At 72.2% G+C, this 57461-nt stretch carries 48 protein-coding genes and 2 tRNA genes (2 of these 50 cut by a window edge); 38 read left to right on the forward strand and 12 right to left on the reverse strand.

Annotation, left to right across the window (positions count from 1 at the left end):
• The 4 genes from ACFVFQ_RS25995 to obgE form a co-directional block, all read left to right on the forward strand.
• Window positions 1-1305, forward strand: partial view of a ribonuclease E/G gene (locus ACFVFQ_RS25995; RefSeq protein WP_383420186.1) — the 3' end only. The gene continues 2418 nt to the left of window position 1, outside the view; only the last 1305 of its 3723 coding nucleotides appear in the window; the start codon falls outside the window, past its left edge; the stop codon is at window positions 1303-1305.
• A gap of 245 nt (window positions 1306-1550) precedes the next feature.
• Entirely contained in the window at window positions 1551-1871 is a 321-nt protein-coding gene (gene rplU, locus ACFVFQ_RS26000; RefSeq protein ID WP_018538042.1) for a 50S ribosomal protein L21, read from the forward strand.
• Window positions 1872-1885: 14 nt separating this feature from the next.
• The gene (gene rpmA / locus ACFVFQ_RS26005) at window positions 1886-2140 is read left to right on the forward strand and encodes a 50S ribosomal protein L27 (protein ID WP_274915727.1); all 255 of its coding nucleotides are present in this window, start codon (window positions 1886-1888) and stop codon (window positions 2138-2140) included.
• A 189-nt stretch (window positions 2141-2329) separates the two neighbouring features.
• A complete protein-coding gene (gene obgE / locus ACFVFQ_RS26010; protein ID WP_383420189.1) occupies window positions 2330-3766 on the forward strand; it encodes a GTPase ObgE in 1437 nt (478 codons plus the stop codon).
• A 126-nt stretch (window positions 3767-3892) separates the two neighbouring features.
• Here the strand turns inward: obgE and ACFVFQ_RS26015 are convergent, their stop codons facing one another.
• On the reverse strand, window positions 3893-5980 hold the full coding sequence (locus ACFVFQ_RS26015) for a hypothetical protein (RefSeq protein ID WP_383420192.1): 2088 nt from the start codon (window positions 5978-5980) through the stop codon (window positions 3893-3895).
• Window positions 5981-6444: 464 nt separating this feature from the next.
• Here ACFVFQ_RS26015 and proB point away from each other — a divergent pair, with 464 nt between their 5' ends.
• From proB to ACFVFQ_RS26040, 5 genes are all read left to right on the forward strand, one after another.
• Window positions 6445-7542: a glutamate 5-kinase gene (proB, locus tag ACFVFQ_RS26020; RefSeq protein WP_383420267.1), complete on the forward strand. Its 1098-nt coding sequence runs from the start codon at window positions 6445-6447 to the stop codon at window positions 7540-7542.
• 237 nt (window positions 7543-7779) lie between these two features.
• Entirely contained in the window at window positions 7780-8283 is a 504-nt protein-coding gene (locus tag ACFVFQ_RS26025; protein WP_383420195.1) for a hypothetical protein, read from the forward strand.
• A gap of 179 nt (window positions 8284-8462) precedes the next feature.
• The gene (locus tag ACFVFQ_RS26030; RefSeq protein ID WP_383420197.1) at window positions 8463-9731 is read left to right on the forward strand and encodes a glutamate-5-semialdehyde dehydrogenase; all 1269 of its coding nucleotides are present in this window, start codon (window positions 8463-8465) and stop codon (window positions 9729-9731) included.
• Window positions 9732-9816: 85 nt separating this feature from the next.
• Window positions 9817-10434: a hypothetical protein gene (locus ACFVFQ_RS26035; RefSeq protein WP_383420199.1), complete on the forward strand. Its 618-nt coding sequence runs from the start codon at window positions 9817-9819 to the stop codon at window positions 10432-10434.
• Window positions 10435-10493: 59 nt separating this feature from the next.
• Window positions 10494-11618: a hypothetical protein gene (locus ACFVFQ_RS26040; RefSeq protein ID WP_383420201.1), complete on the forward strand. Its 1125-nt coding sequence runs from the start codon at window positions 10494-10496 to the stop codon at window positions 11616-11618.
• Here ACFVFQ_RS26040 and ACFVFQ_RS26045 read toward each other — a convergent pair.
• A complete protein-coding gene (locus ACFVFQ_RS26045) occupies window positions 11581-12675 on the reverse strand; it encodes a M48 family metallopeptidase (RefSeq protein WP_383420203.1) in 1095 nt (364 codons plus the stop codon). The two genes, ACFVFQ_RS26040 and ACFVFQ_RS26045, sit on opposite strands and share 38 nt — an antisense overlap.
• 131 nt (window positions 12676-12806) lie before the next feature.
• On the opposite strand from ACFVFQ_RS26045, the gene ACFVFQ_RS26050 reads away from it, so the two are divergent.
• From ACFVFQ_RS26050 to ACFVFQ_RS26080, 7 genes are all read left to right on the forward strand, one after another.
• Window positions 12807-12959: a hypothetical protein gene (locus tag ACFVFQ_RS26050; RefSeq protein ID WP_274915735.1), complete on the forward strand. Its 153-nt coding sequence runs from the start codon at window positions 12807-12809 to the stop codon at window positions 12957-12959.
• Between the two features lie 208 nt (window positions 12960-13167).
• Window positions 13168-13329, forward strand: coding sequence for a hypothetical protein (locus ACFVFQ_RS26055; protein ID WP_383420205.1), 162 nt, complete (start codon window positions 13168-13170; stop codon window positions 13327-13329).
• Between the two features lie 52 nt (window positions 13330-13381).
• Complete coding sequence (gene nadD / locus ACFVFQ_RS26060) at window positions 13382-13993, forward strand: nicotinate-nucleotide adenylyltransferase (protein WP_383420207.1); 612 nt, start codon at window positions 13382-13384, stop codon at window positions 13991-13993.
• Between the two features lie 24 nt (window positions 13994-14017).
• Window positions 14018-15901, forward strand: a complete 1884-nt coding sequence (locus ACFVFQ_RS26065) for a LytR C-terminal domain-containing protein (protein ID WP_383420209.1) — start codon at window positions 14018-14020, stop codon at window positions 15899-15901.
• 221 nt (window positions 15902-16122) lie between these two features.
• Window positions 16123-16557, forward strand: a complete 435-nt coding sequence (gene rsfS, locus ACFVFQ_RS26070; protein WP_383420211.1) for a ribosome silencing factor — start codon at window positions 16123-16125, stop codon at window positions 16555-16557.
• The gene (locus tag ACFVFQ_RS26075; protein WP_383420269.1) at window positions 16554-17207 is read left to right on the forward strand and encodes a histidine phosphatase family protein; all 654 of its coding nucleotides are present in this window, start codon (window positions 16554-16556) and stop codon (window positions 17205-17207) included. Before rsfS ends, ACFVFQ_RS26075 begins: the two co-directional genes overlap by 4 nt.
• A 114-nt stretch (window positions 17208-17321) precedes the next feature.
• Window positions 17322-17394, forward strand: a tRNA-Ala gene (locus ACFVFQ_RS26080).
• Window positions 17395-17584: 190 nt separating this feature from the next.
• Here the strand turns inward: ACFVFQ_RS26080 and ACFVFQ_RS26085 are convergent.
• Window positions 17585-18544 carry a helix-turn-helix transcriptional regulator gene (locus ACFVFQ_RS26085; protein ID WP_383420271.1) on the reverse strand — a complete coding sequence of 320 codons (960 nt, stop codon included), beginning with the start codon at window positions 18542-18544 and terminating at the stop codon, window positions 17585-17587.
• Window positions 18545-18655: 111 nt separating this feature from the next.
• On the opposite strand from ACFVFQ_RS26085, the gene ACFVFQ_RS26090 reads away from it, so the two are divergent.
• From ACFVFQ_RS26090 to ACFVFQ_RS26100, 3 genes are all read left to right on the forward strand, one after another.
• On the forward strand, window positions 18656-20191 hold the full coding sequence (locus ACFVFQ_RS26090; protein WP_383420213.1) for an MFS transporter: 1536 nt from the start codon (window positions 18656-18658) through the stop codon (window positions 20189-20191).
• A 63-nt stretch (window positions 20192-20254) separates the two neighbouring features.
• Window positions 20255-20425, forward strand: coding sequence for a hypothetical protein (locus ACFVFQ_RS26095; protein ID WP_383420277.1), 171 nt, complete (start codon window positions 20255-20257; stop codon window positions 20423-20425).
• A 3-nt stretch (window positions 20426-20428) separates the two neighbouring features.
• The gene (locus tag ACFVFQ_RS26100) at window positions 20429-20662 is read left to right on the forward strand and encodes a hypothetical protein (protein WP_147245244.1); all 234 of its coding nucleotides are present in this window, start codon (window positions 20429-20431) and stop codon (window positions 20660-20662) included.
• A 300-nt stretch (window positions 20663-20962) separates the two neighbouring features.
• Here the strand turns inward: ACFVFQ_RS26100 and ACFVFQ_RS26105 are convergent, their stop codons facing one another.
• Window positions 20963-22336, reverse strand: coding sequence for a glycosyltransferase 87 family protein (locus ACFVFQ_RS26105; protein WP_383420273.1), 1374 nt, complete (start codon window positions 22334-22336; stop codon window positions 20963-20965).
• A 230-nt stretch (window positions 22337-22566) separates the two neighbouring features.
• On the opposite strand from ACFVFQ_RS26105, the gene ACFVFQ_RS26110 reads away from it, so the two are divergent.
• From ACFVFQ_RS26110 to ACFVFQ_RS26145, 8 genes are all read left to right on the forward strand, one after another.
• Window positions 22567-22639: transfer RNA gene (locus ACFVFQ_RS26110), tRNA-Ala, on the forward strand.
• A 384-nt stretch (window positions 22640-23023) separates the two neighbouring features.
• A complete protein-coding gene (locus ACFVFQ_RS26115) occupies window positions 23024-24982 on the forward strand; it encodes a protease pro-enzyme activation domain-containing protein (RefSeq protein ID WP_383420215.1) in 1959 nt (652 codons plus the stop codon).
• Between the two features lie 333 nt (window positions 24983-25315).
• Window positions 25316-28207: a leucine--tRNA ligase gene (locus ACFVFQ_RS26120; RefSeq protein WP_383420217.1), complete on the forward strand. Its 2892-nt coding sequence runs from the start codon at window positions 25316-25318 to the stop codon at window positions 28205-28207.
• A 348-nt stretch (window positions 28208-28555) separates the two neighbouring features.
• A complete protein-coding gene (locus ACFVFQ_RS26125) occupies window positions 28556-29389 on the forward strand; it encodes a hypothetical protein (RefSeq protein WP_383420219.1) in 834 nt (277 codons plus the stop codon).
• Window positions 29390-29686: 297 nt separating this feature from the next.
• Window positions 29687-30532: a DegV family protein gene (locus ACFVFQ_RS26130; protein WP_383420221.1), complete on the forward strand. Its 846-nt coding sequence runs from the start codon at window positions 29687-29689 to the stop codon at window positions 30530-30532.
• Between the two features lie 784 nt (window positions 30533-31316).
• A complete protein-coding gene (locus ACFVFQ_RS26135) occupies window positions 31317-32057 on the forward strand; it encodes a helix-hairpin-helix domain-containing protein (RefSeq protein ID WP_383420223.1) in 741 nt (246 codons plus the stop codon).
• A gap of 536 nt (window positions 32058-32593) precedes the next feature.
• Window positions 32594-35272, forward strand: a complete 2679-nt coding sequence (locus ACFVFQ_RS26140; RefSeq protein ID WP_383420225.1) for a ComEC/Rec2 family competence protein — start codon at window positions 32594-32596, stop codon at window positions 35270-35272.
• Between the two features lie 169 nt (window positions 35273-35441).
• Entirely contained in the window at window positions 35442-36248 is an 807-nt protein-coding gene (locus tag ACFVFQ_RS26145) for an arylamine N-acetyltransferase (RefSeq protein WP_383420227.1), read from the forward strand.
• Between the two features lie 67 nt (window positions 36249-36315).
• On the opposite strand, the gene ACFVFQ_RS26150 is transcribed toward ACFVFQ_RS26145, so the two are convergent.
• Window positions 36316-36570 (reverse strand): hypothetical protein, encoded by a 255-nt coding sequence (locus ACFVFQ_RS26150; protein ID WP_383420229.1) that lies wholly within the window; start codon window positions 36568-36570, stop codon window positions 36316-36318.
• A gap of 101 nt (window positions 36571-36671) precedes the next feature.
• Here ACFVFQ_RS26150 and holA point away from each other — a divergent pair, with 101 nt between their 5' ends.
• Complete coding sequence (gene holA, locus ACFVFQ_RS26155; protein ID WP_383420231.1) at window positions 36672-37658, forward strand: DNA polymerase III subunit delta; 987 nt, start codon at window positions 36672-36674, stop codon at window positions 37656-37658.
• A gap of 488 nt (window positions 37659-38146) precedes the next feature.
• On the opposite strand, the gene ACFVFQ_RS26160 is transcribed toward holA, so the two are convergent.
• Together ACFVFQ_RS26160 and rpsT are read right to left on the reverse strand one after the other, a co-directional pair.
• Window positions 38147-39211, reverse strand: a complete 1065-nt coding sequence (locus tag ACFVFQ_RS26160; protein WP_383420233.1) for a hypothetical protein — start codon at window positions 39209-39211, stop codon at window positions 38147-38149.
• Between the two features lie 648 nt (window positions 39212-39859).
• Window positions 39860-40126, reverse strand: a complete 267-nt coding sequence (rpsT, locus tag ACFVFQ_RS26165; RefSeq protein ID WP_274915753.1) for a 30S ribosomal protein S20 — start codon at window positions 40124-40126, stop codon at window positions 39860-39862.
• A 239-nt stretch (window positions 40127-40365) separates the two neighbouring features.
• Here rpsT and lepA point away from each other — a divergent pair, with 239 nt between their 5' ends.
• The 4 genes from lepA to hemW all read left to right on the forward strand — a co-directional run bounded on the left by lepA (window position 40366) and on the right by hemW (window position 48100).
• On the forward strand, window positions 40366-42234 hold the full coding sequence (gene lepA, locus ACFVFQ_RS26170) for a translation elongation factor 4 (protein WP_383420235.1): 1869 nt from the start codon (window positions 40366-40368) through the stop codon (window positions 42232-42234).
• Window positions 42235-42526: 292 nt separating this feature from the next.
• Window positions 42527-44416: an AMP-dependent synthetase/ligase gene (locus ACFVFQ_RS26175; RefSeq protein WP_383420237.1), complete on the forward strand. Its 1890-nt coding sequence runs from the start codon at window positions 42527-42529 to the stop codon at window positions 44414-44416.
• A 227-nt stretch (window positions 44417-44643) separates the two neighbouring features.
• Window positions 44644-46683 carry a SpoIIE family protein phosphatase gene (locus ACFVFQ_RS26180; protein WP_383420275.1) on the forward strand — a complete coding sequence of 680 codons (2040 nt, stop codon included), beginning with the start codon at window positions 44644-44646 and terminating at the stop codon, window positions 46681-46683.
• A gap of 184 nt (window positions 46684-46867) precedes the next feature.
• Window positions 46868-48100 carry a radical SAM family heme chaperone HemW gene (hemW, locus tag ACFVFQ_RS26185; protein ID WP_376565599.1) on the forward strand — a complete coding sequence of 411 codons (1233 nt, stop codon included), beginning with the start codon at window positions 46868-46870 and terminating at the stop codon, window positions 48098-48100.
• A 115-nt stretch (window positions 48101-48215) separates the two neighbouring features.
• Here the strand turns inward: hemW and ACFVFQ_RS26190 are convergent, their stop codons facing one another.
• The 3 genes from ACFVFQ_RS26190 to ACFVFQ_RS26200 all read right to left on the reverse strand — a co-directional run bounded on the left by ACFVFQ_RS26190 (window position 48216) and on the right by ACFVFQ_RS26200 (window position 50332).
• Window positions 48216-48491: a DUF1876 domain-containing protein gene (locus tag ACFVFQ_RS26190; protein WP_383420239.1), complete on the reverse strand. Its 276-nt coding sequence runs from the start codon at window positions 48489-48491 to the stop codon at window positions 48216-48218.
• A gap of 154 nt (window positions 48492-48645) precedes the next feature.
• Window positions 48646-49479, reverse strand: a complete 834-nt coding sequence (locus ACFVFQ_RS26195; protein ID WP_383420241.1) for a DUF3097 domain-containing protein — start codon at window positions 49477-49479, stop codon at window positions 48646-48648.
• 115 nt (window positions 49480-49594) lie between these two features.
• Window positions 49595-50332 (reverse strand): MBL fold metallo-hydrolase, encoded by a 738-nt coding sequence (locus tag ACFVFQ_RS26200; RefSeq protein WP_383420243.1) that lies wholly within the window; start codon window positions 50330-50332, stop codon window positions 49595-49597.
• Between the two features lie 340 nt (window positions 50333-50672).
• Here ACFVFQ_RS26200 and hrcA point away from each other — a divergent pair, with 340 nt between their 5' ends.
• The 4 genes from hrcA (at window position 50673) to ACFVFQ_RS26220 (ending at window position 54820) form a co-directional block, all read left to right on the forward strand.
• Window positions 50673-51689, forward strand: coding sequence for a heat-inducible transcriptional repressor HrcA (hrcA, locus tag ACFVFQ_RS26205; RefSeq protein ID WP_383420245.1), 1017 nt, complete (start codon window positions 50673-50675; stop codon window positions 51687-51689).
• The gene (gene dnaJ / locus ACFVFQ_RS26210) at window positions 51690-52826 is read left to right on the forward strand and encodes a molecular chaperone DnaJ (RefSeq protein WP_383420247.1); all 1137 of its coding nucleotides are present in this window, start codon (window positions 51690-51692) and stop codon (window positions 52824-52826) included.
• Window positions 52827-52913: 87 nt separating this feature from the next.
• Window positions 52914-54074, forward strand: a complete 1161-nt coding sequence (locus ACFVFQ_RS26215; RefSeq protein ID WP_383420249.1) for a nitronate monooxygenase — start codon at window positions 52914-52916, stop codon at window positions 54072-54074.
• Window positions 54071-54820 carry a 16S rRNA (uracil(1498)-N(3))-methyltransferase gene (locus ACFVFQ_RS26220; RefSeq protein ID WP_383420251.1) on the forward strand — a complete coding sequence of 250 codons (750 nt, stop codon included), beginning with the start codon at window positions 54071-54073 and terminating at the stop codon, window positions 54818-54820. The genes ACFVFQ_RS26215 and ACFVFQ_RS26220 overlap by 4 nt, the downstream gene beginning before the upstream one ends.
• Window positions 54821-55105: 285 nt before the next feature.
• Here ACFVFQ_RS26220 and ACFVFQ_RS26225 read toward each other — a convergent pair whose 3' ends face one another.
• On the reverse strand, window positions 55106-55537 hold the full coding sequence (locus ACFVFQ_RS26225; protein WP_383420253.1) for an OsmC family protein: 432 nt from the start codon (window positions 55535-55537) through the stop codon (window positions 55106-55108).
• 195 nt (window positions 55538-55732) lie between these two features.
• Between ACFVFQ_RS26225 and ACFVFQ_RS26230 the strand changes: the two genes are divergently transcribed.
• Entirely contained in the window at window positions 55733-56092 is a 360-nt protein-coding gene (locus ACFVFQ_RS26230) for a histidine triad nucleotide-binding protein (RefSeq protein WP_383420255.1), read from the forward strand.
• 6 nt (window positions 56093-56098) lie between these two features.
• A complete protein-coding gene (locus tag ACFVFQ_RS26235; RefSeq protein ID WP_383420257.1) occupies window positions 56099-57004 on the forward strand; it encodes a ribonuclease Z in 906 nt (301 codons plus the stop codon).
• A 58-nt stretch (window positions 57005-57062) separates the two neighbouring features.
• On the opposite strand, the gene ACFVFQ_RS26240 is transcribed toward ACFVFQ_RS26235, so the two are convergent.
• Window positions 57063-57461 carry the 3' portion of an HAD family acid phosphatase gene (locus tag ACFVFQ_RS26240; RefSeq protein ID WP_383420259.1) on the reverse strand. It continues 396 nt past the right edge of the window, so 399 of the gene's 795 nt are visible here — the last part of the coding sequence; the start codon falls outside the window, past its right edge — the gene reads right to left on this strand; its stop codon occupies window positions 57063-57065.

The following is a 57461-nucleotide window of genomic DNA, read 5'->3' on the forward strand; positions in this document are numbered from 1 at the left end:
GACGAGCAGCTGATGAAGGCGCTGGACCGCAAGGTCTGGCTGCCCAGCGGCGGTTCGCTGGTGATCGACAAGACCGAAGCCATGGTCGTGATCGACGTCAACACCGGGAAGTTCACCGGGCAGGGCGGCAACCTCGAAGAGACCGTCACCCGGAACAACCTGGAGGCGGCCGAGGAGATCGTGCGCCAGCTGCGGCTGCGCGACCTGGGCGGCATCGTCGTCATCGACTTCATCGACATGGTGCTGGAGTCCAACCGGGACCTGGTGCTGCGGCGCCTGCTGGAGTGCCTGGGGCGGGACCGGACCAAGCACCAGGTGGCCGAGGTCACCTCGCTCGGCCTGGTGCAGATGACCCGCAAGCGGGTCGGCCAGGGGCTGCTGGAGTCGTTCTCCGAGCAGTGCGTGCACTGCAACGGGCGCGGCGTCATCGTGCACATGGACCAGCCGACGGCGGCCGGCGGTGGCGGCAAGCGCAAGAAGAAGGGCAAGGCCGGGGCGAACGGTGCCCAGCCGGAGCAGCCCGTCGAGGTCGAGGCGCCGGTGTCGGTCGCCGAGGAGGCCGTGGAGCTGGAGCCGGTCGCGGTGACCGAGGCTCAGTTGCAGCCGTCGGTGGACGGTGCCGACGAGTGGTTCGGCAGCCCCGCCGAGGCCGAGGCCGCCGCTGCCAGTCGGGGCCGGGGGCGCCGTCGGGTGAGCCGGAAGGCGTCCGCGCCGGCCGGTACCCCCAAGGCCACCGAGGAGGCCGCCGCGATCGTGGTGCCGGCCGCCGAGCCGGAGCCCGCGAAGGCCCCGGAGCAGCCGGTCGAGGCCGCCGAGGCGCCCGTGGTCGAGGCCGCCGCCGAGCCGGAGCCCGCGCCGGCGCGTCCGCGTCGTCGGGCCACCCGTCGGGTGTCCGCGCCGACCGGTTCGCCTCAGGCCGCCGATGAGGCCGCGGGGACGATCGTGATCTCCGCGCCGGCTGGCGAGCCGGAGCCCGCGAAGGCCCCGGAGCAGCCCGTCGAGGCCGCCGAGGAGGCCGAGGTCGCGGAGGAGGCGCCCGCGGCGAAGAAGACCGCGAAGGCGACGGCGAAGAAGGCGACGGCCAAGAAGGCCACCGCCAAGACCACCGCCAAGAAGACCGCGGCGAAGAAGACCACGGCCAAGACCGCGACCAAGAAGACGGCGGCGAAGAAGACCACCGCCAAGAAGGCCGCGACCAAGAAGACCACCGCGAAGAAGACCACGACGAAGAAGGCTGCGGCCAAGAAGACCGCAGCCGCCGAGCAGCCCTCGGCCGCTTCGGTGTCCGCCTCCGCGGAGGACTAGAGCAGTGCCCGGCCCCGGGTCGTCGAGAGGCGGCCCGGGGCCGGTTTGACCCCCTGGTCAAGGCCCCGTAACCTTGACCGTCGGTGTCTGTGGACACCACCACTTCTGAGCACACACCTCTCGGCTCCGCCGAGGGAGGCCGCTCGTCCCACTCGTTATCCGCGGGTCGGATTCCACGGGACGTCCCTGAGCCCGTGAGGGCGGCTGGCATCAGAGGATCGAAACCTAGCGAGAGAGAGTTCCGCGTGTACGCGATCGTGCGCACCGGCGGGCGCCAGCAGAAGGTTGCTGTTGGCGACGTCATCGAAGTTGACCGCATTTCCACCAGCAAGGTCGGCGACACCGTCGAGCTCTCCACGCTGCTGGTCGTCGACGGCGACGCGGTCACCAGCGACCCGTGGGTCCTGGCGGGCGTGAAGGTCCAGGCCGAGGTCGTCGACCACCACAAGGGCGACAAGATCCGGATCCAGAAGTACAAGAACAAGACCGGTTACAAGAAGCGGATCGGCCACCGCCAGCTCCACACGGCGCTGAAGATCACCGGCATCGACGCTCCGGCGAAGTAAGGGACTGAGGAGACATGGCACACAAGAAGGGCGCATCGTCCACTCGGAACGGTCGCGATTCCAATGCTCAGCGGCTCGGTGTGAAGCGCTTCGGCGGTCAGACCGTTCTCGCCGGTGAGATCCTGGTCCGCCAGCGTGGCACCCACTTCCACCCGGGCACGGGCGTCGGTCGCGGTGGCGACGACACCCTGTTCGCCCTGCAGCCCGGTGCGGTGCAGTTCGGCACCTTCCGCGGCCGCAAGGTCGTGAACATCGTCCCCGCCCAGTAATTCGGGTCAGGACGCACGTCGAAGCACGTTGTCAGGGGCGGACCGCCTCTTCTCGCGTCACGCGGGAAGACCGGTCCGCCCTTGGCGCGTTAAGACGAAGACATCCCGCCGTGTGTGCGGCGGGCCGGGTGTCGCTCGGACACCCGCTCAGTACGTAGCAAACCCCGCTGATCTGGAGGCACCCCCACCATGACCACCTTCGTGGACCGCGTCGAGCTGCACGTCGCCGCGGGTAACGGAGGCCACGGCTGTGCCTCCGTCCATCGGGAGAAGTTCAAGCCGCTCGGCGGTCCGGACGGCGGCAACGGCGGCCGCGGCGGCGATGTGATCCTGGTCGTCGACCAGGACGTCACCACGCTCCTGGACTACCACCACCACCCGCACCGCAAGGCCACCAACGGCCAGCCGGGCGCGGGCGACAACCGCGAGGGCAAGAACGGCAAGGACCTGATCCTGCCGGTGCCCGACGGCACCGTCGTCCTGGACAAGAACGGCGAGGTGCTGGCCGACATGGTGGGCCAGGGCACCCAGTTCGTCGCCGGACAGGGCGGCCGCGGCGGCCTCGGCAACGCCGCGCTGGCCTCCGCCCGCCGCAAGGCCCCCGGCTTCGCGCTGCTCGGCGAGCCCGGCGGGGCCCGGGACATCGTGCTGGAGCTCAAGACCGTCGCGGACGTCGCGCTGGTCGGCTACCCGAGCGCCGGCAAGTCCTCGCTGATCTCGGTGCTCTCGGCGGCCAAGCCGAAGATCGCCGACTACCCCTTCACGACGCTGGTGCCCAACCTCGGCGTGGTGACCGCCGGCGCGACGGTCTACACCATCGCCGACGTCCCCGGCCTGATCCCCGGCGCCAGCCAGGGCAAGGGCCTGGGCCTGGAGTTCCTGCGGCACGTCGAGCGCTGCGAGGTGCTCGTCCACGTCCTGGACACCGCCACCCTGGAGTCGGACCGCGACCCGGTCTCCGACCTCGACATCATCGAGGAGGAGCTGGCCCAGTACGGCGGCCTCGGCGACCGGCCGCGGGTGGTCGTCCTCAACAAGGTCGACATCCCGGACGGCCAGGACCTCGCCGACATGATCCGCCCGGACCTGGAGGCGCGCGGCTACCGCGTCTTCGAGGTCTCCGCGGTGGCCCGACAGGGGCTGAAGGAGCTGTCGTTCGCCCTGGCGGAGATCGTCGCCGCGGCGCGCGCCGCCAAGCCGCCGCAGGAGGCCACCCGGATCGTGATCCGCCCCAAGGCGGTCGACGACGCGGGCTTCACGGTCACCAAGGAGGCCGACGGCCTCTTCCGCGTCCGCGGCGAGAAGCCCGAACGCTGGGTCCGCCAGACCGACTTCAACAACGACGAGGCCGTCGGCTACCTCGCCGACCGGCTCAACCGCCTCGGTGTCGAGGACGCGTTGCTCAAGGCGGGCGCCCGCGCCATGGACGGCGTGGCGATCGGCTCCGAGGAGGACGCGGTGGTCTTCGACTGGGAGCCGTCGATGTCGGCCGGCGCGGAGATGCTGGGCCGGCGCGGCGAGGACCACCGCTTCGAGGCCCCGCGCCCGGCCGCGCAGCGCCGCCGCGACCGCGACGCGGAGCGCGACGAGGCGCAGAGCGACTACGACGGCTTCTCGCCGTTCTAGCCGCGGAGTTCGGCGCGGCCAGGGCCGCTCGACGAACGCCCCACACATGACCGCAGGCCCGGGAGGAGCACTCCTCCCGGGCCTGCGGGCGTGTGGACGGGCGCGCGCGAGCGGCCCGCCGGACGGCTAGACGGTGGCGGTCGTGTCCGAGGCGCCGCCGGTGCCGTTGGGGGCCGTCTCCGCGGCGGTCGCGTCCTGCTGCGAGCGCTGGACGGGGATGCCGGAGAGCCGGCTCTCCATCCGCCGCCGACGCTCGTCGGCCCGGCCGCACAGCTCCACCGCGGCCCGGTTGAAGCGGACCGCCGAGGGCGGGTCGGACGGGCCGAGCAGGTACTCCTTGAGCTCGGCGCGGGCCGCGGCCAGACCGTCCCGCTCCGGGGAGCGCACCGCGTCGAGGAGCGCGGGCACCCCCGACGCGTCGGGCGCGAGGATGGTGGCCGCCCGCACGGTCGGGAAGGCCGCTCGGAAGTCGTCCTCGCTCATCCCGGAGGTGTTGGCGACCGCGTACGGCTTCTCGCTGGTCAGGTAGTCCGAGACCACGCTGGAGACGTCGCTGATCAGCAGGTCCGCCTGGTTGAAGCAGGCGAAGATGCCGGGGCGCGCGGTGGTGATGACCTGGTGCTCCCACTCCGGGAAGGAGTCCCAGTACGCCGCCTCCCAGGCGGCGACCGCGGCCTCGACGGCGGCCGCGCGGCCCTCCTCGGGGGTGCCCTGGAGCCGCATCCGCTCCAACTCGTCGGCGTTCTTGCGGAAGTCGGCGGTGGTCAGCCGGTCCAACTCGGCGGTCCGGCGGGCCAGTTCGGCGGCGGCCTGCGGGCCGGGCAGGGCGCCGCCGCGCCGCGCGTTGGCCTCCGCGATCATCGCCTGGATGCGGGCGTCGGCGGCGCCGGCCCGCGGCTCCACCGAGCCGGTCATCGGGTGCGGCTTGTAGAGCAGCCGGACCGCGGGGTCGGCGAGCAGGGCACGGACGAGGTTCTCGCCGGCCAGGATCACCGAGGTGTTGCCGGGGTTGCCGTCCCAGCCCTCCCAGGTGGGGGCGTAGAGCACGGTGGTGTACCGGGCGAGCGGGGCGCCCTCGTAGGGGCGGATCGGCGCCAGTTGGGGGCGGCCGACCTCGACGACGTCCTTGTCCTCGACGCCGATGTCGGCGAGCTGGTAGCGGTCCCGGGCCGCCGGGCCGGCCACCCAGACCTCGTCGTACGCCTTGGCGTACGGGTTGCAGGAGGAGAGCTTGTCGCTCTCGCCGTGGTTGATGAAGGCGTGCTTGATGGAGGGGATCCGCAGGATCTGCGAGGTCTTGCCGGAGTTCGCCGGGTGCAGCAGCACCTTGAGGGTGGAGTGCTCCAGGCGCATCAGGTGGGAGACCTTGGGGATGCAGACGATCGGGATGTCGGTGGCCTCGATCTTCTGCACCATGAACCGCTCGCGGAGCACGATGATCGGCTTCCCGTCCAGGCTGGCCAGGGTGTCGAGCCACATGTTGGCCTGGTAGGCGGAGGTGGCGCCGCCGGAGAAGTACATGCCGACCGTGGGGCGGTAGGCGGCCAGCCAGGCGTCCAGCCAGGCCAGGGCGCGCTGTTCGTCGATGACGCCCTTGCCGGGCAGCAGCCAGGTGCTCAGGTAGAGCGTGCCGCCGGCGGAGAGGAGCAGGGCGACGGCGAGGCCGAGGCCGCCCCACAGGACGTTGCCGGTGACGGCCGTGACCATCAGGCCGGCCGTGGTGGGCACCGAGAAGCGCAGCAGGCGGCGGCCGGTCTGGCGGTAGAGCAACCGCGGCGGGGCGTCGGTGAGACCCAGCGCGCCGGCGTCGATGTTGCGGGTGACGAACGGCAGGCTGCGGGACCGGCGGACCAGGACGGCGACGGTCTGGCACACGAAGTGGGTGCCGTAGAAGGCGAGCAGGGTGATGGTGAGGGGGGCCTGCTCCTCCAGGGGGTTGATGCCGTCGATGTGCAGGAGGCCGACCAGTATCAGCATGTCCCGCAACAGTTGACGCACCGTCACATCGAAGCGGATCCGGCCGAGGAGGGCGAGCAGCCCTGGTTGCAGATGCGCAAGGACCAGGTCAAGAGCCAGGTTGACCACGGACGCTGCGATGAACAGCGGAATGACGGGCAGCAGCGCGCCGAGCAACTGGGCGGTGAACGCGAACATCATCGCGAAGAGCGCCGCGAGCTGGACGGCTCGTCTGGGGGCGATTCCGGCGGATGGCACGGGGAGGGCTCCTGGCAGCAGAAAGTTCGAGGGGGAGGCCGGGGACGGCGACCGGGTCCCGCGCTGCGACGCCGCCGAGGCGGCGAAACGGGACCGATGGACACCCGACCGTATGACCTTGTTGGCCTTGGTGACAATCTGCTGTGGCTCTCTTCACCGCGAAACGGACCAATCGAACGCAACCTGCGGGTGGCATTTTCCGTCTTAGTTCATTTACGTAGGTACCCCCGTCGACGCGCTCCCGGTGTCCGCGGGGGCGTCCGCCAGGCGATATGACGAGGCGTCCGCCGGGGCTGCTGCCGTAGATTGCGGCTGTACGGCTTCCGTACGTCTTCACGGACCGCGAGCACAGGGGTATGCAGGTGGCAGGGGCACGGCACGACGAAGGAGCGGCCCTCGGGGCCTTCGCCGAGGGCGGTGGCGCAGCGGGGGCGCCGGCCGGCGGCGGCCCGGGCCGCCAGGACGTGGCCGACGCCCGCCGGATCGTGGTGAAGGTCGGCTCCTCCTCGCTGACCACGGCCGCCGGGGGGCTGGACGCGGACCGCGTCGACGCCCTGGTGGACGTGCTGGCCAAGCACCAGGACAAGGAGATCGTGCTGGTCTCCTCCGGGGCCATCGCCGCCGGCCTCGCCCCTCTGGGGCTCGATGGCCGCCCCCGCGACCTGGCCCGGCAGCAGGCCGCCGCCAGCGTCGGCCAGGGCCTGCTGGTCGCCCGCTACACCGCCTCGTTCGCCCGCTACGGCCGCCGGGTCGGTCAGGTGCTGCTGACCTCCGATGACACCAGCCGGCGGGCCCACTACCGCAACGCCTGCCGCACCCTGGACCAACTGCTGGCCATGGGGGCGGTGCCGATCGTCAACGAGAACGACACCGTCGCCACCGACGAGATCCGCTTCGGCGACAATGACCGGCTGGCCGCCCTCGTCGCCCACCTCGTCCGCGCCGACCTGCTCGTCCTCCTCTCCGACGTGGACGGCCTCTACGACGGCGACCCGGCCACCCCCGGCACGTCCCGGATAGACGTGGTCGCCGGGCCCGAGGACCTGACCGGTATCTCCATCGGGAGCGCGGGCAAGTCCGGCGTCGGGACCGGCGGCATGGTCACCAAGGTCGAGGCGGCCCGGATCGCGGCCGCGGCCGGCGTCCCCGTCGTGCTCACCTCCGCCGTGCACGCCGGCGACGCCCTGTCCGGCGCCGCCACCGGCACCCACTTCCTGCGCACCGGCCGCCGCTCCGCGGACCGGCTGCTGTGGCTGGCACACGCCTCGACGCCGCAGGGCGCCCTCGTCCTGGACGACGGGGCGGTGCGGGCCGTCGTCGAGCGGAACTCCTCGCTGCTGCCGGCCGGCATCTCCGGCGTCGAGGGCGAGTTCTCCGCCGGCGACCCGGTGGAGCTGCGGGACGCCGAGGGTCACGCCGTCGCCCGTGGGCTGGTCAACTTCGACGCCCGGGAAATCCCCCGATTGATTGGTCGTTCGACCAGGGACCTGGCCCGCGAGCTCGGACCGGCGTATGAGCGCGAGGTCGTGCACCGCGACGACCTGGTGCTGCTCCACCGCTGACGCCCCGCCCACGGCACCGCGGCCCGGCCCGTAGGGGACCGGCCGTTCGTCAGCCTTTCATTGGGGACCTTCGGTAAAACCGCCCCGCGAGCGGCCGCGGGCTGGTCAACTTTGTTGCAGGGGCGCCGTAGGGGAGCGGCGCCCGCAGCGCGCGAGCGCTTCACGCCGAAGGACGACCGCACCAGTCGGCTCCGCACCTCAAGGGGGCGGAGCGATTCGCATCACAGGAGGCCGCCGGTGACACGAGGGCGCCCAGGGGCTCCGGCCCGAGGGACGGCGGAGCGCACACTGACCAGCGTCGGGCCCACCGGGAGCGCCGGCGGCGCCCGGCCGGAGGGCGACCGGCGGGCGGAGCGGGACCGGACGGCGCCGCGGGCGCGGGAGGAGGAGCGCCGGGAGGTGTCCCGACTCTGGCACGTCACCCTCAGCGTCTCAGGCGCCGAGGCCCCGCTCAAGGAGGTCCGGCGGGCGCTGGAACAGCTCGCGCACGACCACCCGTTCCTGCTGACCAGCCGCTACGCCAACGACCACGCCGAGATCCGCTACTGGGAAGAGGCCCGGGACCTGCACGACGCGGCCGCGGTCGCGCTCCGGTTGTGGGGCGAGCACCGCTCGACGGCCAAGCTGCCGCCCTGGGAGATCGTCGGCCTGGAGGTCATCGACCGGGAGACCTACCACCAGCGCATCGCGGAGGGCTACGGGCCGCCGCCGGCCTCACCGGTCGGGGTCCATCCGTACTAGGGCCTGTCCGATGGGTCATGGCCGGACAGGCTTCAGGGCTCGCGAACTGCCGCTCGCCCAGCCTCGCCGTACCGCGGTGGCCGCGGCGTCGTCCACAGACACCCGGCGCCGGTGTGACCGGCGTCCCGCACTGTGGGATCCGGCGCGGCCGCCGGCCGGCGCGGCGTTAGGCTGCCGCCATGACCAGCAGCGCTTCCCCGTCCTCGCCCGTCCTCGACACCGCCCGCCGCGCCAAGGAGGCGGCCGCCGTCCTGGCCCCGCTGCCGCGCACGGCCCGCGACGGGGCGCTGCTCGCCATCGCCGACGCCCTGGTGGCGCAGACCGACACCCTGGTCGCGGCCAATGCCGAGGACATCGACAAGGCCCGCGCCGCCGGCACCTCCGAGTCGATCGTGGACCGGCTCACCCTCACCCCCGAGCGGATCGCCGCCATCGCCGACGACGTCCGCAAGGTCGTCGCGCTGCCCGACCCGGTCGGCGAGGTGGTCCGCGGCTCGACCCTGCCCAACGGCCTCGACCTGCGCCAGGTCCGGGTCCCGCTCGGCGTGATCGGCATCATCTACGAGGCCCGCCCCAACGTGACGGTCGACGCCGCCGCGCTCTGCCTGAAGTCCGGCAACGCCGTGCTGCTGCGCGGCTCGTCCTCCGCCTACGCCTCCAACAGCGCCCTGGTGGACGTCCTGCGCGGCGCCGTGCAGAGCGCCGGACTGCCGGCCGACGCTGTGCAGTTGGTGCCGGGGGAGAGCCGCGACTCGGTGCGCGAGTTGATGCGCGCCCGCGGTCTGGTCGACGTGCTGATCCCGCGCGGCGGCGCCGCCCTGATCCGCACCGTCGTCGAGGAGTCCACCGTCCCGGTCATCGAGACCGGCACCGGCAACTGCCACGTCTACGTCGACGAGGCCGCCGACCTCGACATGGCCATCGACATCCTGGTCAACTCCAAGGCCCAGCGCCCCAGCGTCTGCAACGCCGCCGAGACCGTGCTGGTGCACGCCGGCATCGCGCAGAAGTTCCTGCCGCGCGCCCTTCAGGCGCTGACCCAGGCCGGCGTGGTGGTGCACGGCGACGCCGCCTGGCAGCAGGCCGGCCCCGGCCTGGTCGCCCCCGCCACCGACGAGGACTGGGCCACCGAGTACCTCTCCTACGACATCGCCGCCGCCGTGGTGCCCGACCTGGACGCCGCGGTCGCCCACATCCGGCGCTGGACCTCGGGCCACACCGAGGCCATCGTCACCGGCTCCCAGGCCGCCGCCCGCCGCTTCACCCAGTTGGTGGACTCCACCACCGTCGCGGTCAACGCCTCGACGCGGTTCACCGACGGCGGTCAGTTCGGCTTCGGCGCCGAGATCGGCATCTCCACCCAGAAGCTGCACGCCCGCGGCCCCATGGGCCTGCCCGAGCTGACATCCACCAAGTACATCGTCACGGGCGACGGCCACACCCGCTGAACCCCCGGGCGGACGGCCCCGTTCCGCCCGTATCCGCCCCTTCTTCTCCCTGCCCAAAAAGTCCGGCCGGGGCTACCCTGGACGGGTGCCGGACGACGTGGGGGGCATGCCGTTCCCGGACGGCGAAGAGCCCGACGAGCACCACCACGGGAGCCACGGACGAGCGGACGGGGAGTTCGCATCCGTGGTCTTCGACGAGGACTTCGTACGGGCCGCGACGATCCATGAGCCCTCGGCGGTCGAGCGGATGTTGGCCGCCGCGGAGGCGCGCGCGGAGGCCGAGGCGGCCGCCCGCCTGGGCGCCGGCCTGGGCCCGGACGACGACTACGACCGCGACGGGCCGGGCGTCCGGCCCGACGATCCCGACGACCACGCCCTGGAGGGCCCCTACGGGCCGTACGGCGGCGCGCTGCGCCCCTACCGCGGCACCGCCCGTTGGCACCGCCCCATGGCCTGGGTGCTGGCCGTGGTGATGGGCGTCGGCCTGGTGGCGCTGGCCTTCAGCGCCGTCTACCGGGGCGCCTCCGGGCGCGGCCAGAGCCCCGCCCCGCCGGCTAGTTCCACCGGCGTCGACACCCCGTCCACCGGCGCCTCCCCGAAGTCCGGCGCGGGCCCGTTCACCTCGCCGCGCCCCGGTGTCCCCACGGTCGGCTCCGCACAACCGCCGCGTCCGTCGTTCCCGGCGGGCTCCGGGCCGCGCTGACCCGAAGTTGTACCGCCTCCCCGCGTTTACCTCGGCCCCGTCAGACCTACCCTTGTTGTATGACCGGGCCTGGTGACCCTCCCGAGGGGATGCCCGACGGCGCCCCGGGAGGCGGTGACGACGAGTACCGATCCGTGGTCTTCGACGAGCGGTTTGTCCGCGCGGCGCGATTGCAGGAGTTCTCCGCCGACGAGCGCTTGGGCGAGCACCACGCACCGGCGGTGAAGAGCCGCCACACATGGCTGCGGCCGGGCGGGTCCCGGCAGGCGGTTCTGCTGGTGCTGTTGATCGTGCTGGCCTTCGGCACGGCCGTCTACATGGGCATCCGCCATCCCTACAAGGCGCCCGAACCGGCCCGCGCGCAGCCGCTGCGGTCCGCGGTGGTGCCGCTGGCGCCGTCCGGCACCGTACCGGGCGCGACCCCGACGGACCTCTTCACGCACAGCCCGGCGGCCGACTACCGGATCGGCGCCGCCGGCATCAACCTCCCTACCGTGCAGCGCAGTACGCACTTCTCCGACGACCAGATCGTGACCGCGCTGACCATCGCCAAGGAGTACCTCGTGCGCTCGTCGGTGGACCCGGCCACCCTCACCGGCGGCTCGGTGCGCCCCATCCGGCTACTGCTCGACACCGGCCAACTCGACCAGTTCGACCGGAGCGTGGCGCACCCCGATGACAACGGCCGGGACGCGGCCACCGGTTGGCTGGTGCGCTTCGACCCCAAGCTGGTCCGGCTCGCCGACCACAACGTCCGCGTCAACGGCACGTTGAACGCCACCGAGTTGAGCGCGGACACCCTCGACATCGCCGCCGACTACACCTTCGTCTACGCCGTGCAGCCGGCCCCCGGGGCGCCGGCGGACGGCGCCGGGCAGCACACCGGCCGACCGACGCCGGGCGCGGCCTCGCTCGTCACCGTGCGCCGCGAACTGCACTTCCGGATCAACCGGGACGACCTCGCCGACCACCGGCTGGCCGTCGCGCAGAGCGACCTCCAGGTCGGGCCGCTGTCCTGCTCCGCACAGTCGGCCGATGCGCTGCGCCCGCTGCTCGCCGGGCAGCGCGCCGGCACCGACCGACCCGCCGGCACCGACCCCTACGCCCGGGGCCGGGCCAACGCCTCGCTCTGCGGCGAGCTTTCGGCTACTTCCCAGCCGAACCCGAGCCATCCGATCCGTTAGCGCCGCCCGCATCGCCGGCGCCGTTGGGGCGGGTGCCGAAGACCGTGTCGCGCAGCTTGCCGCCCAAGTCCCCGGCGCCGCCGGCCAGATCGCGCACCAGGCCCATCAGCGGGTCCTTGCTGGTGCGCACCGACTCGGCGTAGTGCGCCGCGGAGTCCTTGAAGGAGTCGGAGACCGAGGTGTCCTTGTCCTCCTCGCGGCGCGGGTAGTGGCCGTCCATGATGCGCTGGTAGTCGCGGCTCTCGGCCCACTTCTTCAGCTCGGCGGCGCGGACCGTGGTGAACGGATGGCTGCGGGGCAGGAGGTTGAGGATCTTCAGCACGGAGTCCCGCAGGTCGCCGCCGGACTCGTACTCCTCGGCCTGCTTGAGGAAGGCGTCGACGTTCATCTCGTGCAGGTGGTTGCCGCCGGCCAGCTTCATCAGGCCACGCATCGACGCCTGGAGGTCCTGCCCGACCAACAGGCCGGCCCGGTCGGCCGACAGCTCCGACTTGCGGAACCACTCGCGCAGCGCCGTCACGATCGCCATCACCGCGACATTGCCGAGCGGGATCCAGGCGACCTTGGTGGCGAGGTTGGTCAGGAACAGCAGGATCGTGCGGTACACCGCGTGCCCGGAGAGGGCGTGGCCCACCTCGTGGCCGATGACGGCCCGCATCTCCTCCTCGTCCAGCAGCTCGACCAGGCCGGTCGTCACCACGATGATCGGCTCGTCCAGGCCGATGCACATGGCGTTGGGCTGCGGGTCCTGATTGACGTACATCGGGGGGACCTTCTCCAGGTCCAGGATGTAACAGGCGTCCCGCAGCATCGCGTTGAGGTGCGCGAACTGCTGGTCGCTGACGCGGACCGAGTCCGACAGGAAGAGCAGCCGCAGGCTGCGCTCGGGCAGCAGCCCGCTCAGCGTCTTGAAGACGGTGTCGAACCCGCTCAGCTTGCGCAGCGCGACCAGCGCCGAGCGGTCCGCCGGGTGCTCGTAGGACCGCGACGAGATGCCGGGGAACCGCCTGCGGTTCCTGCTCGGTACCTTCGCGCCGCCGTCTGGGCTCTCCGTCATTGGGGCCTCCCCCTGTTCGACTGCGTGTGATTCAGCCTAGAGGACGCCACTGACAGCGGAATGGATGCCCGGGCGTACGCTGGCGAACGCACCACTGCCCACTCAGGCCCGCACAAAAGGGAGCCACCGCCATGCCGCATCCGAGCCTGCTTCTCGCCGCCGCCGAGGAGACCTCCCGGGGCGGTGGTCCCGGCTGGCTCCTGCGCACCGTGATCGTCGTGGGCGTGGTGGGGGCGGGCCTGCTCGCCTGGTTCCTGCTGCGCGGCTACGGCAACCAGGACTGACCGGGTCGACCGGCCAACGGGGCCGACCGACCAGGGCCGGCCCACCGGGACTGCCGCCCGCGGGGGCCGACTTCGGGCCCGGCCGGGGCCCTTCTGCGAAGGGGGCGGAGCGCCTTCGGACGGAGTCGGCGTGAGCCCCCGGTGACGTGGCGCTTACGATGTGGCGGAAGCCTCTGTCCGACACCCGCCCGGATTGGTCCAGCCAACGATGAGCCTGCACTCCACCGCACAGTCCCTGGTCTCCCTCGCCGAAGAAGCCGGGCACGGGGGCCAGCACGAGAGCCTGAGCCCCTTCCTCACCGGCGGCAGCGCCCTTTTCATCCTGCTTCTCCTGCTCTGGATCACCACGCGCTTCAACCGCGACCGTTAAGCCCGTACACCCGGCCCCCGGCACCGCGTCCCGCCAAGTAGGGTCTGCACGCATGGGAGAGCACACAGGGCCCGTGAAGCGGCGGCTCGGCGTGATGGGCGGGACGTTCGACCCGATCCATCACGGACACCTGGTCGCCGCCAGCGAGGTGGCCAGCCAGTTCCACCTCGATGAGGTCGTCTTTGTGCCCACGGGGCACCCGTGGCAGAAGAGCCACAAGAGGGTGACCCCCGCCGAGGACCGTTATCTGATGACGGTCATCGCGACCGCGTCCAACCCGCAGTTCTCCGTCAGCCGCATCGACATCGACCGCGGCGGCAAGACGTACACGATAGACACGCTGCGCGATCTACGGGCGGAGCACGAGGACGCGGACCTCTTCTTCATCACCGGCGCCGACGCGCTCAGCCAGATCCTCACCTGGCACGACGCCGCGGAGCTGGTCTCGCTCGCCCACTTCATCGGGGTGACCCGGCCCGGCCACGTCCTCGCGGACCCCGGGCTGCCCGAGGGGGCGGTGTCCCTGGTCGAGGTGCCCGCACTGGCCATCTCCTCGACCGACTGCCGGGCGCGCGTCGCCCAGGGGGATCCGGTTTGGTACCTGGTACCGGACGGTGTGGTGCGCTACATCGACAAAAAGCAGCTGTACCGCGACGACCGCTGACGGGGCAGATGGAAAGGGGCACCGGTGAGCGACCGACACGATCCGTACGGGCCGCAGGACCCATATGCCCAGGACCCGTATGCCCAGCAGCACGGGCAACCGGGCCAGGGCTACGCCTACGACCAGTACGGGCGGCCGGTGCATCCGGAGGCGCCACAGCAGTACGAGGCGCAGACGCCGTACGGGCAGCAGACCTACGACCCTTACGGGCAGCAGCCACCCGCACCCGGCACCCCCGCCCCGTACGGCTCCTATGACCCCTACGGGGCCCAGGCCGGCCAGGCGCCGCCGGCCCCGCAGTCCTACCCGGGACAGCAGGAGTACGGCTACGACGGCTACGGCAGCCAGCAGGCCCAACAGACCGGCTATCCCCAGCAGTACGACCCGTACGCCCAGCCCCAACAGGGCCCGCCGCACCAGGGGCCGCCCGCCGCCGCGGACTGGATTCCGCAGCAGTCCCAGCAGCCCCAGCAGTCGCCCTACGAGCAGCTCTCCTATCGGGAGCCGCAGCAGCCCGCCGGGCCCCAGGGGCACGAGCCGTCCCCGCCCGCGCAGCCCGGCCACGAGCGGCCCGGTGCGCCGCCGGCGACCGGCCCGGAGGAGCCGCCGGCGCCCACCGGCTCCAAGGGCCCCACGGGTCCCAAGGGCGCCGGTGAGGAGTACCACACCGAGCAGTTCGCGTTCGTCGAGGATCCGGATGGGGACTCCGAAGACGTCATCGACTGGCTGAAGTTCACCGAGAGCCGCACCGAGCGGCGCGAGGAGGCCAAGCGGCGCGGCCGCAGCCGGCTCGTCGCGTTCTGCGTCGTGCTGGCCCTCCTGGTGGCCGGCGGCGTCGGCTACCTCTGGTGGGCGGGCAAGTTGCCGGGGCTGTCGGGTGCGGGCAGCGGCGCCGATGCCGCGGCCGGCGGTCAGAAGCGGGACGTCCTCGTGGTGAACCTGCGCGACACCAAGAGCGGGAACAGCTCCACCGCGCTCCTGGTGGACAACGAGACCACCCACAAGGGCACGACCCTCCTGCTCCCCAACAACCTCATCGTCACCAAGGACGACGGCACCACCACGACGCTCGGCAAGACCGTCAAGGACGACGGCACCGACGCGACCCGGGAATCCCTGGGCACCCTCCTCGGCGCCGACCTCAAGGCCAGTTGGCGGCTGGACACCCCGTATCTGGAGAACCTCGTCGAGACGGTCGGTGGGATCACCGTCGACACCGACGCCGCCGTCCCCGGTGGCAAGAAGGGCGACCCCCCGGTCGTCAAACAGGGCGCCGGCCAGCTCCTCAACGGGCAGGCGGCCGTCGCCTACGCCACCTACCAGGGGCCCGGGGACTCCCAGACCAAGCAGTTGCAGCGGTTCGGGCAGGTCATGCAGGCCACCCTGAAGAAGGTCTCCTCCGACGCGGACGGCGCCACCGCCACCGTCAAGTCGCTGCTCCAGATCCTCGACCCGCCGCTCACCGAGGCCCAGTTGGGCAGCTCGCTGGCGCAGCGGGCGGAGCTGGCGAAGACCGGCAAGTACGACACCGAGCTGCTGCCGGTGCAGGCCGACGGGACGATCAGCCAGGGCACCGCGGCCGGCGTCGTCAAGGACGTCCTGGGCGGCACGGTCAAGAAGACCTCACCGGGTGTGACACCGCGGGTCGCGGTCAGCAACGCCACCGGTGACAAGGCCGCCACCGGCAAGGCCCAGATCGCGCTCCTCAACGGCGGCTACACCTTCGTCGACGCCGGCAGCGGCAGCACCGCGGCCGCGTCCAAGGTGACCTACGGGGACGCCCCGCAGCGGGCCAAGGCCGCTGAGGTCGCCAAGACCCTCGGCCTGCCGGCCGGCTCCGTCCAGCAGGGCAAGGTCCCCGGGAACGCGGACGTCGCGGTGGTCCTGGGCCAGGACTACAAGGGCTGACACCGGGTCCGCCGCGGGCCGATGCGCCCGGGCTGACCAGGCAGGATGCCGACTGCTCCCGGTGGGGTGGAAATCCCCGCCGGGAGTGTCGGCGGTCCGTGAGACCCTAAAGAGGTACCTGACCGCCGATCCGGCCGCCCAGGACCGCCGGTGCGGCATGCTCCGCCGGCACGTCCTGCGTCCCGTTGGAGAAGCGGGCCCCTCGACCCGGAAAGCCGCTTGTGACCGCCACGGACCGCTCCATCGAGCTCATCAACGCCGCCGCTCTGGCGGCCGCCGACAAGCTCGCGCACGACATCATCGCGTACGACGTCAGCGACGTCCTCTCGATCACCGACGCCTTCCTGCTGGCCTCCGCGCCCAGCGACCGCCAGGTCAAGGCGATCGTCGACGAGATCGAGGAACGTCTCAACAAGGACCTCGGCGCCAAGCCGGTCCGCCGCGAGGGCGACCGCGAGGCCCGCTGGGTGCTGCTCGACTACGTCGACATCGTCGTCCACGTCCAGCACAGCGAGGAGCGGGTGTTCTACGCCCTGGAGCGCCTGTGGAAGGACTGCCCGGAGATCGACCTCCCTCAGGAGGCCAAGGCGACCCGCGGCAAGGCGGCGGAGCACGCCAAGACCCTCGCCGGTGAAGAGGACGGAGAGCTGCGCTGAACGGCACCAAGGGCGGCCGGGGCCGCCGCCTCGTCCTGTGGCGCCACGGCCAGACGGCCTGGAACTTGGAGCGCCGCTTCCAGGGCTCGACCGACATCGAGCTGACGGACACCGGCGTCGCCCAGGCCCGCCGCGCCGCCCGGCTGCTGGCCGCCCTCCGGCCGGACGCCATCATCGCGTCCGACCTGAGCCGCGCCATGGCGACGGCGGGCGAGCTGGCCGCCCTGACGCAGCTGGACGTCACCTACGACGCCGGGCTCCGGGAGACCTACGCGGGCGCCTGGCAGGGCCTGACGCACGACGAGATCCTGGCGCGGTTCGGTGCGGAGTACACCGCCTGGAAGCGCGGTGAGCCGGTGCGCCGAGGTGGCGGCGAACTGGAGACCGAGGTCGCCGACCGGGCCGCCCCGATCGTCCTGCGGCACGCCGACAAGCTGCCCGACGAGGGCACCCTCGTCGTCGTCAGCCACGGCGGCACCATCCGCACCACCATCGGGCGGCTGCTCGGCCTGGAGTCCCACCACTGGGAGGGCCTGGGCGGACTGTCGAACTGCTGCTGGTCCGTCCTGGGCGAGGGCGCCCGCGGCTGGCGGCTGCTGGAGCACAACGCCGGCACCCTGCCGGAGCCGGTGCTCGGCGACGACGACTAAGGCCCCGGAGCGGGGGCGACCGGACCGGATTTCACATTTGGGCAGGTCGCAGGCTAGAGTTCTTCTTGTTCGCGGCGCCGCCGGGGGAAACCCCGGGGGAACGGAACAAGACCCGGGGCTATAGCTCAGTTGGTAGAGCGCCTGCATGGCATGCAGGAGGTCAGGAGTTCAATTCTCCTTAGCTCCACAGTCCGGAAGATCCCGTCTCCTCATCGGAGGCGGGATCTTCTGCGTTGTCGCGCAGTCCTGTGCGTTTCCGTGCGTTCTCCGCGCGCGCGTCCCTGGACGGGCGGCGGGCTGACGGTGCTGTGCGCGCCGGGCAGCGCCGTCCGGGCAGGAACGCAGGGGCAGTTGCTCCGGGGCTGTGGGGTGCCTCACTACGCCTCGGTGGGCGGCTCCTCCGGGGCGTTGGCGCCGCGCTCCCACGTCTGTTCCAGGCCCGCGCGGATCTCGGAGGCGGGCCGCAGATGCTCGGGGCAGCCGAGGAGCGGGTCGTGGACCGTGCGCAGCACCGCCGTCAGCCGTCGGCTCTCCTCGTCAGCCGGGGTGTAGACCACGATCCGGGTCTCGGGGGCGCCGTCGACCGCCAGGGACGAGGAGACCAGCCGTATCTCGCCGACCGAGGCGTGCTGGACCACCTTCACGCGACGGCCGTGCGGGGCGACGTCGCCGGTCGCCCACAGCCGCGCGAATTCCGAACTGGCCCCGGACAGGCGGGATATCAGGGCCTCCCAGGCAGCCTCGCCGACGTGCCGCCCGTAGGCGCCGCGGAGTTGGGCCACCAGCGCCGGGAACTCCTCGTCGCGGTTGCGCACCGTCGAGCAACACGGGGGCATCGTGAACAGCTGCCACAGGGCGTTGCGCGCCGGGCCGCGGGCGAGCGCGACGGCCGGGAAGACGCCCTGGTAGGCGGAGTTGGCGGCGAGGACGTCGTAACGGGCGTTGTAGACCACCGCGGGCAGGGGCACCAGGGCGTCGATGATGCCGTGTACCTCCGGGCCCACGGAGCGCGCGTCCGCCTCTCTGGCGGGGGCGTAGGGCACCTCGGCGAGGTGGTAGAGGTGCTCGCGCTCGGCGTCGTCCAGCCGGAGCGTACGGGCCACCGCGTCCAGCACCTGGCCGCTGGCGTTGATCGGGCGCCCTTGCTCCAACCACGTGTACCAGGTCACGCCGACGCCCGAGAGCTGGGCGACCTCCTCGCGGCGCAGGCCGGGCGTGCGGCGCCGCAGCCCGGGCGGCATGCCCACGTCCTGCGGCGTCACCCGGGCCCGCCGGCTGCGCAGGAAGGCCGCCAGCTCGGGCCGCCGACGCCCGTCGGCTCGGACCGAGGTCGTCATGGCGCTCACACCCCCATCGTCGGGGCAGGCCCGGGAGCCTGCCAGGTGCTGTCGGTACCAGCATCGGCAGGCACTCGTGACCGGTACCCGTCCGGCGTCAGGCTCCCCGTCATGACGAACGACCTGACCGCGGACCCGACCGGACACCGCACCCTGCGCCGCCCGCGCGCCCTCTCCCCAAGGACGCCGACGACGCATGCCGACGCCGCATCAACTCCACTTGCCATTAAAGCCGGAGGCACTGACAACGCCGCCGCGGGCGGGCGCCCCGCGGGCTCGGCGCGGATGCTGGTGATCGTCCTCGCCGGGCAGTTCATGGCAGTGCTGGACACCTTCATCGTCAATGTCGCCGCCCCCTCGATCGGCGCCGGCCTGCACGCCTCGGGGGCCGCGCTGCAACTCGTCGTCGCCGGCTACACCATCGCGTACGCGGTGCTGCTCATCACCGGGGCCCGGCTCGGTGAACTGCTGGGCCCGCGGCGGACGTTCCTGGCCGGGCTCGCGGTCTTCACCGGGGCCTCGCTGGCCTGCGGACTGGCCGCGGACGCCGGGCAGTTGATCGCCTTCCGCGTCGTCCAGGGGGCCGGCGCCGCGGTGATGCTGCCCCAGGTATTGGGGCTGATCCAGCGGACGTTCACCGGTGCCGCGCGGGCCCGGGCCATCGGGGCGTACACCGCGGTGATGGCGGTGGGGGCGGTCTGTGGGCAGATCGCCGGCGGGGTGTTGGTCAGCGCGGACCTCTTCGGTGCGGGCTGGCGGACGGTGTTCCTGGTGAACGTGCCGATCGGCGCGGTGCTGTTGGCGGCCGGGCCGCGGCTGATCCACCGGGACCGGCCGGCCACCTCGGCCCGCGGACTGGATCTGCCCGGACTGGTGCTGCTGGCCGGGGCGTTGGGACTGGGGACGGTGGCGCTGGTGCTCGGTCAGGGGGCCGGGTGGCCGCCGTGGTCCTGGTGGGCGCTGGGCGGCGGCGGGCTCCTGTTGGGGGCGTTCGTGGCTCACGAGGCGGCCCGGGCCCGCCGGGGCGGGGCACCGCTGATCTCGCCCAGGGTGGCGGGCGCACCCGGAATGCCGCTGAAGTTGGTGCGGATCGCGCTGGTCATGGCCGTCAACGCGGGCTATATGTTCGTGCTGACGCTGCACCTCCAGAACACGCTCCACTACGGCGCGCTGCGCACCGGGCTGACGTTCGTGCCGACGGCGCTGGCTTACGGGGCCGTGGGGCTGTGGTGGCGGCATCTGCCCCGCAGGGCGCACCCGTTGCTGGTACCGGGCGGGTTCGTGCTGATCTGCGCGGCGCTGCTGGGGATCGGGCTGGCGCTCAAGAACGGCGGGGACGCGGGCGGGTGGGTGCTGCTGGCGTCCGCCGGGCTGGGCGCCGGATTCGGCTGCGCCCACAGCGCCAATCTGGCCGCCGCGTTGGCGTCCGTCCACAAGGAGGACGCGGCGGACGCGAGCGGGCTGGTGGTGACCGTCAACCAGGTCGGACTGGTGCTGGGGACCTCGCTTTTCGGCGCGCTCTTCCTGAATCGCTTGGCGACGGAAGGGGCGCAAGGCGCCTCAAGAGCCCTGTGGGGGAGCGTTCTCGCGCTGACCGGCGCGGCGGCGCTCGGCGGCGCGGCCGGGGTGCTCCGCAGGCGGACCTGACCTGGTGGGCGGTCCGTGGCAGAATCGGACGGCGCAGCCAGGGGAGGAGAGATCGCGATGCCCATGAGCATCCATGGGCAGGTCGGCGACCTGTCCGGACCGCCCGCCGCGCGCGCCACGTCGGGCGTGGCTCTCCAGTGCCCCGCGTGCGGTTCCTCCCACGTCGCGCAGGTGCTGGGCGACAACGGCGGTGTTTCCTTCGTCTGTACGGCCTGCGGCCGCAGTTGGAGCTGATGGATGGGCGCCCACAGCAGGAAGTGCGACTGGTGCGGCAGCGGTACGCCGATCGTCCGCGACATGGAACCGGTCAACGCCGATTACCAGTACTGGTGCGAGGAATGCGCGCGCGCCCTGGTCATAAAGGGCGACCCCATCGAGACGTATCGGGAGCTCGACGGGGAGCCGATCTACGGTCGGCTGCTGGAGGAGCACTGCACGCTGAAACGGTTCTATTCCTTCGCCACGGCCTGAGTTGGGGCCGCCGGCCGGTCGGGGCGCGGTGATCCGGATCGCCGTCGAACGGTCAATTCCCGTGCCGCTTCCGCGTTACTTCCGTGCCACATGAGGCATGTTCGATCACTTTCGATCGGTTCCGGTGATGCGGAACTTCCGCGGCGCGGCGGGGCGTTGGCGTCATCAGAACCCGCTGCTGGCACCGTCGGCGGCGGGGTGTCAGCAGCGATGGGGCCGGGCAGGTCCCGCCTGGCAAGCGGGCTCGTACGGGGGTGGAGATGGCGGCAGTTGGCGGCGTAGGAGTGCGCTCGGGGGGCGTCACCGACCGGGAGGCTCGGCCGCAGACGCAGACGCAGACGCAGACGCAGACGTGGACGCGGGCGGGGCTTCGGGGGCGGATATCGGGGGAGCGGCGGCCGGTCGCCTGAGCCGGGCCGCGGCCAGTACCAGCAGGATGAGCCCGGCCAGCGGGTAGACCGCGGAGAGCAGCATCTGGCCGGCGTTCTGGTGGAGTTCCTCGTGCTGGTGCCAGCGGTGCGGCACCCACCACAGCGCGAACGAGCAGAACAGCAGCCCCACCATCACGGTCGCCGCCCACCAGCGGCGGGCCGCGGCGCCGGCGCGCTGTAGCGCCTCGGAGCCCAGCAGGATCAGCATCGGGACGCTCCACACCCAGTGGTGCGACCAGGAGATCGGGCTGATCAGCAGGGCGGTGGCGGCGCAGGTGAGGGTCGCCCAGGCGCGTTCGCCGCGCAGCAGCGCCGCGGCGGCCAACGCCAGCCCGGCGGCGGCCGCCAGCGCGGCCAGGACGAGCCAGGCGGTGCCGGGGTCGTGGGTGTGCAACAGCCGGGCCAGGACGCCGCGCAGCGACTGGTTCGCCGTGATCTCGACCTCACCGACCCGGTCGGCGGCGAACACGATCTCGGTCCAGAAGCGGTGCGAGTCGCGCGGCAGCGCGACCGCGGAGAGGAGGGCGGTGGCACCAAACGTTCCGGTGGCGACGGCGGCCTGCCGCAGCCAGGGGTTCCAGGCTGCGCGCCACCCGGCGCCCGAGCGCAGCATCTGTACGGCGCGGACCGCGCCGGCCAGGGCGAGGAAGACGGCGAACAGCGCCGGGGTCAGCTTGATGCCGGCCGCGATGCCGATGCCGATGCCGGCCCACCGGTTGGTGTCCCGGCGGGTCAGGTCCCACAGCACCAGCACCGCGAGCAACAGGTTGATCTGGCCGTAGCGCAGCGTCGTCCAGACCGGCTCGCACCACACCAGCAGCGCGGACAGCGCCAGCGTCGCGGCGAGCGGGGGGAGCCGCCGCGGCCGGCCGACGAGACGGAGGGAGAGGTGGACGACGGCGACGAGCAGCACGAGGTTCCCGGCCGTGGCCAGGGTGCGCATCACCGGGACGCCGAAGAAGGTGAGCGGGACGAACAGCAGGGCGGCGAACGGCGGATAGGTGTTGGGCAGCCGTGCGGAGGTGGCCACCATGTCGTAGAGGTCCTTGCCGTCGCGGGCGGTCTCGCCCTCGGCGCGGTAGACCATGAGGTCCACCATCGAGACGTGCGCCAGCCGCTGCGCGATCCAGAAGGCGGCGAAGGAGATCAGGCAGGCCAGCGCCGCGGCGGCCACGGGGTGGCGGCGGATCACGCCCGCGCGGGGGCGCGGGCCGCGGAGGTCGGCGGGCTGGTCCGGATCCAGCACGGTCACGGCGTACGGCTCCCCAGGACGAATCGGGCACGGCTCGCCGACAGTACCTTGGGTCCCGTCGAAGGGGTTGGGGGCGCTGCGGCCCGGAGGGCCTCGGTCCGGGGCGGTGGCCGGGTGACGAGTGGGCGATTTGGCAAAGGCCCGGGGGGTCCGTGTAATGTAGGCGATGCCGCAGCGGGGAGCCGGAAGGAAACCGCAGCGGAGCAAGACCAGCAAGACCTGGGGCTATAGCTCAGTTGGTAGAGCGCCTGCATGGCATGCAGGAGGTCAGGAGTTCAATTCTCCTTAGCTCCACAGAAGACGGAGCGGGTCGTCCACTACGGACGGCCCGCTCTGTCGTGCGTTCAGGGGTGATGCGCCCACGGGTCATGGTGGCCGCGGGTGCGGAAACCGGCGCCCAACTGGTGTGGCGATCGTCCCGAGTTGCCCTGATATTCGATCAACAACGCGCTGAAAACGGCGAGTTGAAGGCTCTTCGGTGACCATTTCGGCCCCGACCTTGCCCTTCCTTGGGCTCTTCTTGGGGATCGCATAACCCTGACATGAACCGTTCACCGAAAGAGTGGCGAACCGCGTGAGCGTCACATCCGACGCATTCACCGCTGATGGGTGGCGCGCACCGGCGCACCAGTGCGGCGTCACCACGCAGCGCACCGCATCGCCACAGCAGGGGGTTACATGAGAGCAAGCCGTACCAGATCTCCGCGCGTCCGGGCCGGTCTGGCCCTGGCAGCGGCACTGCCGATGGTCGCCGGAGCGCTCACGCTCGGCGCCCCGGCCGCCGACGCCGCGGGCCACGACGGGGGCCGGCACGCGCTTCTGGGCACCAAGCCGCAGTGGGCCACCGAGCGGGCCGACCAGGGTGCCACCGCCGGCTCCGCCAAGGTCTCCGCCCGGGTCTACCTGGCCGGCAGCGACGCCAAGGGCCTCGCGGCCTACGCCAAGGCCGTCTCCGACCCGCACTCCGCCGCGTACGGGAAGTACCTGAGCCCCGCCCAGGTGCGCGCCCGTTATGGCGCCACGCAGGACCAGATAGCCAGGGTGACCGGCTGGCTCAAGAAGTCCGGCCTGACGGTCACCGGCACCGCCAACCGGTACGTCACGGTCACCGGCGACGCGGCCGCCGCCGAGCGGGCCTTCGCCACCGACCTGCACAACTACCGCAAGGGCGGCCACACTTACCACGCGCCGTCCGCCACCGCCTCCGCGCCCGCCTCCGTGGCCGACGCGGTCCTGACGGTCACCGGCCTGGACAACGCGCCCAAGTTCGCCCGGCACCACACCACCGAACTGCCGCCGCCCTCCCCGGTCTTCCGCAACTCCGGGCCGTTCTCCACCTACTACGGCTCCCGTACGGACAAGAACCTGCCGTCGGCCTACGGGGGCAAGGCGCCGTACGCGATCAAGGGCTATACGGGCAAGCAACTGCGCGCCGCCTACGGGGCGAAGAACTGGACCGGCAAGGGCGTCACCGTCGCGATCACCGACGCCTACGCCTCGCCGACCATTGCCAAGGACGCGGACACCTACGCCGCCCGCAACGGCGACGCCCGTTACCGCAAGGGCCAGCTCTCCCAGGTCCTGCCGAAGGACTACACGCACATCAAGGACTGCGGCGCGGCCGGCTGGTACGGGGAGGAGACCCTCGACGTCGAGGCCGTCCACGCGGTCGCCCCCGCCGCGGACGTCGTCTACGTCGGCGCGGCCTCCTGCCAGGACGACGACCTGCTGGACTCGCTCGGCAGGGTCGTCGACGGGCGGCTGGCCGACATCGTCTCCAACTCCTGGGGCGACATCGAGGCCAACGAGACCCCCGACGTGGCCGCCGCCTACGACCAGCTCTTCCAACAGGGCGCGGTCGAGGGCATCGGCTTCTACTTCTCCTCCGGCGACAACGGTGACGAGGTCGCCAACACCGGCACCAAGCAGGTGGACACCCCCGCCAACTCCGCCTGGGTGACCGCGGTCGGCGGCACCTCCCTGGCCGTCGGCAAGGGCAACAGCTACCAGTGGGAGACCGGCTGGGGCACCCAGAAGGCGGTGCTCTCCAAGGACGGCAACGACTGGACCGACTTCCCCGGCGCCTTCAACGGGGGCGCCGGCGGCGGCACCAGCAAGACCGTCGCGCAGCCCTTCTACCAGCGGGGCATCGTCCCGGACGCGCTGTCCAAGGCCAACGGCGGCGACGCCAAGCGCACCGTCCCGGACATCTCGGCCGTCGCCGACCCCAACACCGGCTTCCTGGTCGGCCAGACCCAGACCCTGCCCAACGGCAAGCTGGGCTACGAGGAGTACCGCATCGGCGGCACCTCCCTGGCCGCGCCGGTGATCGCCGGCGTCCAGGCGCTGGCCCAGCAGGCCCGGCACGGCATCGCCATCGGCTTCGCCAACCCCGCCATCTACCAGCGCTACGGCACCGCCGCCCTGCACGACGTCACCGACCACCCGCTGGGTGCCGGCCGCGACCTGGCGGTCGTCCGGGTCGACTTCGCCAACGGCATCGACGCCAGCAAGGGCACCATCGTCTCGCTCCGCAGCCTGGGCAAGGACAGCTCGCTGCACGCCACCGTCGGCTACGACGACGTCACCGGCGTCGGCAGCCCGGCCGCCGGCTACGTGAGCTCCTACCGCCCCTGACGCGGGGTGCCGCACCCGTGCCGTCCGCAACGGGGCCCATGAGCCCATGGGCGCCGCGGTAGGCCGTAAGTGACGGGCGGGGCCCGCTCCCGGGGGGAATCCCGGCAGCGGGCCCCGTGTGCCCTGCGGTACCCTGACGCCATGTGTGCCGTACGCCTTCTGCTTAGCGGGCCGCGCTGATCAGTCCCGACCGGGCCCTTCGCTGTGGCCGCCCGGGTCGGAATCGGCGCGGCGTCCCCTCCTGAGCGAGGGGCATTTTTGTTTCCGCGGAAGCCGCAGAAACCGTGCCCGCAGCAGCCGCAGGCAGAGACGATCGATGGAGCTTTGAGGACGATGAGCGAGACGACTACCGCTGCCGAGGTGGCAGCGCCGCACCGCTACACGGCCGCGCTGGCCGCCGACATCGAGGCACGCTGGCAGGACTTCTGGGAGGCAGAGGGGACCTACGAGGCCCCGAACCCGGTCGGAGAACTGGCCGGCGACGCCGAAGCGGCGGCCCGTCCCAAGAAGTTCATCATGGACATGTTCCCGTACCCCTCCGGTGCGGGGCTGCACGTCGGCCACCCCCTGGGCTTCATCGCCACCGACGTCTACGCCCGTTACCACCGCATGACGGGCCACAACGTCCTGCACACCCTGGGCTTCGACGCCTTCGGCCTGCCCGCCGAGCAGTACGCCGTGCAGACCGGCACCCACCCGCGGGTCTCCACCGAGGCCAACATCGTCAACATGCGGCGCCAGCTGCGCCGCCTGGGCCTGGGCCACGACCAGCGCCGCTCGATCGAGACCATCGACCCGGCGTACTACAAGTGGACCCAGTGGATCTTCCTGCAGATCTTCAACTCCTGGTACGACCCGGAGGCCGACAAGGCGCGGCCGATCGACACCCTGGTCGCCCAGTTCGAGGCCGGCACCCGGCCCACCCCCGACGGGCGGCCCTGGAGCGCGCTGAGCGCCCTGGAGCGGGCCGAGATCCTGGGCGAGTACCGCCTGGCCTACGCCTCGGACGCCCCGGTCAACTGGTGCCCCGGACTGGGCACGGTGCTGGCCAATGAGGAGGTCACCGCCGAGGGCCGCTCCGAGCGCGGCAACTACCCGGTCTTCAAGGCCAAGCTGCGCCAGTGGAACATGCGCATCACCGCCTACGCGGACCGGCTGCTGCGCGACCTGGACGCGCTGGACTGGCCGGAGGCCATCAAGCTCCAGCAGCGCAACTGGATCGGTCGCTCCGAGGGCGCCCGCGTCGACTTCCCGGTCGGCGACGCCCACAAGATCACGGTCTTCACCACCCGCCAGGACACCCTGTTCGGCGCGACCTACATGGTCCTGGCCCCCGAGCACCCGCTGATCGCCGGCAACGGCGGCGACTCGATCGTCCCCGACGCCTGGCCCGAGGGCACCCACGACGTGTGGACCGGCGGCCACGCCACCCCCGCCGAGGCCGTCGCCGCCTACCGCAAGCAGGCCGCCGCCAAGTCGGACGTCGAGCGGCAGGCCGAGGCCAAGGACAAGACCGGCGTCTTCACCGGCGTCTACGCCACCAACCCGGTCAGCGGCGAGCAGGTCCCGGTCTTCATCGCCGACTACGTGCTGATGGGCTACGGCACCGGCGCCATCATGGCCGTCCCGGCACACGACAGCCGCGACTTCGCCTTCGCCCGCGCCTTCGAACTGCCCATGCGCTGCGTCGTCGAGCCGACCGACGGCCGCAGCACCGACCCGGCCACCTGGGACGAGGCGTTCGCCGCCTACGAGGCGAAGCTGGTCAACTCCTCCGGCGACACCGTCTCGTTGGACGGCCTGGGCGTCACCGAGGCCAAGGCGAAGATCACCGAGTGGCTGGCCGCCAACGGCATCGGCGAGGGCACCGTCAACTACCGCCTGCGCGACTGGCTGTTCAGCCGCCAGCGCTACTGGGGCGAGCCGTTCCCGATCGTCTACGACGAGGACGGCGTGGCGCACGCGCTGCCCGAGTCGATGCTGCCGCTGGAACTGCCCGAGGTCGACGACTACTCGCCGCGCACCTTCGACCCGGACGACGCCGACACCCAGCCCGAGACCCCGCTGTCCCGTAATGACGAGTGGGTCAACGTCGAGCTGGACCTGGGCGACGGGCGCGGGGTGCGGCGCTTCCGGCGCGAGACCAACACCATGCCCAACTGGGCCGGTTCGTGCTGGTACGAGCTGCGCTACCTGGACCCGAAGAACGACGACGCGCTGGTCGACCCGGCCGTCGAGCAGTACTGGATGGGTCCGCGCGAGGGCCAGCCGCACGGCGGCGTCGACCTGTACGTGGGCGGCGCCGAGCACGCGGTGCTGCACCTGCTGTACGCCCGCTTCTGGTCCAAGGTGCTGCACGACCTGGGGCACGTCTCGTCCGTCGAGCCGTTCCACAAGCTGTACAACCAGGGCATGATCCAGGCGTACGTCTACCGGGACACCCGCGGCATCGCCGTCCCGGCGGCGGAGGTCGAGGAACACGACGGCGGCGTCTTCTACTACGAGGGCGGCAAGGTCTCCCGGCTGCTGGGCAAGATGGGCAAGTCCCTGAAGAACGCGGTCACGCCGGACGAGATCTGCGCCGAGTACGGCGCGGACACCCTGCGCCTGTACGAGATGGCGATGGGCCCGCTGGACGTGTCGCGCCCGTGGGACACCCGGGCCGTCGTGGGCCAGTACCGCCTGCTGCAGCGGCTGTGGCGCAACGTGGTGGACGAGGCGACCGGCGAGGTCACGGTCGTCGACACCGAGCCGGACGAGGCCACCCTGCGGGCCCTGCACAAGGCGATCGACGGCGTCACCCAGGACATGGCGAACCTGCGCTTCAACACCGCCATCGCCAAGATCACCGAGCTGAACAACCACCTGACCAAGGTGGGCGGCCCGGTTTCGCGCACCGTGGCGGAGCGGCTGGTGCTGCTGGTCGCCCCGCTGGCGCCGCACATCGCCGAGGAGCTGTGGCGCAAGCTGGGGCACACCGAGTCCGTGGTGCACGCCGACTTCCCGGTCGCGGACCCGGCGTACGTCGTGGACGAGACGGTGACCTGCGTCGTCCAGATCAAGGGCAAGGTCAAGGCCCGCCTGGAGGTCGCGCCGGCGATCTCCGACGCGGACCTGGAGGCGGCGGCGCTGGCCGAGCCGGCGGTCGTCGCGGCACTGGGCGGCGCGGGCATCCGGAAGGTCATCGTCCGCGCCCCGAAGCTGGTGAACATCGTGCCTGCGTGAAGGGGCTGATCGGCGCCGGTCCTGCGGGATGGGGCTGGTGAGCCGCGGTCTCGCGTGAGGGGACGTTCCTGCCGGGTGGGTGGGGGCGTCCCCTTGGCGTTGAGTGGCGATGGGCGCTGATCGTAGAGGTGGGGTGTCCGGCCGCTGGGGTGTGATGGCGCCGTGCCTGACCTGGCCTTTTGTGGGGGCGAGGGGTGCGCGGGGGCGGTGTTCCGTGAGCGTATAGGTGGTTTCCCCTACGGGCAGGTTGGGGGTTCGTTTGGAACCCGTGACCAGCCCGACGCGTTTACCGTGGAGGTACGGGCGTCGGCGTGGAGCCGGCGCCGCCGACACCTCAGGGGAGTGCCCATGGAAGCTGCCGTCGCCGTCTTCGGGTTGCTCTTCGTGCTGTTCGTGGTCGCCGGGGTGTTCGTCACGGTCAAGGCGGTGCAGGCGGCGAAGCGCGGGGTGGACCGCAAGGTCGCCCAGGCCCGGCGGACGGTCGAGGACACCACGCTGCGGGCCCGGCAGTTCACCCAGCCCGGAGTGGTCGGCGAACTGGCCCAGCTGCGGCTCACGTTGCGCACGTCCATGCGCGCCACCCAGGAAGTCCTGCGGGCCGGCTCCGCCGACGATGCCTCGCTCGCCGAGGCGGTCCGGCTCTTCGAGCAACTCTCGGCGCATGGGCGGGAGTTGGATGATGAGCTCCGCCGGCTGGAGCGCGAGCCCAGCAAGCCGACCATTGCCGCCCGCCTCCCCGAGCTCCGGGAGCGCCTGGAGAGGATCACGCACTCCGCGGAGTCGCTGCGTTGGGCCGCCCGCGACCGGGCCCGTAAGTTCGCCGAGGACGATCTGGCCGCGTTGAGCGACCAGATCGACATGGAGGCGGGGGCCCTGCGGCACTGGACGGATGGCGCGGTGGGAGGGGACCCGCAGCAGCGTGGGGTGGATGGACGGCCGGCGGCGGGTTCGCGGCCCGGGACGGGATCTGCGGCGGCCGGGGCCGGGGCTGGTACGGGGTCCGGTTTCGGTGCTGCCCCTGCGTCGGGTGGCGAGGGCTATTCCTGGGGCCCGTTGGAGGAAGAGGCTCCGGCGATCACCGCCCGGGATCCGCGTACTCGGCCGACGTTTTCGTGGGAGAAGACCTCGCAGCGGGAGACGCCCCGAGGCCGGCCGGAAGGCAGTGGCGGTATAGCCGGGTAAGTGCGTCCCGTCCGCTCGTCGTGAAGCCCCTCCTCGGATTCTGATGCGAGATGCGAATGCGAGATGTTGAGGTGTGAGGTGGGGGCGGCGAGCGGGGCGAGGCGGTGGTGGTGGCGGTGGGTGGGCTTGGGGGGGGGAAGCCCCGAGACCGTCCGCACACGACAGGCGCAGCCCGCCCCCTTCCGCCCCGACTGGCCGTGACCTGGGCGGACTTGGCACAGGCTTGGCGAAACCTGGAAGATCTTCGGTAGGGGCCCGCACTGTCGGGCGCCTGCGTCCCCGGATAACCTCCCAGTCATGTCCCGCCATGTCGCGATCGTCACCGATTCCACGGCCTACCTGCCGCGCGCGGCCGTCGAACGCCACCGCATCACGGCCGTGCCGCTGACCGTCGTCCTGGGGGACCGGGCCCTGGAAGAGGGCACCGAGATCTCCGCGAGATCCCTTGCCCAAGCGCTCCAGAAGCGCCGGCCCGTCACGACCTCCCGGCCGAGCCCCACCGTATTTGCGGAAACGTATCGCGCCCTCGCCGAGGCCGGAGCGAGCAGCATCGTTTCGCTTCACCTCTCGTCGGAGTTCTCCGGCACGTACGACGCGGCGGTGCTGGCGGCGAAGGACGCCCCGGTGCCGGTACGGGTCGTGGACACCGGGATGGTGGCGATGGCCCTCGGATTCTGCGCGCTCGCCGCCGCGGAGGCGGTGGACGCCGGTGGTGACGCCGACGATGCGGTGGCCGCCGCCGAGAAGCGCGCCTCGGGCACCTCCGCCTACTTCTATGTCGACACCCTCGACTACCTACGGCGCGGCGGCCGGATCGGCGCGACGCAGGCGTTGCTCGGCTCGGCGCTCGCCGTCAAGCCGATCCTTCAACTCGCCGACGGGCGCATCGAACTGCTGGAGAAGGTCCGCACGGCCTCCAAGGCCATCGCGCGCCTGGAGGAGATCGCCGTTGAGGGGGCGGGGGAGGGCCAGGTGGAGATCGCGGTCCATCACCTCGCGGCGGCGGAGCGGGCCGATGCGTTGGCGGAACGGCTCCGCGAACGGGTGCCGGGGCTGAACGAGTTGCACGTGAGCGAGGTCGGCGCGGTGATCGGCGCGCACACCGGGCCGGGGCTGCTGGGGGTCGTGGTCTCGCCGAGGTGAGAGTGACGCTCGGGGTCTCGGGGCGTCGGGGCCCCGGGGCGTGAGGGCGCGGTGGGCGTCGGTTGCGGGGCGGCCCGCTTGGCGCCGACGTGACGCCGTGGCTCGCGACGTCCGTGCGACGCTGGCGTGATGGTCGTGCGGCTGGTGTTGAGGGTGCGGCGATTCTTGGCTCGGGGTGCCCATGTGGGTGACGGAGTTATCCACAACTCCCCCCTTATCCACGGTATTTGACGCGGATCGGCGAGATTCGCGCGAAGTGCTTACCGTCGGGTTCATGAACACTTTTCGCACGGCTTCGTTGCCGGATTCAACGTCAGTGTCGGTATCGGTTTCCGCACCCGAGCCCTTGACCGGGGCGTCCCTCCCGCTGTCCTCCGGGGCGTCGACCGCTCTTGTGCCGTCCGCGCGATGGGGGAGAAGGGAGCGGGAGCGAGTTCGGGAGTGGAAGCGCGAGCGGATGCGGGCTCGGGCCGCGGTGATCTTTGGTGCCGTCCCTCAGGGCGGTGGAGTGGCGGCAGGGAGTGGTGAGGAGGGCGAGAGCGGCAGTGGTCTGAGGAAGGCGGGGCGCGCGGAGTCCGGTGCGAGAGCTGACGGCGGTGTGGGAGTCGACGTCGGTGTGGGAGCCGGTGCTGCTGTGGGGGCTGATGCCCTTGGTGCGCATGGTCTCGGCGGTGGCCATGGTCGGTCCGACTCGGGTGCGGAAGTGCCGCACCCGCATCGTGCTCCGCCGCCCCGTGAGCACGATCCCCCGGGTGCCCGCAGGGCGGAGCGTTGGTGGCCGGCGGTGCGTGAACGGCTGCCGCTGTGGCTCCAGTTACGGTGCGGCACGGACCCGAAGGCGCTGGTGGCGCTGGTTCTGGTGCTCCTGGTGGGCGTGGGTTTCGCGGTCCAGCACTTCTGGGCGGCGAGCCCGGAGTCGGTGCGTGCGCCGAGTGCCGAGGGGGCGGTTGCGGTGCCGGGCAGAGGCGGTCGCTCGCCGGCTCCGTCGGGGCCGGCGGCGGACGCCGCGTCCTCCGGTGCGGCCACGGGCGGGCCGTCGGCCGGGGCCGGCCGGGTGTTGGTCGTGGACGTCGTGGGGAAGGTTCGGCGGCCGGGCATCCAACGGTTGCCGGCGGGCTCGCGGGTGACCGATGCGTTGGAGGCCGCGGGCGGGGTGGTGAACGGGACGGACCTCCGGGGGCTCAACCGGGCGCGGCTGCTGACCGACGGCGAGCAGATCGCGGTTGGGGTGGCGGGTGCGGGCGCAGGGGCCGGCGCGACCGGGAGTGGCGGAGTGGCTGGTGCGGGAGGTGGTGCAGGGAGTTCGGGGAGTGGTGCATCGGGCCTGGCGAGCGGGCCGGTGAGCCTCAATTCGGCGACGGAGCAGCAGCTTGACGCCTTGCCTGGAGTGGGCCCGGTACTGGCCCGCCACATCATCGAATTCCGCACCCGGCACGGCGGGTTCACGTCGGTGGACCAGCTCCGTCAGGTGGCCGGCATCGGCGAGCGGCGCCTTGCCGATCTGCGTTCCTTGGTTACGCCATGACGTCGGCAGGGGAGGAAACCACCTCGACTCGTCACGCCGTGGCGTCGACGGATGGCGGGGCGGCGAAGGGCGCCCTGGTGGGGAGCGCCGCGGGAGAGGGCACGGCGGATACCTCACGGAGTGCGCCCGCTGATCTGCGGCTCGTCGGCCCCGCGTTGGCGGCATGGGCGGCGGCAGCGGTGGCGTTGGGCGCGCCGGGCGGCGTGGTGGCCGTGGGGTGTGCGGTGGCCGTGGTGCTCGCGGTGTTCGCGCTCTGGTGGGCCGGGGCGTTGCCGTCGTTGGCGGAGTGGTCCGGTGCCTCGGCGCGGTCGATTGTTTCGGCAGGGGGGCGCGCTTCGGGCGGCGGTGTGGGGGCCACCGGCCCTGCTGGTCCGGTCAGTTCGGCCGGTTCAATTGGTCTGAGGGGGGCAGCGGGTTTCGCCGATTCCGCCGATTCCGCCGGTAGCGCCGATACCGGCGATTCGACCGCGTTCGGTGCGTCTGCCCGTTCTCGTGTCGCAGGTGCCGACGGCGGGGGTGGGGGCCGTGGCGGTCCGGTGCTCGGTCGGTTCGCGCGAGGGCGTGGGGCAAGACGCGGACGCGCCGCGGGGGCGCTCGTGGCGTTGGCTGCGGTGTTGCTGTGCGCCGCGGCGGGGGCCGCGTCCGCGGCGTTGCATGCCGCGGACGTGCGGCGCGGGCCGCTGCCCGCCTGGGCGCAGCGGTACGCCCAGCTCACGGTGGAACTGGAGTTGACCGGAGATCCCCGGTTGACCCGGTCCAAGGTGCGGGGGTCGCAACGGACCCCGCCGGCACTGGTGTTCACCGCCGACGCCGTTCGCATCACGGCCCCGGACGGGACGGTCACCGACTCTCACACCCCCGTACTCGCGGTCGTGCAGCAGCACGAAACGAAGGGCACGAAGGGCGCGAAGCGCACGAGAGGTCTTCGGGAGGAGGTGGGGGAAGCGGGAGAGGGGCGGCTCGCTGATGGAGACGAGGGCGAAGGCGAGGCTGGGTTGGCGCCGGAGTGGCGGAAGTTGCTGCCGTCGACTCGGGTCCGGGTGACGGCGCGTGCCGCGCCGGCGCTGATGGCGGCGGAGCGGACGGCCGCCGTGCTGCGGGTGACCGCCGTCGGCCCGCCGGTCGTTGTGGCGCCACCGTCCGCCCTCCAGCGACTCGCCGGGAAACTGCGCGCCGGGCTGCGCGAGGCGACCGACGGACTGCGCCCGGACGCCCGCGCGCTGCTGCCCGGCCTCGTCGTGGGCGACGTCTCACGGGTGCCGGCCGACCTCGACGACGCCTTCCGCGCCACCGATCTGACGCATCTGCTCGCCGTCTCCGGCAGCAACCTGACCATCGTGCTCACCGTGCTGATCGGCCCACCGCACCTCGCCGGCCAGGCCGAACGGCGCGGGTTGGCACGCCGGTTGAGGCTCTCGCTGCGTGGCACCGCGCTGGTCGGCGGCGCCCTCGCGCTCGGCTTCGTCGTGGTGTGCCGCCCGGACCCCAGCGTGCTGCGGGCCGCCGCCTGCGGGCTGATCACCCTGCTCGCCATCGGCACCGGCCGCCGGCGCACGCTGCTTCCCGCGCTCGCCGCCGCCGTCCTGCTCCTGATCCTCTACGACCCGTGGCTGGCCCGGCGTTACGGGTTTCTGCTCTCCGTCCTGGCGACGGGTGCCCTGCTCCTGCTCGCTCCCCGCTGGAGCGCCGCCCTCCAGCGTCGCCGGGTGCCGTCCCGGCTCGCCGAGGTGATCGCTGCCGCGGCCGCCGCCCAGGCGGTCTGCGCGCCGGTCATCGTGGTGATCGCGGCGCGGGTGGGCCTGGTCGGCGTGCCCTGCAACCTGCTCGCCGAACTGGCCGTGACGCCCGCGACGATCCTGGGTTTCGCGGCGCTCGCGGTGGCTCCGGTGGCCCTGCCGGTCGCCAAGTTGCTGGCGTGGTGCGCGGGTTGGCCGGCCGAGTGGATCGCCGGTGTCGCCCGTACGGGGGCGGCGCTGCCGGGCGCGGAGGTCGAGTGGACGGGCGGCTGGACGGGCGGGCTGACGCTCGCCGGCGTCACCGTGGTGCTGTTGGCGGTCGGCCGGCGGGTGTTGCGCCGCCGTTGGCTGAGTGTGCTGTGCGCGCTGGCCGTGGTCCTGGCGGTGTTCCGCCCCACGCCGTTGACGCGGGTGCTGACCGGCTGGCCGCCGCCGGACTGGCGGGTGGTGGCGTGCAATGTGGGGCAGGGTGACGGGTTGGTGCTGGCGGCCGGCGACGGTACGGCGCTGGTGGTGGACGCCGGGCCCGAGCCCCGCGCCATCGACCGTTGTCTGACCGAGCTGGGTGTCCGCCGGATCCCGTTACTCGTTCTCACGCATTTTCACGCGGATCACGTGGACGGTCTGCCCGGGGTGCTGCGCGGGCGTTCGGTCGGGGCGATCGAGACCACGACGCTCCAAGCGCCCTATAGCCAGGCGAAGTTCGTGCGGGGCCTCGCGGCCGAGGCCAAGGTCCCCGTCATCCGTGCGGCGCCGGGGGAGCGGCGCCATCTGGGGGCGCTTACGTGGGAAGTCCTCTGGCCGACCGCCCCGTTGGCGCCGAGGCCGGGCGTGGACGGGCCGGAACCGTCGCCGCCCGACGCCGGCGAGTTCTCCGGGCCCAACGATGCGAGCGTCACCCTGCTGGTCCGGACGGGCGGACTGACCGTCCTGCTGCTGGGCGATCTCGAACCGCCGGCTCAGCAGGCGTTGTTGGCCGCCCACCCGGAGCTGGCCGCCGTCGACGTCCTGAAGGTGGCGCACCATGGTTCCGCCTATCAGGACCCCGAGTTGATGCAGCGCCTGATACCGCGCCTGGCGCTCGTCTCCTGCGGCGCCGGCAACCCGTACGGGCATCCCGCACCGCGCACCATCGCGGCGTTGCGGGCCCGGGGCACCCTGGTGCTGCGTACCGACACCGACGGCGCCATCGCGGTGGTCGGCACCCCTGGAAAGCTGTCCGCGGTGGTCGGCGGCCGCCGACCCAGGGGGCGCTCCGAAGGCGGAGGCGGAGGCGGGACCGGATATCGACCTGGATACCGATCCAGACGTCGCCCCAGGAGCCGGCCCAACAGCCGTTCCAGGTGCCGGTTGAGACATCGGTCCGGGCGTCGGTCAGGACGTCGGTACAGAAGCCGGTGCGGCCGATGCGTGCAGCAGAGACGACTGATGCAGCAGAGAGGATTGACGCAGCAGAGACGACCGACGCATCACAGATGACTGTTGCCACGACCGGTTGAACCTGGGCCATGCACCAGCGACGACGACCAGCGCACCAGCGACGATCAGTGCAATCGCGACAGCCGTTGCAACGGCGACGGTTGATGCCACGGCGAATTGTTGGAGCAGAGACGATGGAGAGACGACACAGGGAGAGGACGCAGATCTGATGGACGAGGCCACCGCGGATGCTTACCTTCGGCGGATATCCGCCGACCGGCCGGGCGCACCCGGCGATGAGGCGCTGCGCGCGTTGCACCTGAGCCATCTGCGGGCCGTGCCGTTCGAGAACCTCGCCATTCACTTGGAAGAGGAGATCGTGCTCGCGGAGCAGTCGCTGCTGGACAAGATCGTCGGGGCCCGCCGCGGCGGGTTCTGTTACGAGCTCAACGGCGCGTTCGCGGCGCTGCTCCGGGCCTTGGGGTATGAGGTCGAGCTGCTCTCGGCGCGGGTGTTCGGGCCCGAGGGGATCGGGATTCCCTACGACCACCTGGCGCTGCGGGTCCGCACGTCCAGCGGGTCCTGGCTCGCGGACGTCGGATTCGGGCGGCACAGCCACTACCCGCTGCGGCTGGACAGTGATGCGGAGCAGGCGGACCCCGGCGGGCGCTTCCGCATAGTGGAGACCAGGGAGGGGGACCTCGACGTCTACCGGGACGGGGAGCCGCAGTACAGGCTGGAGCAACGCCCGCGTGAGCTCGCGGACTTCGAGGCCGGCTGCTGGTGGCAGCGGACGTCGCCGAAGTCGCATTTCAGGCGGTCGCTGGTCTGCTCGCGGCTCACGGAGACCGGCCGGGTGACGCTCTCCGGGCGCACGTTGGTGCTCACCGGTGCCGAGGGCGCCCGGGAGGAGCGCGAGCTGGCGGCGGCGGAGGTCCTGCCGGCCTACCGCAGCCATTTCGGCATCGTGTTGGACCGGGAGCCGGCCCTCGTCCAGGAGGAGCGCGCGGGGGAGGAGGACGAGCGGAGGGGCTGAACCCACTTTGGCGCCTCCGGCTCTGATGCCTCCGGTCCCGGTGCCTCCCGTCCTGGCGTCTCCCGCGTTACTCGGTCTCGCGCCAGCCGTCGTACTCCCCGGCGAGGGCGGCCAGGCCGGCCGCGTCGTAGGAGGAGTCGGGGTCCTCGACCACGACCAGCCACTGCGCGTCCTCGGCGTCGTCCTCGCCGGCCAGGGCGTCCCGTACGAGCTGGGGTTCTTCGGTGACGCCGAAGCGTTCCGTCAGGGCCTCGGCCACTTCCTCGGCGGCGTCGCGGTCGGGGAGGACGAGGACGTGGCGTCCGTGGTGGGTGTCGTTCACCGGTCCATTGTCGGTCAGGGGCGAGCGACTGAGCACCGGGGGCGGGTGCCCGGGGCCCGGTGCGGGCGGGGTTGTCAGTGGGGCGTGGGATGCTGGACGCGATGGCCAGGAAGACAGCTAACGACGACCCGCTCGCCCCCGTCACGATCGCGGTGGGGCAGGAGGAGCTGCTGCTCGACCGCGCGGTGCAGCAGGTGGTGGCCGCTGCCCGGGCGGCCGACGCGGACACCGATGTGCGCGACCTCACCCCCGACCAGCTGCAGCCCGGCACCCTCGCCGAGCTGACCAGCCCCTCGCTCTTCGCCGAGCGCAAGGTCGTGGTGGTGCGCGCCTCCCAGGACCTGTCGGCGGACACCGTCAAGGACGTGAAGGCGTACCTCGGCTCGCCCGCCGAGGAGATCACCCTGGTGCTGCTGCATGCCGGAGGCGCCAAGGGCAAGGGGCTGTTGGACGCGGCCCGTAAGGCGGGGGCACGCGAAGTGGCCTGCCCCAAGATGACCAAGCCCGCGGACCGCCTGTCCTTCGTCCGCGGCGAGTTCCGGGCGTCCGGCCGCTCGGCCACGCCGGAAGCCTGCCAGGCGCTGGTGGACGCCATCGGCAGCGATCTGCGCGAGCTGGCGTCCGCGTGCGCGCAGTTGGCAGCCGACGTCGAGGGCACGATCGACGACGCCGTGGTCGCGCGCTACTACACCGGCCGCGCGGAGGCGTCCAGCTTCACCGTCGCCGACCGTGCGGTCGAAGGGCGGGCCGCCGAGGCGTTGGAGGCGCTGCGCTGGGCGATCGCGACCGGCGTCGCCCCCGTCATGATCACCAGCGCGTTGGCGCAGGGCGTCCGGTCCATCGGCAAGCTGGCCTCCGCCCCGCGCGGCGCCCGCCCCGGCGACCTCGCCCGCGAACTGGGCATGCCGCCCTGGAAGATCGACCGGGTCCGGCAGCAGATGCGCGGTTGGTCCGCGGACGGCGTGGCGACGGCGTTGCGCGCGGTGGCCGAGGCCGACGCGGGGGTCAAGGGCGGTGGGGACGACCCCGAATACGCCCTGGAGAAGGCCGTGGTGGCGATCGCGCGGGCGGCCCGCTCGCGGCGGTAGCGGCGGTGTTGGCGCGCCCGCCGAGGTGACGAGCCCGACGAGGTGGCGAGCCGGCGGCGCGGGCGGCGCGGCGGTGGCGAGGTGCGCTGGCATCGCGGAGCCAGCGCACCAACACGGCAGCCGACCGGGTCGACCGGTCGACCGGGTCGATCAACCGCCCCGGTCAATCAGCCGGTCAGTCAATCGGCGAAGTCCGGCGCCAGCCACCGCAGTTCAGCCGAGGCACTACCGCAGCACAGCCCTCACCCGAGCCGAGCCCCTCACCCGGCCCGTTTCCGCCGCCCCGCACCGCAGTTCGGCGCGGCCGGGCGCGACACCGCACCCCGGTACTCGCCCCGGCACCGCACCCGTCGGCGCCCCGTCCCGGTCACTCGACGCTCCAAGCCGACGCTCTAATCCAAGCCGACGTCCCAAGCTGACGTACCAACCCAGCGCCCCAATCCGGCGCCCCAATCCGGCGCCCCAATCCGGCGCCCCAATCCGGGGGTTCAGCGTTGTAGCTGCTTGAGGGTTTCCTTCGTGCCGGTTTCCAGCATCGTGGCGATCTCGGCCGGCGTCGGCGGTTTGGTGCCGCTACTGCTCGGCGTATAGCTGGACCAGGTCGACTGGTACGTCATCCAGCCGTCGCGGACGGCGAGGATCACGTAGGAGTTGTTGTTGCTGCCGGGGACGCCGTTGCGGGTGATGAGGTACGCCTCGTCGCCGATGCCGGACACGGGCTCGACCTTGTACGTGACCGAGGTCTGCTGCTTCTCGTAGGAGCGGTAGATGTCGGCGAACTCCGGGGCCGGGTCGGCCTTTTTGTGCAGGGTGGCGGAGTTGTAGACCCAGGTCGAGGCGTAGCCGGCGGTGGGGCCGGCGTTGTCCGCGGTGAGGGAGACGTTGCACCACATCGAGTCCATGGAGGTCATCCGGGCCCCGCTGTGCTGCGGGTTCGGCGGGGACGACGGGCTCGGTGCGCCGGGCGTACCCGAACCCGAGCCGGTGCCGCTGCCGGGGCTCGGTTTCGCCTTGTACCCGGCGCCCTCGAACGGGGTGAGGGAGGTCGCGGCGCACAGGTCGGACCGGTAGGCGTAGCCCTTGAGTTGGGGGGCGGGCTCCGAAGAGAACGCGCCGGTGGCGAACAGCACGGACGCCCCGATCGCGGTGGCGGCCACTGCGCCGCCGACGGCCCACAGCCAGCCGGAGGCGGAGGCGGAGGCAGCGGTGCCCTGACGGGGCGCCTCGATGCCGGGGACGGCGCCGGGGAGCGGGCCAGGGGCAACGCCAGGCCCCCCGCCGGGCGGCGACCCGTAGGCCGCACCCGGTACGCCTGGTACACCTGGTACCCCCGAGGTGTCTGGCGTCGGATAGCCGTAGCCGCCCGGTACTTGGGGCGGCGGCGCGGGTGGCGCTCCCGGGGGCGGACCCTGGGGGCCCTGCGGACCCTGCGGGAGCGGTTGGGCGTAGGGGTTCTGCTGGGCGGGCACCGGCGGTTGCGGTGCGGGCGGCGGGCCGTAGGCGGGAGGCTGTGGCGCCGGGAAGGGATCGTTCTGGTCCCCCGTATTGGACATGGCGGCAGCGTAGCGGACAACTCCGGCATTGGCCCCGGCCCATAGCGGCCCGCCGCCCCACGGCCGACAGCTCAGCGCCCCGCGCTCTCCCCCGCCTCCCCGCGTGCCCCACCCACGACAAGCACCCCGCTACGTAGCGAGCACCCCGCTACGTACCAATCCCCCAACACGTAACGACCGCCTCATCGCACAACGATCGCCTCAACACAGAACGACCAACTCACCAAGCAACGAAAGCCCCATCACCCACCAGAACCCCCCCAGCCCCCAACCCGACTCACCCCGACGAAAACCCGACGAAAACCCGACGAAAACCCGACGACAACCCAACCAAACCCCAACGAAAAACCCCGCCGGCCCAAAAGGCACTGGCGGGGTCTTCCCGTCCACACACCGTGGATCTCTGTGGATGTCTGCGGATCTCCCTGGAGCTCCACGGATCTCCGTGAATCCCACGGCGTGTGGATCTAGTTATGGGTTTATGGGTGGCGCTCAGCGGATTGGATTCCGCGGAGAGCCTGGGCGCCGCACCCGCGTGGCGAACGCAGGCCGCGTGCGGCGCGGTGGTGCACCGGCAGGGAGCGGTGAGAGGGGCCGCTGGATCCCTGAACGGCAGGGGTGACCGCGACGAGCGCGGTCGGGTGGAGGTCAGCCCTTGAGGGCGGCGACCTTCTTGGCCAGCGCCGACTTCTTGTTGGCGGCGTTGTTCTTGTGCAGCACACCCTTGCTGACGGCCTTGTCGAGCTTCTGGGCCGCCAGGGCCTGCGCGGCGGTGGCCTTCTCCAGGTCACCGGCCTCGATGGCCTCGCGGGTGCGACGGATCGCGGTCTTCAGCGAGGACTTGACAGCCTTGTTGCGCTGACGAGCCTTCTCGTTGGTCTTGATCCGCTTCATCTGGGACTTGATGTTCGCCACGAAAGAGCCTTTTCAGGTTCGTTGGAGTTTCGAGTTGCGCCTCGCACGAGAGAGGGCACGAAGCGCAGTGGACCAGGCTACCAGCAGGGTTTACGCGCGCCCAAACCGGGCTACGGGCCGGCCCTCGTCCCGCCCGTCCCGGATGCCCGAACCGCCCCACCCCCGGCGCTCATGGGACGATGGGGGGAGACCTCACAAGACCGAGTCCCGCCTACCCGCGTTCACTGAATGGACCCTGCGTGCCCGCGACCCCTACGAACGTGCCGGAGCCGAGCCGTACCGACCCGGCGCTCCTCCGTAACTTCTGCATCATCGCGCACATCGACCACGGCAAGTCGACGCTCGCCGACCGGATGCTCCAGCTCACCGGCGTCGTCGACCAGCGGCAGATGCGCGCGCAGTATCTCGACCGCATGGACATCGAGCGCGAGCGCGGCATCACGATCAAGTCCCAGGCGGTCAGGCTGCCGTGGGCGCCCTCCGAGGGCGAAGGAAGTGGCGCGACCCACATCCTGAACATGATCGACACCCCGGGCCACGTCGACTTCACCTACGAGGTCTCCCGGTCCCTCGCCGCGTGCGAGGGCTGCATCCTCCTCGTCGACGCCGCCCAGGGCATCGAGGCCCAGACCCTCGCCAACCTCTACCTGGCGATGGAGCACGACCTCACGATCATCCCCGTCCTCAACAAGATCGACCTGCCGGCCGCGCAGCCCGAGAAGTTCGCCGCCGAGCTGGCGAACCTCGTCGGCTGCGAGCCCGAGGACGTCCTGAAGGTCTCCGCCAAGACCGGCGTCGGCGTGCCCGAGCTGCTGGACCGCGTCGTCCGCGAGGTGCCGTCCCCGGTCGGCGTCAAGGACGCCCCCGCCCGCGCGATGATCTTCGACTCGGTCTACGACGCGTACCGCGGCGTCGTGACGTACGTGAAGGTCGTCGACGGCACGCTCAGCAAGCGTGAGCGGATCAAGATGATGTCCACCGGCGCCGCGCACGAGCTGCTGGAGATCGGGACGAACTCGCCGGAGATGAAGTCGGCCGACGGCCTGTCCGTCGGCGAGGTCGGCTATCTGATCACCGGCGTGAAGGACGTCCGGCAGTCCAAGGTCGGCGACACGATCACCCAGCTCACCAAGGGTGCCGAGGAGCCGCTGGGCGGCTACAAGGACCCCAAGCCGATGGTGTTCTCCGGGCTGTACCCGCTCGACGGCTCGGACTACCCCGAGCTGCGCGACGCCCTGGACAAGCTCCAGCTCAACGACGCCGCGCTGGTCTACGAGCCGGAGACCTCGGCGGCCCTGGGCTTCGGTTTCCGCGTCGGCTTCCTGGGCCTGCTGCACCTGGAGGTCATCCGGGAGCGTCTGGAGCGGGAGTTCGGGCTCGACCTGATCGCCACCGCGCCCAACGTGATCTACCGGGTGCTGATGGAGGACGGGACGGAGCACACCGTCACCAACCCCAGCGAGTTCCCGGTCGGCAAGATCGACACGGTGCACGAGCCGGTGGTCCGGGCCACGATCCTGGCGCCCAGCGAGTTCATCGGCGCGATCATGGAGCTGTGCCAGAACCGCCGCGGCTCGCTGCTGGGCATGGACTACCTCTCCGAGGACCGGGTCGAGATCCGCTACACCCTGCCGCTCGCCGAGGTCGTCTTCGACTTCTTCGACCAGCTCAAGTCCAAGACCCGCGGCTACGCCTCGCTGGACTACGAGCCCACCGGCGAGCAGACGGCCGACCTGGTCAAGGTCGACATCCTGCTGCACGGCGACAAGGTCGACGCGTTCTCCGCGATCACGCACAAGGACAAGGCGTACGCGTACGGCGTGCGGCTGGTGGCCAAGCTGCGCGAGCTGATCCCGCGGCAGAGCTTCGAGGTGCCGATCCAGGCCGCCATCGGCAGCCGGGTCATCGCCCGTGAGACGGTCCGCGCCATCCGCAAGGACGTCCTCGCCAAGTGCTACGGCGGTGACATCTCCCGTAAGCGGAAGCTGCTGGAGAAGCAGAAGGAAGGCAAGAAGCGGATGAAGATGGTCGGCAGCGTGGAGGTCCCGCAGGAGGCCTTCATCGCGGTGCTGTCCTCGGACTCCGACGGCGACGCGAAGAAGAAGTAGCGGAGCGGCAGGACGAAGAAGCGGAAGAAGTAGCCCCAAACGGGGCGTAGTTGGGCGTGGTGGGCGCTGCGCCCGCTCGCGGGGCGTCGGTTCCTTGACGGGAGCCGGCGCCCCGTCGTCGTTCCTGGTCGGCCCGCCGGTCAAGCGTGTGTCATGTGCACCTTTCGTGCGGGTCACATCGTGAACCAGTCGGGTGCAGACCCTTACGTGGCAGCGTCACGGGCTCTACTCTGATCACTGCTCAAAGGTTACTCGCGAGTCACCAGCAACGAAGCGGGCCCCGGAGGACGCCGTGACCGACACTCACACGCTGATCGACAACCGGCCGCCTTCGGTGGCGACCCTCTTCCTGGAGCGGGTCGCGGCCACCCCGGATACCGAGGCATACCGCTATCCCGTCCCGCCGGCCTCAGGCACCGGACCGGACGACTGGAAGACGCTGACCTGGGCCCAGGCCGCCGAGCGGGTCCTCGCCGCGGCCGCCGGGCTGATCTCGCTCGGCATCCGCCCCGAGGAGCGGGTGGCGCTGGCCGCCAACACCCGCGTCGAGTGGATCCTCGCCGACCTCGGCGTGCTCTGCTCCGGCGCCGCCACCACCACCGTCTACCCCTCCACCAACGCCGACGAGACCGCCTTCATCCTGGCCGACTCCGGCAGCCGGGTGCTGATCGCGGAGAACGCCGCACAGCTCGCCAAGGCCCGCGCCAAACGCGCCGAACTCCCCGAGCTGGCCCACGTCGTGGTCATCGACGAGACCGACGCCCAGCTGGCCGAGGACGACCCCGAGGGGTGGGTGCTCTCCCTCGCCGAACTGGAGAAGCGCGGCACCGCCTACCTGGAGCAGCACCCGGAGTGCGTCAAGGAACGGGTCGCCGCGCTCCGCGCCGACCAACTGGCCACCCTGATCTACACCTCCGGCACCACCGGCCGCCCCAAGGGCGTCCGGCTGGCGCACGACTGCTGGGCGTACATGGCCCGCGCCCTCCAGGCCACCGGGCTGATCACCGCGGACGACGAGCAGTACCTCTGGCTGCCGCTGGCGCACGTCTTCGGGAAGGTGCTGACCGCCGGGCAGATCTCCGTCGGCCACGTGATCGCGGTGGACGGCCGGGTCGACAAGATCATCGAGAACCTTCCGGTGGTCCGGCCCACCTACATGGCCGCCGTCCCGCGGATCTTCGAGAAGGTCTACAACGGCGTCGCGGCCAAGGCCCGGGAGGGCGGCGCCGCCAAGTACAAGATCTTCCAGTGGGCGGCCGAGGTGGCCCGGGAGTACGCCAAGACCTCCCAGGAGAACTTCCGCCACACCGGCAACGCCTCGGTGCCGTTCACGCTCGCCGCCAAGCACAAGGTCGCCGACGCCCTCGTCTTCGCCAAGCTGCGCGAGGCGTTCGGCGGCCGGCTGCGCGCCGCGATCTCCGGCTCCGCCGCCCTCGCCCCGGACATCGGCTACTTCTTCTCCGGCGCCGGCATCCACATCCTGGAGGGCTACGGCCTGACGGAGTCCAGCGCCGCCAGCTTCGTCAACCCCGGCGAGGCGTACCGCACCGGCACCGTCGGCAAGCCGATGCCCGGCACCGAGGTGCGGATCGCCGAGGACGGCGAGATCCTGCTGCGCGGCCCCGGCATCATGCAGGGCTACCACGGCCTGCCCGACAAGACCGCCGAAGTGCTGGAGGAGGACGGCTGGTTCCACACCGGCGACATCGGCGAGCTGTCCGCCGACGGCTACCTGCGGATCACCGACCGCAAGAAGGACCTCATCAAGACCTCCGGCGGCAAGTACATCGCCCCCGCCGAGGTGGAGGGCCAGTTCAAGGCCGTCTGTCCGTTCGTCTCCAACGTGGTGGTGCACGGCGCCAACCGGAACTTCTGCACCGCCCTGATCGCCCTGGACGAGCCGACCATCCTCACCTGGGCCAAGGAGCACGGCCTGGGCGGCAAGAGCTACGCCGAGGTCGTCGCCACCGACCAGGTCCGCGCGCTGATCGACGGCTACGTGGAGCGCGTCAACGAGGGGCTCCAGAGGTGGCAGCAGATCCGCAAGTTCCGGCTGCTGCCGCGCGATCTGGACATCGAGCACGGGGAGATCACCCCCAGCCTCAAGATCAAACGGCCGGTGGTGGAGCGGGCGTTCAAGGACCTGCTCGACGAGATGTACGCCGGCGCGCGGGAGGCGTAATCGGGAGGGCGCGATGCGGGCGCACGCTCCGGCGGGCCCGCACCGCGCCCCGTTCGCCGCCGGCCCCTGGGAGGCTCAGCGGGCCGGTCTCGTCCCGCGTCAGCCACGTCACCGCCTCTGACCACGCACTTCCGTGACTCACCGCTTATGCGTGCGCTCGTTCTGTCACCCTGGCGGGAGGCGCATCCGGCGCCGCTGGGGAACCGCTCGGGAGTTGCTCAATGAGGATGACAACTACGGCCGGACGGAACGACATCGCAGGGCCCGCCGCCCGCACCCTGCGCGCCACGCTGCCCGGGGACCCGCGGGCCGCGGCGGCCGCGCGGCAGTTCGTCCGGGCCGCCTTCGCGCAGTGGCGCGCGCGGGGGCTGCCCGGCGCCGACCGCCTCACCGAACGGCTGGCGGACGAAACGGTGCTGCTGGTCAGCGAGTTGGTGACCAACGCGGTGGTGCACGCGGGCACCACCGTCGAACTCCTCTGCCGGCTCGACCCCGCCGAGGAGCCGCTGCCGCACCCCGACGACGCCCCGGACGCCGCCACCGAGGAGCCGCCCCGCCCCGGACTGGTCATCGAGGTCTCCGACCGACACCCCACCCAGCCCGTACGGGCCCGCGAGGACACCGGCGCCCCCGAAGGCGGCGGCCACGGGCTCCGGTTGATCAGCGCGGTCGCCGAAGCCTGGGGCGTCACCTACCGGCGGGCGATGAAGACGGTGTGGTTCCGACTGCCGGTCGGCGCCCCCGACGCCAGCTGGCCGGAACCGGACACCGTCGACGACGCCTGCGACGCCTACGCCACCGCGGACGCCCACGACGACCGGGCGTTCCGGCGCGCCCTGCGGACCTCCGAACTCCTCGCCCCGGTGCCGCGCCGCCCCGCCCCGCCCGAGGACCGCCCGGCACCCGGCCGCGGGGGCGTCGACAGCGGCGCGCTCTCCTTCCTCGCGGAGGCGTCCGACCTGCTCTCCGGGCAGCTCGACGCCGACCAAGTCGCCTCGCTGGCCGCCCAGTTGATCGTCCCACGGCTCGCCGACTGGTGCGCGGTGTGGCTGCACGACGGCGACGGCGGCGCCCCCGGCCGCGGCCTCACCGAGGACGGCGAGGCGCCGCGGCTCGCCCGCGTCTGGCACATGTACGAGTGCCGGATCGACGCGCTGCGCACCGCGCTGGAGAAGGAGCCGCCGGGCCTGGAGACCGACGCCACCGCCGGCAACCGGCCGGTGCCGGTGCCCTGGCCGGACGAGCCGGTCGGCGACGGGGAGTTCGGCGGCGCGGCACTGGCCTGCCCGCTGGTCACCGGCGGCCGGCGGCTGGGCACCGTACTGCTCGGGCGGGCCGGGCTGCGGCGGTTCCCCGGCGAGGTGGCGGCGCTGATCGAGGACCTGTGCCGGCGGGCCGCCCGCGCGGTCGCCACCGCCCGCGCCTACAGCCGCCAGGAACGCATCAGCCGGGTCCTCCAGCGCCGGCTGCTGCCGCAGGGCCGGGCCCGGGTCCCCGGAGTGGCGTCGGCGGTCGTCTACGAGCCGCGCGAGGGCGCCTGGGCCGGCGGGGACTTCTGGGACCTCTTCGACGCCGGCGACGGCCGCTGGTGCTTCGCCCTCGGCGACGTCTGCGGCAGCGGCCCGGAGGCGGCCGCGGTCACCGGACTCGCCCGCCCCGTACTGCGGCTGCTGGCCCGCGACGGCTTCGGCGTCTCCGAGGTCCTCGACCGGCTCAACAAGACCATGGCCAGGGAAGCCTCGGACTCCGTCGCGGCCGTCGCGGCGGCGGTGGCGGCGGCCGGCGCGGGCGCGGAGTCCCCCGTGGAGATCCGCGAGGAGGGCGAACAGGCCCGCTTCCTCTCGCTCCTCTACGGCGAGATCGTCCCGTACGGGGGCGGCGCCGGCGGCGCCCGCTGCACCCTGGCCAGCGCCGGCCATCCGCTCCCGTTGGTGCTGGGCACCGACGGCGCGGTCCGGGTCGTCGCGGCGCCGCAGATGCTGCTGGGCGTCGTCGAGGAGGCGGTCTACGTCAGCGAGTCCTTTGATCTGCGCCCCGGGGAGACGCTGCTGTGCGTCACCGACGGGGTGACCGAGCGGCGCTGCGGCCGGCGGCTCTTCGACGACGAGGACGGTCTGGCCGGCGCGCTCGCCGCGACCGCGGGACGCAGCGCCGAGGCCATCGCCGAACACATCCGCCGCACCGTCCATGCCTTCGGACCGACCCCGCCCGACGACGACCTGGCCCTGATGGTCCTCCAGGCGGCGGGTGGGGGTGGGCGCCCCTAGGGGGCGGCCCTAAGGGATGGGCCCCCTAGGGGGCGGGCGGCCGTGGGGCGGGCGGCCCGGAGGGGACGGTCGAACGGGTCCCGTAGGGGACGCGAGGGCCCCCTGTGGGGCCACAACCGGGCGGGTGGGGGAGGTATTCCGGGCCCCGAACCGGAACCCTTCGGCATGACGGACAATGGACCCCATGCCTTCCGCACTGCCAGATGGTGAGCCGATGCCCGAGGACGGGGCGCTGCCCCGCCATGCGCTGACCGGCGCCGCCGAGCGCCCCCTCGGCTTCTATCTGCACGTGCCGTACTGCGCCACCCGCTGCGGCTACTGCGACTTCAACACCTACACCGCGAGCGAACTGCGCGGCCGCGGCGGCGCCCTGGCCTCCCGCGACAACTACGCCGACACCCTCGTCGAGGAGGTCCGGCTGGCCCGCAAGGTACTGGGCGACGACCCCCGTCCCGTACAGACGGTCTTCGTCGGCGGCGGCACCCCGACCCTGCTGCCCGCCGCCGACCTCGGCCGGATGCTGGCCGCGCTGCGCGACGAGTTCGGCCTGGCGCCCGACGCCGAGATCACCACCGAGGCCAATCCGGAGTCCGTCGATCCGCGCTACCTCGCCGAGCTGCGCGCCGGCGGCTTCAACCGCGTCTCCTTCGGCATGCAGAGCGCCCGCCAGCACGTCCTGAAGATCCTCGACCGCACGCACACCCCGGGCCGCCCCGAAGCCTGCGTCGCCGAGGCCCGCGCGGCCGGCTTCGCGCACGTCAACCTCGACCTGATCTACGGCACCCCAGGGGAGTCCGACGACGACTGGCGCGCCTCCCTGGACGCCGCCACCGCCGCCGGCCCCGACCACATCTCCGCCTACGCCCTGATCGTCGAGGAGGGCACCCAACTCGCCCGCCGGATCCGCCGCGGCGAGGTCCCGATGACCGACGACGACGTGCACGCCGACCGCTACCTGATCGCCGAGGAGCGCCTGACCGCCGCCGGCTTCTCCTGGTACGAGGTCTCCAACTGGGCCACCACCGAGGCCGCCCGCTGCCGCCACAACGAGCTGTACTGGACCGGCGCCGACTGGTGGGGCGCCGGGCCCGGCGCGCACAGCCACGTCGGCGGCGTCCGCTGGTGGAACGTCAAGCACCCCGCCGCCTACGCCCAGGCCCTCGCCGAGGGCCGCTCACCGGGCGCCGGCCGCGAGGTGCTGGCCGACGAGGACCGCCGCGTCGAGCGGATCCTCCTGGAGCTCCGGCTCGCCGCCGGCTGCCCGCTGGATCTCCTCGCCCCCGCGGGCGCCCGCGCCGCCGCCCGCGCGCTGGCCGACGGCCTCCTGGCGCCCGGCCCGTACGAGGCCGGGCGGGCGGTGCTGACGCTCCGCGGCCGACTCCTGGCGGACGCGGTCGTCCGCGACCTGGTGGACTGACGCCCCGGGCGCCCCGGGCGCTCGCGCACTCCTTGCCGCGTCGCCGTGTCCCCCAACACCCCCAAGGCGCCGGGGACTTCACCACACCACGCTCGGGGCGTCGGCGCCCCGATGATCAGTGCGTCAACGGGCGGGACGACCGGCCCGATGCCGAGTCGATCTCGTCGTGGGCCTTGGTCAGCAGCTGCATCGCCAGGTCGTTGAGGGCCCTGGCCCCGGCGACCTCCTCGCCGACCCGGGGCTGGTTCCCGTCGGCGGGGTGGCGGCTGGCATAACCATGGGACCGCACCTCGGTCCCGTCCGGCAGCCGTACCAGCGCGGCGGCCCGGGTGCGGTGGATGTCCTCCTCGAATTCCATCTCGACATGCCATCCGACAGCGGTCTTCAACATGGCGGTCACCTCCGGAATCGCTGTTACCAGAGTGCGCTCACCACCGCGCCCGTGCACGACGGTGCAACGGGCGGTGCCCTGTACCCCGTAGGCCCGTCGGCCACCGCCCACCGCCGTCACCGGAGCCCCGCCGCTCAGAGAGCCTTCCGCCCCGTCACGCGCCCTCCGGCGCCGTCACGAAGTCGATCAGCTCCTCCACCCGACCCAGCAGCGCCGGCTCCAGGTCCTTGTACGACCGCACCCGGGACAGGATCCGCTGCCAGGCCGCGCCGGTGTTCTCCGGCCAGCCCAGCGCCCGGCACACCCCGGTCTTCCAGTCCTGGCCCCGGGGGACCTGCGGCCAGCCGGCGATGCCCACCGAGGACGGCTTCACCGCCTGCCACACGTCGATGTACGGGTGGCCGACGACCAGCACGTTCCCGTCCGTCACCGACGCCGCGATCCGGGACTCCTTGGAGCCGGGGACGAGGTGGTCCACCAGGACGCCGAGGCGGGCGTCCGGGCCGGGGGAGAACGCCTCCACGATGGCCGGAAGGTCGTCGATGCCCTCCAGGTACTCCACGACGACGCCCTCGATCCGTAGGTCGTCGCCCCAGACGCGCTCCACCAACTCGGCGTCGTGCCGGCCCTCCACGTAGATGCGGCCGGCGCGGGCGACCCGGGCGCGGGCCCCGGGGACCGCGAGCGAACCGGAGGCGGTGCGCGCCGGCCCGCTCGCCGCCGGGCGGGCCGGCGGCCGGACGAGGGTGACGGTCTTGCCCTCCAGGAGGAAGCCGCGCGGCGCCATCGGGAACACCCGCTGCTTGCCGAAGCGGTCCTCCAGGGTCACCGTCGTGCCCTCGGCGGTCTTCTCGCACCGGATGACCGCGCCGCAGTAGCCCGTGGCCACCTCCTCCACGACCAGCCCGGGATCGGCCGGCACCTCGGGCACCGGCTTCGGCTTCTTCCAGGGGGGAGTGAGGTCGGGGCTGTAGTGCCTGCTGTGCATGGGGTTGGTTCCCTACGGGTCGGGGGTCGGACAGTCGGTGGGTTGGGTGGCGAGCGGTGCCACGGGCGCTGGGGTGGGCGAGCGTCGGGAGGGGGGCGGGGCAACGGCCTTCGGGTCAGGGCGAGTTGGCGGTGCCGAAGCGGGCCGCCAGGGCGTCCCGTTGCGCGCGGACGAAGGCCGCGTCCACCACCGCGCCGTGCCCCGGCACGTACCGGGCGTGCTCGCCGCCCAGGGCCAGCAGCCGGTCGAGCGCGGCGGGCCACCGCCGGGGCAGCGCGTCCGGGCCCGCCTGGGGTTCGCCGGACTCCTCCACCAGATCGCCGCAGAAGACGACGTCCCGTTCGCCGGGCCGGCCGGGTACCAGGACGGCCAGGTCGTGGGCGGTGTGACCGGGGCCGACGTCGACCAGCAGCACCTCCCGCCCCCCGAGGTCGAGGGTCGTTCGGCCGTCCACCTGGTGGCGCGGGACGACCAGGTGGTCCGCGGCCTCGGCGGCGGCCTTCGGGTCCACGCCGTGCCGGACCGCGTCCTGCCGCAGCGCCTCCCCGCCGCCCCGGAGCAGCCCGGCCACCCCGGCCGCGCCGTACACCTCGACGCCGGCGAAGGCCGCGGTGCCCAGTACGTGGTCGAAGTGCGGGTGGGTGAGCGCGACATGCGTCACATCGCGGCCCAGCACCCCGCGGATCGTGCGGCGCAGCTCTGCCCCGGCGGCGAGGGTCGCACCGGTGTCGACGAGCAACACCCCGTCGGCGCCGGCGATCACGCCGACCGTCTCGTCCCAGCCGGGCATCCGGCGCCGGACGACCCCGGCGCCGAGCCGCTCCCAGCCGGCCTCTTCCCAAGTGGTGCGCATGGCAGGACGCTAGCGCCCCCGCGATAGCGTTGCCCTGCACCCGGTGGAAACCCGGCGGAATGCCGGCGGGCACGAGTATCTCGTGGGGCGCGCCGCGGTGCGCCCCCGGCGCGGGCCCGGGGCGCCAACAAGGCGTCGTATAAGGGATTTCCAGGGGATCGCTCGGGGAACTCTCCGGGACGGCCCGGGGTCGGACCAGACGGTGGTGGGTAAGCCCTCAGTGCGCCCGCCCTTGCTGTATCCGCTCCGCCCGGCCGTACACTGGCTGCGGGTCTGGCACTCGGACCAGGTGAGTGCCAGTAAGAGACGACCGGCGGGACGGCCGACTGGAGGTGGCGAAATGCTCAGTGAACGCAGGCTTGAGGTGCTGCGCGCCATCGTCCAGGACTACGTCGGGACCGAGGAGCCGGTCGGCTCCAAGGCCCTCACCGAGCGCCACAAGCTGGGCGTCTCCCCGGCCACCGTCCGCAACGACATGGCGGCCCTGGAGGACGAGGGCTTCATCGCCCAGCCACACACCAGCGCCGGCCGGATCCCGACCGACAAGGGCTACCGCCTCTTCGTCGACAAGATGGCCGGCATCAAGCCGCTGTCCGTCCCCGAGCGGCGGGCGATCCAGAATTTCCTGGACGGCGCCGTCGACCTCGACGACGTGGTCGGCCGCACCGTGCGGCTGTTGGCGCAGCTCACCCGACAGGTCGCGGTGGTGCAGTACCCGTCCCTGACGCGGTCCACCGTCCGGCACGTCGAGCTGCTGGCGCTGGCCCCGGCCCGGCTGATGCTGGTGCTGATCACCGACACCGGCCGCGTCGAGCAGCGGCTCATCGACTGCCAGACGCCGTTCGGCGAGACGTCCCTGGCGGACCTGCGCGCCCGGCTCAACAGCCGGATCGTCGGCCGCCGTTTCACCGACGTCCCGCAGCTGGTGCAGGATCTCCCGGAATCCTTCGAACAGGACGACCGGGCCACGGTTTCGACAGTACTGTCGGTGTTGCTGGAGACTTTGGTGGAGGAGACCGAAGAGCGGTTGATGATCGGCGGCACCGCCAATCTGACGCGCTTCGGGCATGATTTCCCCCTGACCATCCGGCCGGTGCTGGAAGCCCTTGAGGAGCACGTGGTGTTGCTCAAGCTGCTCGGGGAGGCAGGCGACTCGGGCATGACCGTACGCATCGGGCATGAGAATGCTCACGAGGGTCTGACGTCCACCTCGGTCGTCACCGTCGGATACGGTTTGGGCGACGAGGCCGTCGCGAAAATGGGCGTGGTCGGACCGACCCGCATGGACTACCCCGGAACGATGGGAGCGGTACGCGCAGTGGCACGTTACGTCGGACAGATCCTCGCGGAGTCGTAAGTGGCCACGGATTACTACTCGGTCCTCGGCATCAGCCGTGACGCCTCGCAGGACCAGATCAAGAAGGCTTTCCGGCGGCTGGCGCGAGAGCTCCACCCGGATGTGAACCCGGATCCCAAGACCCAGGAGCGGTTCAAGGAGATCAACGCCGCCTACGAGGTCCTGTCGGACCCGCAGAAGAAGCAGGTCTACGACCTCGGCGGCGACCCCCTCTCGCAGGCCGGCGGCGCCGGCGGTGCGGGCGGCTTCGGCGCCGGCTTCGGCAACTTCTCCGACATCATGGACGCGTTCTTCGGCACGGCCTCGCAGCGTGGCCCGCGCTCGCGGACCCGCCGCGGCCAGGACGCGATGATCCGCCTCGACATCGAGCTGAGCGAGGCCGCGTTCGGCACCACCAAGGACATCCAGGTCGACACCGCCGTCGTCTGCACCACGTGCAGCGGCGAGGGCGCGGCGCCGGGCACCTCGGCGCAGACCTGCGACATGTGCCGCGGCCGCGGCGAGGTCTCGCAGGTCACCCGGTCCTTCCTGGGCCAGGTCATGACGTCCCGGCCCTGCCCCCAGTGCCAGGGCTTCGGCACGGTCGTCCCGACCCCGTGCCCGGAGTGCGCGGGCGACGGCCGGATCCGCTCCCGCCGCACCCTCACGGTCAAGATCCCGGCCGGTGTCGACAACGGCACCCGGATCCAGTTGGCCGGCGAGGGCGAGGTCGGCCCCGGCGGCGGCCCCGCCGGCGACCTCTACGTCGAGATCCACGAGCTGCCGCACCCGGTGTTCCAGCGCCGCGGCGACGATCTGCACTGCACGGTCACCATCCCGATGACCGCGGCGGCGCTGGGCACCAAGTGCCCGTTGGAGACGCTCGACGGCATGGAGGAGGTCGACGTCCGGCCCGGCACCCAGTCCGGCCAGTCGATCCCGCTGCACGGCCGCGGCGTGACCCACCTGCGCGGCAACGGCCGTGGTGATCTGATCGTCCACGTCGAGGTGCAGACCCCGAGCAAGCTGGAGCCCGAGCAGGAGGAACTGCTGCGCCGGCTGGCCAAGCTGCGCGGCGAGGAGCGCCCGCAGGGGCAGTTCCAGCCCGGGCAGCAGGGGCTGTTCTCGCGGTTGAAGGATGCGTTCAACGGGCGGTAGACGCACCAAACGGGGCGGCGGTCAGCGGGTTTCCCGCGGCCGTCGCCCCGGTTCTGGGCGGGGCCCGGGGCGTGACACGATGTGGGCATGCCCACCGCGCTCACCGATCTCTGCCGCCACCCCATCGTGCAGGCCCCGATGGCGGGTGGTGGCTCCGGACCCGCGTTGGCCGCCGCCGTCTGCGAGGCCGGCGGCCTCGGCTTCCTGGCGGCCGGCTACAAGACCGCCGACGGCATGTACCAGGAGATCAAGCAGCTGCGCGGGCTGACCGGCCGGCCCTTCGGCGTCAACCTCTTCATGCCGCAACCCCCGTTGGCCGACGCCTCCGCCGTCGAGGTCTACCGCGAGCAACTCGCCGGCGAGGCCACCTGGTACGAGACCGAGCTCGGCGATGCGGACGGCTCCGCCGACGACGGCTACGAGGCCAAGCTGGCGATCCTGAGGGACGACCCGGTGCCGGTGGTCTCCTTCACCTTCGGCTGCCCCTCGCGGGCGGTCCTCGACGCGTTCGCCAAGGTCGGTACGTACACCATCGTCACCGTCACCACGGCTGCCGAGGCGCAGGCCGCGCAGTGGTCGGGCGCCGACGCGGTGTGCGTGCAGGGCGTGGAGGCGGGCGGCCACCAGGGCACCCACCGGGACGACCCGCACGCCGACGGCACCGGCGCCGGGCTGGGGTTGCTGGCGCTGCTGGCACAGGTGCGGGAGACCGTGCAGATCCCGGTGATCGCCGCCGGCGGGCTGATGCGCGGCGCCCAGATCGCCGCGGTGCTGGCCGCCGGCGCCACGATGGCGCAGCTCGGCACCGCCTTCCTGATCACCCCCGAGTCCGGCGCCCACCCGCTGCACAAGCAGGCGCTGATCAACCCCCTGTTCACGCATACCGAGTTGACCCGGGCGTTCTCCGGGCGCCCGGCCCGCGGACTGGTGAACCGTTTCCTTCGCGAGCACGGCCCGTACGCCCCGGCCGCCTACCCGGCCGTGCACTACCTCACCTCCCCGGTCCGCAAGGCCGCCGCCAAGGCGGGCGACGCCCAGGGGATGAACCTCTGGGCGGGGCAGGGCCATCGGCTGGCGCGGGAGCTACCCGCCGGGCAGTTGGTGGAGGTCCTGGTGGCCGAACTCGACGCCGCCCGCGCCGCGTTGGCCAACGGCCGCCCGGCCGGCGCCGGTTACGGCACGGGTGGCTCCGCCGGTTTTGGCGCGGAGGGCTCCGCCGGTTTCGGCACGAGTGGAGGTGCGGCATGACGGCGCCCGTTTTCCTCGTCGAGGTCGATGCGCTCGCCGGTGTACGGGCCGGCGGCACGCTCACCCTGGACGGCCCCGAGGGCCGGCACGCGGTGTCGGTGCGGCGGCTCCGGGTCGGCGAGGAGATCGTCCTGACGGACGGCGCCGGCACCGGCGCCGAGGGCACCGTCGCCGCCGTCGAGGGCAAGGACCGGCTCACCGTCGCCGTCACCGCGCTGCGTACCGAGGAGCCGCCGGCGCCCACCCTCACCGTCGTGCAGGCGCTGCCCAAGGGCGACCGCGGTGAGTTGGCCGTGGAGACCATGACGGAGACCGGGGTGGACGCCATCGTGCCGTGGCCCGCGGCCCGTTGCGTCACCCAGTGGAAGGGCGAACGGGCCGCCAAGTCGCTCGCCAAGTGGCGGGCCAGCGCGCGAGAGGCCGGCAAGCAGTCCCGCCGGCTGACGTTCCCGCAGGTCGCCGACCCGCTGTCGACCAAGAAGGTCGCCGAGCTGCTCGCCGACGCCGACTTCGCCGCCGTGCTCCACGAGGAGGGCAGCAGCCCGCTCGCCACCGCCGAACTCCCCACGGCGGGCTCGATCGTGCTCGTCGTCGGCCCCGAAGGCGGCGTCTCGCCGGAGGAGTTGGCGCTCTTCGCGGAGGCGGGGGCGAAGCCGTATCGGTTGGGGGCGAGTGTGTTGCGGACGTCTACGGCCGGGACGGCGGCGGTGGCGTTGTTGTTGGGGCGTACGGGGCGCTGGGGCTAGGTTCTGCCCACGTTGTCGGCTTTCCCGCCGTGGGCCTGCGGCCGGCCGTGCCCCACGTTGTTGGCTTTCCCGCCGTGGGGGTGCTGTTTGCGCCTGCGGCGCAAGGGCTGTTGGGTGCGGTGACGGGCCTCCGGGGCGGGTGTGCGGGACTGCTTCGCTTTACGTCCCGCACACCCGCCCCTCCGGCCCGTCCCCTCCCGTTGTGGGGTGGGGAATGGGGCGGTGGGGGGCGGCCGTTGTGGTGCTCTGGAGGTCAACGTCCGGGCTGGGGGGGGGTGGTGTTGGTCAGGAGAGGAGTTCGGCGGTCAGGGTGATGTTCTTGACGCCTGCCAGGGCCTGGCTGACGGGGCAGTTCTGCTTGGCGTCCTGGGCTGCGGACTGGAAGTCGGGGGCGGAGAGGCCGGGGACGCGGGCCTTGACGGTGAGGGCGATCGCGGTGATGCCCTCGCCGGGCTGGAAGGTGACGTCGGCCTGGGTGTCGAGGCTTTCGACGGTGTGGCCCTTGCCGGCCAGGCCGTGCGAGAGGGCCATGGAGTAGCAGGAGGAGTGGGCGGCGGCGATCAGTTCCTCGGGGCTGGTGACGCCGTTGGGCTGTTCCGCGCGGGCGGGCCAGTTCACGTCGTAGGTGCCGACCTTGGAGGACTCCAGGGCCACGGTGCCCTTGCCCTGGAGGAGGTTGCCTTCCCAGTGGGTCTTGGCGGTGCGCGTGGTTGCCATGGTGCATAACTCCCGTTTGTGGGGCCAATGCGGTCTGAGGGGTCAGCTTAGGGTCAGACCGGTCGCGATCCGCGGGATCGACTCCGGGGCCTCCTGGACCGGCCCGCGGGGCCGCGCGGGGTGATCGGCTAGCATCCGGAGGGCGTACGCACGGTGCGTACGGCGCACGCCGCGCGACCCGGGAGGAGCCCACCGGTGGCGGGAAATCCGCAGGCCGACTGCCTGTTCTGCAAGATCGTGGCGAGGGAGGTGCCGGCGACGATCGTCCGGGAGACCGAGACCACCGTCGCCTTCCGCGACATCAACCCCCAGGCGCCCACGCACGTTCTGGTGATCCCCAAGGTGCACTACCCGGACGCGGCGTCGCTCGCCGGCGCCGAACCCGAGGTGATCGCCGACATACTGCGCGAGTCCCGCGAGGTCGCCGCCGCGGACCAGATCGAGGAGACCGGCTACCGGGTCGTCTTCAACACCGGCTCCGGCGCCGGCCAGACCGTCTTCCACGCGCACCTGCACGTCCTCGGGGGCCGCGGCCTCCAGTGGCCCCCCGGATAACGAGCCATGTCGGTACGCGAACTGGTCGTCCTCGGGACCGCCAGCCAGGTCCCCACCCGGCACCGCAACCACAACGGCTATCTGCTGCGGTGGGACGGCCAGGGGCTGCTCTTCGACCCGGGCGAGGGCACCCAGCGCCAGATGTTGCGGGCCGGCGTCGCCGCCCACGACCTCAACCGGATCTGCATCACCCACTTCCACGGCGACCACTCGCTGGGCCTGGCCGGCGTGATCCAGCGGATCAACCTCGACCGGGTGCCGCACCCGGTGACGGCCCACTACCCGGCCAGCGGCGAGCGGTTCTTCGACCGGCTGCGGTACGCCACCGCCTACCGCGAGACCGTCAAGATCGCACAGCGGCCGGTCTCCGCCGACGGCGAACTGGACCGCGACAAGGGCTACGCCCTGACCGCGCGCAAGCTCTCGCACCCGGTCGAGTCGTACGGCTACCGGCTCACCGAGCCGGACGGCCGGCGGATGCTGCCGGAGCGGCTGGCCGCCCACGGCATCGCAGGACCGGACGTCGGGCGCCTCCAACGGGCCGGTGAACTGGGCGGCGTGACCCTCGACGAGGTCAGCGAGGTGCGGCCCGGCCAGAGCTTCGCCTTCGTCATGGACACCCGGCTGTGCGACGGCGTCCACGCCCTCGCGGACGGCGTGGACATGCTGGTGATCGAGTCCACCTTCCTCGACGAGGACGCCCAACTGGCGCAGGAGCACGGGCACTTGACGGCCGGGCAGGCGGCGAAGGTGGCCGTCGACGCCGGGGTGCGGCACCTGGTGCTGACGCACTTCTCGCAGCGCTACGCCGACCCCGCGGACTTCGAGCGACAGGCGCGCGCGGCGGGCTTCGCCGGCGAACTCACCGTCGCCAGGGACCTGTTGCGGGTCCCGTTGCCCAAGAGGCGCTGACCCGCGGCCCGTAGGGCGGGACCCCGGCGCCCCTGGGCGAGCGCCGGGGCCGCGCACCTCACGGCAGGTAGTACATCGGGTTCGGCAGCTTGAAGGTGCGCCGCGCGGCGCCGCCCTCCAGGTCGCTGTACTGGTCACCGAAGTTGGCGACGATGCGGTAGCCGAGGGACTCGATGTGCTTGCGGGTGCCCGACTTGAAGCCGATGGTCGAGCAGGTCGTGCCGCACGGCAGGTAGGGCGGCGGGTGCTCCTTGTCGCGCAGGTAGACGTGGGCGCGGTCCAACGGGACGTCGTAGCCGACGTTCTTGAGGTTGCGCACGCTCCAGTCGCGCTGGGCCTCCTTGCGGCCGGTGACGAAGAAGACCTCGGCGCCCTTCTTGTGCGCCCAGGTGACCAGGTCGTTCATGCCGAACACCGCGGCCATGTCGGTGTGTTCGAGGTACGCGTCCTGGGACTT

Origin of the sequence: Streptomyces sp. NPDC057743 (genome assembly GCF_042798755.1) — a bacterium.
GTDB lineage: Bacteria > Actinomycetota > Actinomycetes > Streptomycetales > Streptomycetaceae > Streptomyces.

What these genes read in the sequence shown, in the direction of transcription:
- rpmA (WP_274915727.1), top strand. Translation starts at nt 1,886, where the DNA reads ATGGCACACAAGAAGGGCGCATCGTCCACTCGGAACGGTCGCGATTCC.
- obgE (WP_383420189.1), top strand. Translation starts at nt 2,330, where the DNA reads ATGACCACCTTCGTGGACCGCGTCGAGCTGCACGTCGCCGCGGGTAAC.
- ACFVFQ_RS26030 (WP_383420197.1), top strand. Translation starts at nt 8,463, where the DNA reads ATGACCAGCAGCGCTTCCCCGTCCTCGCCCGTCCTCGACACCGCCCGC.
- ACFVFQ_RS26040 (WP_383420201.1), top strand. Translation starts at nt 10,494, where the DNA reads ATGACCGGGCCTGGTGACCCTCCCGAGGGGATGCCCGACGGCGCCCCG.
- ACFVFQ_RS26045 (WP_383420203.1), bottom strand. Translation starts at nt 12,675, where the DNA reads ATGACGGAGAGCCCAGACGGCGGCGCGAAGGTACCGAGCAGGAACCGC.
- ACFVFQ_RS26050 (WP_274915735.1), top strand. Translation starts at nt 12,807, where the DNA reads ATGCCGCATCCGAGCCTGCTTCTCGCCGCCGCCGAGGAGACCTCCCGG.
- ACFVFQ_RS26055 (WP_383420205.1), top strand. Translation starts at nt 13,168, where the DNA reads ATGAGCCTGCACTCCACCGCACAGTCCCTGGTCTCCCTCGCCGAAGAA.
- nadD (WP_383420207.1), top strand. Translation starts at nt 13,382, where the DNA reads ATGGGAGAGCACACAGGGCCCGTGAAGCGGCGGCTCGGCGTGATGGGC.
- ACFVFQ_RS26085 (WP_383420271.1), bottom strand. Translation starts at nt 18,544, where the DNA reads ATGACGACCTCGGTCCGAGCCGACGGGCGTCGGCGGCCCGAGCTGGCG.
- ACFVFQ_RS26090 (WP_383420213.1), top strand. Translation starts at nt 18,656, where the DNA reads ATGACGAACGACCTGACCGCGGACCCGACCGGACACCGCACCCTGCGC.
- ACFVFQ_RS26095 (WP_383420277.1), top strand. Translation starts at nt 20,255, where the DNA reads ATGAGCATCCATGGGCAGGTCGGCGACCTGTCCGGACCGCCCGCCGCG.
- ACFVFQ_RS26100 (WP_147245244.1), top strand. Translation starts at nt 20,429, where the DNA reads ATGGGCGCCCACAGCAGGAAGTGCGACTGGTGCGGCAGCGGTACGCCG.
- ACFVFQ_RS26115 (WP_383420215.1), top strand. Translation starts at nt 23,024, where the DNA reads ATGAGAGCAAGCCGTACCAGATCTCCGCGCGTCCGGGCCGGTCTGGCC.
- ACFVFQ_RS26120 (WP_383420217.1), top strand. Translation starts at nt 25,316, where the DNA reads ATGAGCGAGACGACTACCGCTGCCGAGGTGGCAGCGCCGCACCGCTAC.
- ACFVFQ_RS26125 (WP_383420219.1), top strand. Translation starts at nt 28,556, where the DNA reads ATGGAAGCTGCCGTCGCCGTCTTCGGGTTGCTCTTCGTGCTGTTCGTG.
- ACFVFQ_RS26130 (WP_383420221.1), top strand. Translation starts at nt 29,687, where the DNA reads ATGTCCCGCCATGTCGCGATCGTCACCGATTCCACGGCCTACCTGCCG.
- ACFVFQ_RS26145 (WP_383420227.1), top strand. Translation starts at nt 35,442, where the DNA reads ATGGACGAGGCCACCGCGGATGCTTACCTTCGGCGGATATCCGCCGAC.
- holA (WP_383420231.1), top strand. Translation starts at nt 36,672, where the DNA reads ATGGCCAGGAAGACAGCTAACGACGACCCGCTCGCCCCCGTCACGATC.
- ACFVFQ_RS26160 (WP_383420233.1), bottom strand. Translation starts at nt 39,211, where the DNA reads ATGTCCAATACGGGGGACCAGAACGATCCCTTCCCGGCGCCACAGCCT.
- ACFVFQ_RS26180 (WP_383420275.1), top strand. Translation starts at nt 44,644, where the DNA reads ATGACAACTACGGCCGGACGGAACGACATCGCAGGGCCCGCCGCCCGC.
- hemW (WP_376565599.1), top strand. Translation starts at nt 46,868, where the DNA reads ATGCCTTCCGCACTGCCAGATGGTGAGCCGATGCCCGAGGACGGGGCG.
- ACFVFQ_RS26190 (WP_383420239.1), bottom strand. Translation starts at nt 48,491, where the DNA reads ATGTTGAAGACCGCTGTCGGATGGCATGTCGAGATGGAATTCGAGGAG.
- ACFVFQ_RS26195 (WP_383420241.1), bottom strand. Translation starts at nt 49,479, where the DNA reads ATGCACAGCAGGCACTACAGCCCCGACCTCACTCCCCCCTGGAAGAAG.
- ACFVFQ_RS26200 (WP_383420243.1), bottom strand. Translation starts at nt 50,332, where the DNA reads ATGCGCACCACTTGGGAAGAGGCCGGCTGGGAGCGGCTCGGCGCCGGG.
- hrcA (WP_383420245.1), top strand. Translation starts at nt 50,673, where the DNA reads ATGCTCAGTGAACGCAGGCTTGAGGTGCTGCGCGCCATCGTCCAGGAC.
- ACFVFQ_RS26215 (WP_383420249.1), top strand. Translation starts at nt 52,914, where the DNA reads ATGCCCACCGCGCTCACCGATCTCTGCCGCCACCCCATCGTGCAGGCC.
- ACFVFQ_RS26220 (WP_383420251.1), top strand. Translation starts at nt 54,071, where the DNA reads ATGACGGCGCCCGTTTTCCTCGTCGAGGTCGATGCGCTCGCCGGTGTA.
- ACFVFQ_RS26225 (WP_383420253.1), bottom strand. Translation starts at nt 55,537, where the DNA reads ATGGCAACCACGCGCACCGCCAAGACCCACTGGGAAGGCAACCTCCTC.
- ACFVFQ_RS26235 (WP_383420257.1), top strand. Translation starts at nt 56,099, where the DNA reads ATGTCGGTACGCGAACTGGTCGTCCTCGGGACCGCCAGCCAGGTCCCC.